55 protein-coding genes, 1 tRNA gene and 2 pseudogenes (1 of these 58 running past the window's edge) are annotated in these 57671 nt (G+C 51.0%); 17 read left to right on the top strand and 41 right to left on the bottom strand.

Annotation, left to right across the window (positions count from 1 at the left end; genetic code table 11):
• From AC4QZR_RS16715 to prmC, 4 genes are all read right to left on the bottom strand, one after another.
• On the bottom strand, positions 1–366 hold a 366-nt coding region (locus AC4QZR_RS16715; protein ID WP_494481955.1), incomplete at its 3' end, for a GDP-mannose 4,6-dehydratase.
• 3 nt (positions 367–369) lie between these two features.
• Positions 370–1401, bottom strand: a complete 1032-nt coding sequence (galE, locus tag AC4QZR_RS16720; protein WP_494481956.1) for a UDP-glucose 4-epimerase GalE — start codon at positions 1399–1401, stop codon at positions 370–372.
• 58 nt (positions 1402–1459) lie between these two features.
• Positions 1460–1897, bottom strand: a complete 438-nt coding sequence (locus tag AC4QZR_RS16725) for a PH domain-containing protein (RefSeq protein ID WP_494481957.1) — start codon at positions 1895–1897, stop codon at positions 1460–1462.
• Between the two features lie 162 nt (positions 1898–2059).
• A complete protein-coding gene (gene prmC, locus AC4QZR_RS16730; RefSeq protein WP_494481958.1) occupies positions 2060–2914 on the bottom strand; it encodes a peptide chain release factor N(5)-glutamine methyltransferase in 855 nt (284 codons plus the stop codon).
• A 206-nt stretch (positions 2915–3120) separates the two neighbouring features.
• On the opposite strand from prmC, the gene ribD reads away from it, so the two are divergent.
• Both ribD and AC4QZR_RS16740 read left to right on the top strand, forming a co-directional pair.
• A complete protein-coding gene (gene ribD / locus AC4QZR_RS16735; protein ID WP_494481959.1) occupies positions 3121–4173 on the top strand; it encodes a bifunctional diaminohydroxyphosphoribosylaminopyrimidine deaminase/5-amino-6-(5-phosphoribosylamino)uracil reductase RibD in 1053 nt (350 codons plus the stop codon).
• Between the two features lie 78 nt (positions 4174–4251).
• Positions 4252–4734 carry a GAF domain-containing protein gene (locus AC4QZR_RS16740; RefSeq protein ID WP_494481960.1) on the top strand — a complete coding sequence of 161 codons (483 nt, stop codon included), beginning with the start codon at positions 4252–4254 and terminating at the stop codon, positions 4732–4734.
• 88 nt (positions 4735–4822) lie between these two features.
• Here AC4QZR_RS16740 and AC4QZR_RS16745 read toward each other — a convergent pair whose 3' ends face one another.
• From AC4QZR_RS16745 to AC4QZR_RS16770, 6 genes are all read right to left on the bottom strand, one after another.
• Entirely contained in the window at positions 4823–5407 is a 585-nt protein-coding gene (locus AC4QZR_RS16745; protein ID WP_494481961.1) for a hypothetical protein, read from the bottom strand.
• Position 5408: 1 nt separating this feature from the next.
• The gene (locus AC4QZR_RS16750) at positions 5409–6221 is read right to left on the bottom strand and encodes a metallophosphoesterase family protein (RefSeq protein WP_494481962.1); all 813 of its coding nucleotides are present in this window, start codon (positions 6219–6221) and stop codon (positions 5409–5411) included.
• A gap of 246 nt (positions 6222–6467) precedes the next feature.
• Positions 6468–7151 (bottom strand): phosphatidylserine decarboxylase family protein, encoded by a 684-nt coding sequence (locus AC4QZR_RS16755; RefSeq protein WP_188500665.1) that lies wholly within the window; start codon positions 7149–7151, stop codon positions 6468–6470.
• A 121-nt stretch (positions 7152–7272) separates the two neighbouring features.
• A complete protein-coding gene (locus tag AC4QZR_RS16760; RefSeq protein WP_494481963.1) occupies positions 7273–8547 on the bottom strand; it encodes a Glu/Leu/Phe/Val family dehydrogenase in 1275 nt (424 codons plus the stop codon).
• A gap of 94 nt (positions 8548–8641) precedes the next feature.
• The gene (locus AC4QZR_RS16765) at positions 8642–9469 is read right to left on the bottom strand and encodes a phosphatidate cytidylyltransferase (RefSeq protein ID WP_494481964.1); all 828 of its coding nucleotides are present in this window, start codon (positions 9467–9469) and stop codon (positions 8642–8644) included.
• 45 nt (positions 9470–9514) lie between these two features.
• Positions 9515–10480 carry a CPBP family intramembrane glutamic endopeptidase gene (locus tag AC4QZR_RS16770; protein ID WP_494481965.1) on the bottom strand — a complete coding sequence of 322 codons (966 nt, stop codon included), beginning with the start codon at positions 10478–10480 and terminating at the stop codon, positions 9515–9517.
• Positions 10481–10533: 53 nt separating this feature from the next.
• On the opposite strand from AC4QZR_RS16770, the gene dusB reads away from it, so the two are divergent.
• From dusB to AC4QZR_RS16790, 4 genes are all read left to right on the top strand, one after another.
• Positions 10534–11523, top strand: coding sequence for a tRNA dihydrouridine synthase DusB (gene dusB / locus AC4QZR_RS16775; RefSeq protein WP_494481966.1), 990 nt, complete (start codon positions 10534–10536; stop codon positions 11521–11523).
• A gap of 249 nt (positions 11524–11772) precedes the next feature.
• A complete protein-coding gene (locus AC4QZR_RS16780; RefSeq protein ID WP_494482161.1) occupies positions 11773–12618 on the top strand; it encodes a DMT family transporter in 846 nt (281 codons plus the stop codon).
• Positions 12619–12779: 161 nt separating this feature from the next.
• Positions 12780–14768, top strand: coding sequence for a Na+/H+ antiporter NhaC family protein (locus AC4QZR_RS16785; protein WP_494481967.1), 1989 nt, complete (start codon positions 12780–12782; stop codon positions 14766–14768).
• Between the two features lie 10 nt (positions 14769–14778).
• A complete protein-coding gene (locus AC4QZR_RS16790) occupies positions 14779–15231 on the top strand; it encodes a hypothetical protein (protein ID WP_494481968.1) in 453 nt (150 codons plus the stop codon).
• A 29-nt stretch (positions 15232–15260) separates the two neighbouring features.
• Here AC4QZR_RS16790 and AC4QZR_RS16795 read toward each other — a convergent pair whose 3' ends face one another.
• The 3 genes from AC4QZR_RS16795 to AC4QZR_RS16805 are packed head-to-tail and all read right to left on the bottom strand — an operon-like array spanning position 15261 to position 17564.
• On the bottom strand, positions 15261–16196 hold the full coding sequence (locus AC4QZR_RS16795) for a GNAT family N-acetyltransferase (RefSeq protein ID WP_494481969.1): 936 nt from the start codon (positions 16194–16196) through the stop codon (positions 15261–15263).
• Positions 16197–16238: 42 nt separating this feature from the next.
• Entirely contained in the window at positions 16239–16373 is a 135-nt protein-coding gene (locus AC4QZR_RS16800) for a hypothetical protein (RefSeq protein WP_494481970.1), read from the bottom strand.
• A gap of 15 nt (positions 16374–16388) precedes the next feature.
• Positions 16389–17564, bottom strand: coding sequence for an ATP-binding protein (locus tag AC4QZR_RS16805; protein ID WP_494481971.1), 1176 nt, complete (start codon positions 17562–17564; stop codon positions 16389–16391).
• Positions 17565–17676: 112 nt separating this feature from the next.
• On the opposite strand from AC4QZR_RS16805, the gene hemA reads away from it, so the two are divergent.
• Positions 17677–18951: a glutamyl-tRNA reductase gene (gene hemA, locus AC4QZR_RS16810; RefSeq protein ID WP_494481972.1), complete on the top strand. Its 1275-nt coding sequence runs from the start codon at positions 17677–17679 to the stop codon at positions 18949–18951.
• Between the two features lie 71 nt (positions 18952–19022).
• Here hemA and AC4QZR_RS16815 read toward each other — a convergent pair whose 3' ends face one another.
• Together AC4QZR_RS16815 and AC4QZR_RS16820 are read right to left on the bottom strand one after the other, a co-directional pair.
• Entirely contained in the window at positions 19023–19208 is a 186-nt protein-coding gene (locus AC4QZR_RS16815) for a hypothetical protein (RefSeq protein ID WP_494481973.1), read from the bottom strand.
• A gap of 40 nt (positions 19209–19248) precedes the next feature.
• A pseudogene (locus AC4QZR_RS16820) lies at positions 19249–19542 on the bottom strand (Bor family protein).
• 291 nt (positions 19543–19833) lie between these two features.
• Between AC4QZR_RS16820 and AC4QZR_RS16825 the strand changes: the two are divergent.
• Positions 19834–20241 (top strand): hypothetical protein, encoded by a 408-nt coding sequence (locus tag AC4QZR_RS16825; protein WP_494481974.1) that lies wholly within the window; start codon positions 19834–19836, stop codon positions 20239–20241.
• 165 nt (positions 20242–20406) lie between these two features.
• On the opposite strand, the gene AC4QZR_RS16830 is transcribed toward AC4QZR_RS16825, so the two are convergent.
• Positions 20407–20715, bottom strand: coding sequence for an ArsR/SmtB family transcription factor (locus tag AC4QZR_RS16830; RefSeq protein ID WP_076421268.1), 309 nt, complete (start codon positions 20713–20715; stop codon positions 20407–20409).
• Positions 20716–21153: 438 nt separating this feature from the next.
• Here AC4QZR_RS16830 and AC4QZR_RS16835 point away from each other — a divergent pair, with 438 nt between their 5' ends.
• On the top strand, positions 21154–21453 hold the full coding sequence (locus AC4QZR_RS16835; protein WP_494481975.1) for a Glu/Leu/Phe/Val dehydrogenase dimerization domain-containing protein: 300 nt from the start codon (positions 21154–21156) through the stop codon (positions 21451–21453).
• Positions 21449–22606, top strand: a pseudogene (locus AC4QZR_RS16840) (Glu/Leu/Phe/Val dehydrogenase dimerization domain-containing protein); the annotation flags it as partial. The gene AC4QZR_RS16835 and the pseudogene AC4QZR_RS16840, both read left to right, overlap by 5 nt.
• Positions 22607–22997: 391 nt before the next feature.
• Here AC4QZR_RS16840 and AC4QZR_RS16845 read toward each other — a convergent pair.
• Positions 22998–25496, bottom strand: a complete 2499-nt coding sequence (locus AC4QZR_RS16845; RefSeq protein ID WP_494481976.1) for an AsmA family protein — start codon at positions 25494–25496, stop codon at positions 22998–23000.
• 203 nt (positions 25497–25699) lie between these two features.
• On the opposite strand from AC4QZR_RS16845, the gene AC4QZR_RS16850 reads away from it, so the two are divergent.
• Positions 25700–25774: transfer RNA gene (locus AC4QZR_RS16850), tRNA-Val, on the top strand.
• 724 nt (positions 25775–26498) lie between these two features.
• On the opposite strand, the gene coaE is transcribed toward AC4QZR_RS16850, so the two are convergent.
• The 8 genes from coaE to AC4QZR_RS16890 all read right to left on the bottom strand — a co-directional run bounded on the left by coaE (position 26499) and on the right by AC4QZR_RS16890 (position 32862).
• A complete protein-coding gene (gene coaE / locus AC4QZR_RS16855) occupies positions 26499–27104 on the bottom strand; it encodes a dephospho-CoA kinase (protein WP_494481977.1) in 606 nt (201 codons plus the stop codon).
• Positions 27105–27109: 5 nt separating this feature from the next.
• Positions 27110–28087, bottom strand: coding sequence for a YbbR-like domain-containing protein (locus tag AC4QZR_RS16860; RefSeq protein ID WP_253401282.1), 978 nt, complete (start codon positions 28085–28087; stop codon positions 27110–27112).
• A 12-nt stretch (positions 28088–28099) separates the two neighbouring features.
• Positions 28100–28402 carry a preprotein translocase subunit YajC gene (gene yajC, locus AC4QZR_RS16865; protein ID WP_007655023.1) on the bottom strand — a complete coding sequence of 101 codons (303 nt, stop codon included), beginning with the start codon at positions 28400–28402 and terminating at the stop codon, positions 28100–28102.
• 32 nt (positions 28403–28434) lie between these two features.
• Positions 28435–28974, bottom strand: a complete 540-nt coding sequence (locus AC4QZR_RS16870) for a DUF1573 domain-containing protein (RefSeq protein ID WP_253401286.1) — start codon at positions 28972–28974, stop codon at positions 28435–28437.
• Between the two features lie 25 nt (positions 28975–28999).
• The gene (locus tag AC4QZR_RS16875) at positions 29000–29998 is read right to left on the bottom strand and encodes an isocitrate/isopropylmalate dehydrogenase family protein (protein ID WP_253401288.1); all 999 of its coding nucleotides are present in this window, start codon (positions 29996–29998) and stop codon (positions 29000–29002) included.
• Positions 29999–30000: 2 nt separating this feature from the next.
• Positions 30001–30303, bottom strand: a complete 303-nt coding sequence (locus AC4QZR_RS16880; RefSeq protein ID WP_188500682.1) for a YtxH domain-containing protein — start codon at positions 30301–30303, stop codon at positions 30001–30003.
• A 79-nt stretch (positions 30304–30382) separates the two neighbouring features.
• Positions 30383–31522, bottom strand: a complete 1140-nt coding sequence (nusB, locus tag AC4QZR_RS16885) for a transcription antitermination factor NusB (protein ID WP_494481978.1) — start codon at positions 31520–31522, stop codon at positions 30383–30385.
• 239 nt (positions 31523–31761) lie between these two features.
• Positions 31762–32862, bottom strand: coding sequence for a Glu/Leu/Phe/Val family dehydrogenase (locus tag AC4QZR_RS16890; protein ID WP_253401292.1), 1101 nt, complete (start codon positions 32860–32862; stop codon positions 31762–31764).
• Positions 32863–33014: 152 nt separating this feature from the next.
• Between AC4QZR_RS16890 and AC4QZR_RS16895 the strand changes: the two genes are divergently transcribed.
• Together AC4QZR_RS16895 and AC4QZR_RS16900 are read left to right on the top strand one after the other, a co-directional pair.
• On the top strand, positions 33015–34799 hold the full coding sequence (locus AC4QZR_RS16895; protein ID WP_494481979.1) for an ABC transporter ATP-binding protein: 1785 nt from the start codon (positions 33015–33017) through the stop codon (positions 34797–34799).
• Between the two features lie 137 nt (positions 34800–34936).
• Positions 34937–35365, top strand: a complete 429-nt coding sequence (locus AC4QZR_RS16900; protein WP_494481980.1) for a hypothetical protein — start codon at positions 34937–34939, stop codon at positions 35363–35365.
• Between the two features lie 125 nt (positions 35366–35490).
• On the opposite strand, the gene AC4QZR_RS16905 is transcribed toward AC4QZR_RS16900, so the two are convergent.
• From AC4QZR_RS16905 to AC4QZR_RS16940, 8 genes are all read right to left on the bottom strand, one after another.
• Positions 35491–36117 (bottom strand): hypothetical protein, encoded by a 627-nt coding sequence (locus tag AC4QZR_RS16905; RefSeq protein ID WP_494481981.1) that lies wholly within the window; start codon positions 36115–36117, stop codon positions 35491–35493.
• A 90-nt stretch (positions 36118–36207) separates the two neighbouring features.
• The gene (locus AC4QZR_RS16910) at positions 36208–36819 is read right to left on the bottom strand and encodes a TetR/AcrR family transcriptional regulator (protein ID WP_494481982.1); all 612 of its coding nucleotides are present in this window, start codon (positions 36817–36819) and stop codon (positions 36208–36210) included.
• Between the two features lie 84 nt (positions 36820–36903).
• Positions 36904–37425: a GyrI-like domain-containing protein gene (locus AC4QZR_RS16915; RefSeq protein ID WP_494481983.1), complete on the bottom strand. Its 522-nt coding sequence runs from the start codon at positions 37423–37425 to the stop codon at positions 36904–36906.
• A complete protein-coding gene (locus tag AC4QZR_RS16920; RefSeq protein ID WP_494481984.1) occupies positions 37422–39191 on the bottom strand; it encodes an ABC transporter ATP-binding protein in 1770 nt (589 codons plus the stop codon). Before AC4QZR_RS16920 ends, AC4QZR_RS16915 begins: the two co-directional genes overlap by 4 nt.
• A 724-nt stretch (positions 39192–39915) precedes the next feature.
• Positions 39916–41223, bottom strand: a complete 1308-nt coding sequence (locus tag AC4QZR_RS16925; protein ID WP_494481985.1) for a cystathionine gamma-synthase family protein — start codon at positions 41221–41223, stop codon at positions 39916–39918.
• Between the two features lies 1 nt (position 41224).
• A complete protein-coding gene (gene truA / locus AC4QZR_RS16930; RefSeq protein WP_494481986.1) occupies positions 41225–41992 on the bottom strand; it encodes a tRNA pseudouridine(38-40) synthase TruA in 768 nt (255 codons plus the stop codon).
• A 170-nt stretch (positions 41993–42162) separates the two neighbouring features.
• Positions 42163–42624, bottom strand: a complete 462-nt coding sequence (locus tag AC4QZR_RS16935; RefSeq protein ID WP_494481987.1) for a hypothetical protein — start codon at positions 42622–42624, stop codon at positions 42163–42165.
• A 138-nt stretch (positions 42625–42762) separates the two neighbouring features.
• Positions 42763–43962 carry an acetyl-CoA C-acyltransferase gene (locus AC4QZR_RS16940; RefSeq protein ID WP_494481988.1) on the bottom strand — a complete coding sequence of 400 codons (1200 nt, stop codon included), beginning with the start codon at positions 43960–43962 and terminating at the stop codon, positions 42763–42765.
• 64 nt (positions 43963–44026) lie between these two features.
• Here AC4QZR_RS16940 and AC4QZR_RS16945 point away from each other — a divergent pair, with 64 nt between their 5' ends.
• Entirely contained in the window at positions 44027–44524 is a 498-nt protein-coding gene (locus AC4QZR_RS16945; protein ID WP_494481989.1) for a DUF4293 domain-containing protein, read from the top strand.
• Between the two features lie 202 nt (positions 44525–44726).
• Here AC4QZR_RS16945 and AC4QZR_RS16950 read toward each other — a convergent pair whose 3' ends face one another.
• The 3 genes from AC4QZR_RS16950 to AC4QZR_RS16960 all read right to left on the bottom strand — a co-directional run bounded on the left by AC4QZR_RS16950 (position 44727) and on the right by AC4QZR_RS16960 (position 50718).
• Positions 44727–46061 (bottom strand): PepSY-associated TM helix domain-containing protein, encoded by a 1335-nt coding sequence (locus AC4QZR_RS16950; RefSeq protein ID WP_494481990.1) that lies wholly within the window; start codon positions 46059–46061, stop codon positions 44727–44729.
• Between the two features lie 76 nt (positions 46062–46137).
• A complete protein-coding gene (locus AC4QZR_RS16955) occupies positions 46138–47655 on the bottom strand; it encodes a SusD/RagB family nutrient-binding outer membrane lipoprotein (protein ID WP_494481991.1) in 1518 nt (505 codons plus the stop codon).
• A gap of 27 nt (positions 47656–47682) precedes the next feature.
• The gene (locus tag AC4QZR_RS16960) at positions 47683–50718 is read right to left on the bottom strand and encodes a SusC/RagA family TonB-linked outer membrane protein (RefSeq protein WP_494481992.1); all 3036 of its coding nucleotides are present in this window, start codon (positions 50716–50718) and stop codon (positions 47683–47685) included.
• A gap of 174 nt (positions 50719–50892) precedes the next feature.
• Between AC4QZR_RS16960 and AC4QZR_RS16965 the strand changes: the two genes are divergently transcribed.
• Complete coding sequence (locus AC4QZR_RS16965; protein ID WP_494481993.1) at positions 50893–51873, top strand: helix-turn-helix transcriptional regulator; 981 nt, start codon at positions 50893–50895, stop codon at positions 51871–51873.
• Between the two features lie 344 nt (positions 51874–52217).
• On the opposite strand, the gene AC4QZR_RS16970 is transcribed toward AC4QZR_RS16965, so the two are convergent.
• From AC4QZR_RS16970 to AC4QZR_RS16985, 4 genes are all read right to left on the bottom strand, one after another.
• Complete coding sequence (locus AC4QZR_RS16970; protein WP_494481994.1) at positions 52218–52949, bottom strand: proline and serine-rich protein 1 family protein; 732 nt, start codon at positions 52947–52949, stop codon at positions 52218–52220.
• Positions 52950–53116: 167 nt separating this feature from the next.
• A complete protein-coding gene (locus tag AC4QZR_RS16975; protein WP_494481995.1) occupies positions 53117–53815 on the bottom strand; it encodes an outer membrane beta-barrel protein in 699 nt (232 codons plus the stop codon).
• Between the two features lie 12 nt (positions 53816–53827).
• Positions 53828–54529: a putative outer membrane beta-barrel protein gene (locus AC4QZR_RS16980; protein WP_494481996.1), complete on the bottom strand. Its 702-nt coding sequence runs from the start codon at positions 54527–54529 to the stop codon at positions 53828–53830.
• 174 nt (positions 54530–54703) lie between these two features.
• On the bottom strand, positions 54704–55873 hold the full coding sequence (locus tag AC4QZR_RS16985; protein WP_116545036.1) for an AIR synthase related protein: 1170 nt from the start codon (positions 55871–55873) through the stop codon (positions 54704–54706).
• A gap of 297 nt (positions 55874–56170) precedes the next feature.
• On the opposite strand from AC4QZR_RS16985, the gene AC4QZR_RS16990 reads away from it, so the two are divergent.
• Positions 56171–56644 (top strand): hypothetical protein, encoded by a 474-nt coding sequence (locus AC4QZR_RS16990; RefSeq protein ID WP_494481997.1) that lies wholly within the window; start codon positions 56171–56173, stop codon positions 56642–56644.
• A 65-nt stretch (positions 56645–56709) separates the two neighbouring features.
• Entirely contained in the window at positions 56710–57252 is a 543-nt protein-coding gene (locus AC4QZR_RS16995; protein WP_494481998.1) for a hypothetical protein, read from the top strand.
• A 98-nt stretch (positions 57253–57350) separates the two neighbouring features.
• On the opposite strand, the gene AC4QZR_RS17000 is transcribed toward AC4QZR_RS16995, so the two are convergent.
• A protein-coding gene (locus tag AC4QZR_RS17000) for a CHU_0125 family OmpA-like outer membrane integrity protein (RefSeq protein WP_494481999.1) crosses the window boundary here: on the bottom strand, positions 57351–57671 show its 3' portion. 1617 nt of this gene lie beyond the right edge of the window; the window shows 321 of its 1938 coding nt (coding positions 1618–1938); its start codon lies beyond the right edge, outside the window; its stop codon occupies positions 57351–57353.

Here is a 57671-nt window from a genome sequence, read left to right on the forward strand (position 1 = left end):
GCCTTCGTAGTCTCCGGCCCAGGTGTGGCGGCAGGCTTCCAGCAGGTTGACTGTGCCCATCACGTTAGTCTGCACGAAGGCCATCGGCCCGGCAATCGAGCGGTCGACGTGCGACTCGGCCGCCAGGTGGATGACCGCCTCAAATCTGTACTCAGAAAATATCTCCTCCAGGAAGGCGGCGTCGGTGATGTCGCCCCTGAGGAAGGTGTAGTTCTCCCTACTCTCCACGTCCACCAGGTTCTGCAGGTTGCCCGCGTAGGTGAGCGCGTCGAGGTTGAAGACGTTGTAGCCGGGGTAAGCTTCCACAAATAGCCGCACCACGTGCGAGCCGATGAAGCCCGCTCCACCCGTGATCAGTAGATTCATATTTTAAGCTTGTACTGCTGTTTTCTTTAAATGCATTTGCCAGTCCCAGGCGCTCTTCATGGCTTCTTCCAGAGTACTGGTTGTCTTGAAGCCTAACTCTTCTGTCGCTTTGGTTACGTCGGCGTATATTTTGGGCACATCTCCCAGGCGACGAGGACCTATCTTATAGTTGAGTTTCTCGCCGGTGGCACGCTCAAAAGCCTGCACTGCTTCCAGCACCGTGTTGCCCGTGCCTGTACCCACGTTGAAAAACTCGATGTTTTCAGCCTTGCCGGACAAGAGCCTCTCAATTGCCACCACGTGTGCTTTGGCCAGATCCACCACATGCACGTAGTCGCGGATGCAGGTGCCGTCCGGGGTGTCGTAATCGTTGCCGAAGATGGTTAGCTGCTCCCGTATACCTGCGGCTGTTTGGGTGATAAAGGGCACCAGGTTGTTCGGAACTCCTAACGGAAGCTCGCCTATTTTGGCGGAATGGTGCGCTCCGATCGGGTTGAAGTAGCGCAGCGCAGTCGTGTACATATCGCTGCCACTGGTTGCCAGATCTGTCAGGATTTCTTCGCAGATCTTTTTGGTGTTGCCATAAGGTGAGTTGGCTTTCTGTACCGGGGTCTGCTCTGTTACGGGCAGCTTGTCAGGTATACCGTATACCGTGCAGGATGAGGAGAACACCAACTTATTCACGTTAAACTCTTGCATTACCTGCAGCAAAGCCACCAGCGAGCCCACGTTGTTGTGGTAGTACTTGAGCGGCTCTTCCACCGACTCACCCACGGCCTTGTAGGCAGCAAAATGGATAACGCCCGCTATACCTGTTTCCTCTTCAAAGACCTGGCGCAGTGCGGCCGTATCCGTACAGTCGATGCGGTGGCAGGTAACTTCCCGACCCAATATGTCGGCTATACCTTGCAGGGAGCGCTCTTCGGTGTTGGAGAAATTGTCGATGATGATGGGTTCGTAGCCTGCCTGTACCAACTCTACCACGGTATGGGAGCCAATATAGCCCGCCCCTCCTGTCACTAAAATCTTCTTCATATGATTTGTTTTCAAGCTGTTTTAAAGCCTTCTCGTTTTGTAGCTGCCTGGTGGCAAACTACTGTTTTACAACTTGTATGTTCTGGTTGATCGACAACAGGTCAGCAATCACTTCCTGATTATGCTCCGGTGCAATGTATATTTCATCAAAGCGGTTGTACCTAATCACCAGTCCATTACGGGCTAGCGCTGGCTTCATCCCCACCCAACTTGTTTTCCCTTCCTCTATCCGGGTGATGCTCCCTACTTCTACTGCCCCTCTCCAGGGTCCGGACTTATACCTAAGCTTGCCGTCCAGGAGCCAATAAACAGTGCCAAAGTAAATCCAGGCGATAAGGGTTACCGGTGCAAGCAGCGGAAGCAGCATATAGGGCTTCTCTGCAAAAGCCTCCCTGTCGAGCAAGAAGACAGCGACTGGCAGCAAGAGCATCCCGATCAATATAAATTTGATCAGGCCTCTCTGGTTGGCTGCGTATACCTTGGGTTGGCTCATCATACTAAGTTTACAATACACTTAAGCTATACCTGGCTCCGCATACTTATTCTGCTCTATAACGGGCCTTCACAAAAATATAATATTAAAATGTATTTATTGTTACGAGTGACCCGGCCTCAGTGGTATGGCCAGAGAAGCCACTGCTCAATCAAAAGAGGGGTTTTACAGCTCCCCTTTCACGATTCTGTCTTTGCCGAAAAGGTCCTGTACTACCTGCGCCTGCGTGAAACCTGCCTCCAACAACAATTGCCGCACTTCGTGGCCATACTGTTCATTTATTTCGAAGTATAACCGTCCGCCCTTCTTAAGCAAATCTGCCCCCACCTCCGCGATGCGTCTGTAATATTTCAGTGGATCTTCGTCGGGCACAAACAGGGCCAGATGGGGCTCAAACGCCAGCACATTGGCGCGCATCAGGGCTTTCTCCTGCTCCTTCACATAGGGCGGGTTGCTGGTAATAATATCCAGAGAGTGAGCCGCTATACCTTGTATTGGCTCGAAAACATCCTGCTCCAGCCAGGCCACCGGCAACTTTAGCTGACGGGCATTGGTGCGGGCTACTTTCAACGCCCCTTCCGACACTTCCAATCCGTATACCCGGTCGTTCTGCAGATGAGCGGCCAGCGCCAAAGGTATACAGCCGCTGCCTGTGCAGATATCGAGCACCTGCAAACCACTTCGTCCCTGGTGTTCGCGCACGACCAGATCCACCAACTCTTCTGTTTCGGGGCGAGGAATCAGCACACGTTCGTCCACCTGCAAGTCGAGGCCGTAGAAGTGGGCGGTGCCGAGCACGTACTGCACAGGTTCCTGTTTTTTTAATCGCTCCACCGCCTGTTGCACCTGCGCCTCCTGCTCCGGATTTAATTCTTCCTGCTGGGCCAGACTCAGCTGCATCCGGCTTTTCTGTAGCACATGCTCCAGCACGAGCTGTGCAATGGCGCCGGCCTCCGGTTCAGGGTAAGCCCCCTGTATGTTTTCGCGGATGTGTTGAGATGTTTGCTGTATGGTGGCCACAGGTATAGGTTTTGTGTGATTTTAGGTACCTTTGCAAAAGTAAAATTTTATTGCATATAAGCACCCGGGCAAAAGAACTTTAGACAAAGGATAAAAGCCTTTTTAGTATAAAGCGGCCTACATCCAGATCTGGTGAACACTTAGTAAAGAGATGGTGCTCCGAACAATGGGCACCTATTTTATTCAGTAACTTTTAACTTTCTAACTTGACTGACGAACTGTACATGCGGCGTGCACTGGAACTGGCCAGACTGGGCAGTGGCTATACCTATCCCAATCCAATGGTGGGCTGTGTGATCGTGTTTGAGGGCCGCATCATCGGGGAAGGCTGGCACCGCGTGTTTGGTGGGCCGCATGCCGAAGTCAATGCCATTGCCAGCGTGCAGGACAAAAGCCTGCTGCCCAAAAGCCGCATATACGTCACGCTTGAGCCTTGTTCGCACTTTGGCAAAACGCCGCCTTGTGTTGATCTGCTGATCAGCAGCGGCGTGCGCGATGTGGTGATCTGCAACACCGACCCAAACCCGAAAGTAGCCGGACGCGGTATCAGGAAGCTGTTCGAAGCGGGCGCTCAGGTAAAAGTGGGTGTACTGGAAAACGAAGGGCTGGAGCTGAATAAACGATTCTTTACATTTCATACCCAAAAGCGGCCTTACATTCTGCTCAAATGGGCGGAGTCGGCAGACGGATTTATCAGCGGCCCCAACAACCAGCAGGTGCAGATCAGCGGGCCGCTCTCGCGCAGGCTAGTGCACAAGTGGCGCTCCGAGGAGCAGGCCATCATGGTGGGCAGCCACACGGCGGCCTGCGACAATCCTCGCCTCGATACCCGCTTCTGGCCCGGGCACAGTCCGCTGCGTGTGGTTATAGACCGCAAGCTGCAACTGCCCGACCATCTGCATTTGTTCGACAAAAGCCTGCCGACGGTGGTATATACCTACCAGCACCGGGAGCAGCAGCATGAACACCTGGCTTATGTGCAGCTGCGGGAGGAGGAGTCGCTGCTGGCGAGAATCATGCAGGACCTGCACCAGCGCCAGGTCTTGTCGCTGCTCGTAGAAGGTGGCACTTACCTGATCAAAAGCCTGTTGAAGGAAAACCTGTGGGACGAAGCGATTTGTTTCAAAAGCGAGGGCTTGGTGTTGCGCGACGGAACGCCGGCTCCGGGTATGGCGCACAGTCACTTGATCGAAGTACAGACTGCTGGTACAGACAGGCTTTTGCATTACCGGAACAGTATTTCAGAATTTAACTTTTAAACCCTGCGCGGGAGTGCTATGCTGCTTTTCAGGTATAGATTTCCTCCACAGCGCACTTATACCTATATCTTACCCATTATGGCTGAATCACTTATAGTAGACCAGAACCTTAGCAAAGAAGAAAAATATAAAGCGCTCGTTCCTCAGATCGAGGCACTGGTAACCGGCGAAACCGACCTGATCGCTAACCTTTCCAACATGATGGCCGCCCTGCGCCAGGGCATGGGCTTCTTCTGGGTGGGTGTATACTTCAACAAGGAAGGCCAACTCGTGCTGGGACCATTCCAAGGGCCGGTGGCCTGTACGCGTATACCTTACCACAAGGGCGTATGCGGTGCCTGCTATACCCGCCGCGAAACTATACTAGTGCCGGATGTGGAGGCCTTTCCGGGTCACATCGCCTGCAGCAGCGACTCTAAATCTGAGATCGTGATACCGGTGATAAAAAACGGTGAAGTGAAACTCGTACTGGATGTAGACAGCGACAAGCTCAACGATTTTGATGAAGTAGACCAGAAGTACCTCGAGCAGTTGATGAAGCTGGTGGAAAGCTGGTATTAGTCTTCCCTCCTCTTAAAAGAAACGGCCGTACCTCGGAGCGGAGGTACGGCCGTTTCTTTTAAGCTGATTTGTTAAATAAATTTTCCGGTTATAATCTCACCCGCACGCCCAGCGCCAGGTTAAAGATCTTGCCCGGACTCAGGTAGCGGGGATTCTGGATGTACGAGATCAGGTACTCTGCGCTGGTATTCAATTCGTAATATAGCCCAAACCGCTGCAGTTTCTCCACACGGGCAAAGTCCAATTGGCCACCCAGGTGCAGGTATAGGTGCAGTGCCGTCGGAAATCCGTAATAGCCTTTCTCGTATTTATCACGCGGTTCCACAATAAAGTACTCCTCCCCAAAGGTATAGCCCAGTTGCAACCCGGTGCGCAGCGGCTGCCAGTCCAGCGACCTGACAGGTATAGACTTGAAAGGTATAGCGGTGGCTTTAAGAGCTGCCGTCCAGATATGGTCCCCGCCAATGCTTTCCGGGACATAACCTATGAACAAGTCTGCTTCCAGCTCTTCGTGAAAGAAGCTCCGCCCCACCCCAACCGATGCAAAGCCTATGCTACCTGCATACTGCGCTTTGGCATGGTAGGGCGAAAACGACATCTCCTGGCTGTGTACCACCTGAGGGCTAAGCAGAATCAGCAGGCTAATGAGCGCTATGACAAAGATCCGCTCCATGTTAGTAGGCAATCCGCTTATAATCGTAGCCCCCTTCCCATACCCTCAGGTAGGTGAATTCGCGCTGCTTCACGGTGGAGGTAGCCAGGTATAGCAGGGTAGAATCGTAACGAAAGTCGGCTCTGAAACTATGAATATGTCCATGTAAACTCAGCTGCACCCGTTCGCTGTCTTTTAATGTGTTGTGGAAAGATCTTTCTAGGGCTGTATCAAAATCATTGTCATACGGCGGTATGTGCGACACCGCAATTGCCTGCTCCCAATTGTCGCCGTCCTGATGCATTAGTTGGCTGCTCAACCAGTCAATATCGGGCACTTTGCCGTTGTAGTTGTACTCCAGGCTGTTGGTGTCGATGAATACGAAGCGGGTATGGCCGTAGTCGAAGGTGTAGTTAAAGTCGCCGTACATTTGCTGGTATACCCTGCGCCCGTTGGCCAGCAGGTCGTGGTTGCCGACAACGGTCAGGTAAGGCCACTTCAGCCCTTTCATGATGTCGTGCACCCAACGGAATTCCTGCGACATGCCGAAATCAGAAATATCGCCCTGGTGAATGACGAAATCGATGTAGGGAAATGTGTTGGCTTTTTCGACGAAAGCGCTGGCGGCATCATAGAAACGCTGCGTGTCGCCCATTACGAGCAGGTGCAGCGTGTCGCCGGGCTGCTGGGTCTGCAGTCGCGCCAGGTTGCATGCGGTAAGGTCTCGCTCGTCTTCGTTAAGTATAATCTGATTCGGGTGGTACTCAAACAACTCTTCGCAGGCCGGAAGTAGGGCCAGGCTCAGCAAAAGGAACAGGAGGTAAAAATATTTCATAGGTGCTAGTGGCGCCGTGATCATGCTTTTGTCCTAACGTTCTTCAATGAAGAATGTTAGTTGACTGCTCACACACGTCATTATACATTACAAATTTAATGTTTAAACGTCGAATTTACTTCCGAGCGGCTGCTTATATTTACGAGCGGTCTGGCTCAGGTATAGCCTATCAGCAAAAAGGCCCCGCCGGAGATCGTCTCTGGCAGGGCCTTTTTATTTCTTTGCTTGTAAAGCTAATTGCTGATTTTATCCGAAGAACGTTGGGGTTTCGGTCTTGAGTTGGGCGATGACGGTCTGGCCACCTTTTGTTTTCTGCCCGAGCTCCACTTTCACTTCCGTGTCGAGTGGCAGAAAGATGTCCACACGTGAGCCGAATTTGATGAAACCGAACTCCTCGCCCTGGCTTACCTCATCGCCCTCGTTCACATACCACACAATGCGGCGTGCCATTGCACCGGCAATCTGGCGGAAGAGCACCTCAGGTCCGGCTGTTGACTCTACCACCACCGTCGTGCGCTCGTTTTGCGTGCTCGACTTCGGGTGCCAGGCTACAAAATAGTTACCCGGGTGGTATTTAAAGTAACTTACGATGCCTGAAACCGGGTTACGCGTGATGTGCACGTTGATCGGCGACATGAAAATAGAGATCTGCTTGCGCTTGTCTTTGAAGTATTCGGTCTCCTCTACTTCCTCAATCACCACCACTTTGCCGTCGGCAGGCGCCACGATCAGGTCTTCGTGCAACAGCAGGTTGCGGTAGGGGCTTCGGAAAAATTGCAGAATGAGCAGGAAGAGCACTACCGAAACACCGGAGAAAATCTTGTTGAAGGTATTGTTGTCAGCGTTGAAGTGGTAGAGCAACAGGTTGAGTACCACCAAAATCAACAGTGTAAAAAATAGAATCCTTCTTCCTTCTTTATGAATTTTCATCCGTGAAAACTAAATGCTACAGGTCCTTTATAAGTTATAATAGCCCATCCAGTTCAGTAGATGGGCTATTATCTGTTCCAAAATTATATAATCTTTCGATTATTTTACTAAAAATCTTCGCTTAGAAGCCTCCGCGGAACTTATACGTCATGGCCACTTTATCGATGGCCACAATATAAGCAGCTATACGCATCGGTACGTTGTACTTTTGCGAAGCGGCGTACACACGCTCGAACGACTCGTTCATGATGCGCTCAGCACGTTCGTTCACACGATCCAGCGTCCACTTAAAGCCCATGCGGTTCTGCACCCACTCAAAGTAAGACACGGTCACACCACCGGAGTTCGCCAGGATGTCAGGCACCACCATGATGCCTTTCTCGTTGATGATATTGTCGGCTTTGTAAGACGTAGGGCCGTTTGCACCTTCCACGATCAGGCGGGCCTGAATCTGGTCCACGTTCTTGATCGTGATCACGTCCTCCACAGCGGCTGGCACCAGCACGTCCACTTTGGAAACCAGCAGCTCATCGTTACTGATTTTCTCGGCGTTCTTGTAGCCCTCCAGGCGGCCTTTGTTGTTGTTTTTGTACTCAATCGCCTCTTCGATGTCGATGCCGTTGTCGTTCCAGTAAGCGCCGCTCACGTCGCTCACACCAAGTATCTTCACGCCGCGCTCTGACATCAGTTTGGCTGCCCAGGCACCCACGTTTCCGAAGCCTTGTATCACGGCCGTTGATTTGGCTGGGTCCATGCCCAGTTTATCCATGGCGGCCATCGCCGATACCATTACACCACGGCCGGTTGCCTCCACACGGCCAAGCGAACCACCCAGAACAAGCGGCTTGCCTGTTACCACAGCGTGTATGGTAGAGCCTTTCATGCGGGAGTATTCGTCCATCAGCCAGGCCATTTCGCGTGGGCCAGTACCCATGTCAGGGGCAGGTATGTCCTGGTCAGGTCCGAAGGTATCCACCAGCGCCTGGGTATAGGCTCTGGTCAGACGCTCCATTTCACCGGCTGACATCGAGAAAGGATCGCAGATGACACCACCTTTGGCACCACCGTAAGGAATATCCACCACGGCACACTTCCAGGTCATCCAGGCAGCCAGGGCTTTCACCTCGTCCAGGAACACGTCTGGCGCAAAGCGCACACCACCTTTGGACGGGCCCAGGATAGTGGAGTGAATAACACGGTAACCTTCAAATACGCGTACTTTTCCATCGTCCATCGTAACAGGTACGTTCACGATTACCTGACGCGTTGGCGTCTTGAGTACGTTGTAAACTTCCTCATCCAACCCAAGGATCTCTGCCGCGATGTTGAAACGCGACATCATCGATTCAAATGGGTTCTCCCTGTCCTTTATCGGTGCTGGCTCTTTGTATAACATTATTTTAAGCTTGAATTAATCGGTGAGTAACAATTATGGCGGTAAAGTTATGTAATTATTATATACACACACCTACACCCTAATCAACAATAACTTAGAATATTTTAAGGAATGCAACAATAAACGGAACGGCCAGCACCAGGCTGTCGAAGCGGTCCAGGATGCCGCCGTGGCCAGGCAGCAGCGTGCCCGAATCCTTTACGCCCAGGCTGCGCTTGAGCAGGGATTCAACTAAATCACCCAGCACGCCGAAAACCGCTACGATGATCGCTATGCCAATCCACTGATAGAGTTCCAGGTCGAGGAAGAACATGGACAGTACCCAGCCAACAATGATCGTCAGGATCGTGCCACCAATCCAGCCTTCCCAGGTTTTGCCGGGGGAAATGCGCTCGAAGAGTTTGTTCCTGCCAAAGTTTTTGCCCGCGATGTAAGCGCCCGTGTCCGATGACCAGATCAACAAAAGCAGCCCCAGGATAGGCTGCCAGCGGTACTCACCCTGCAGGTAGCCCAGTAGCTGAAGCAGCGAGAAAGGCACGGCGATGTAGACCACGCCCAGTAAGGTAAAAGCGATGTTAGTGAAAGGCTGCGGCTGTTTGCGGTATAGCTCCAGTACAAAAACCAGGAACAGGGCAGGCAGGAAAAGGTATAGCAGTTCGGTCGGGGCGTCTGCTTGCTCAAACATGAAAACGAAGATGAAGATACCAGCTGCCAATAGGGTGCCGTATACCTTGTTGGCCTTTATACCTGCTGCCCCGGCCAGTCTGTAAAACTCCAGCGTGCCCAGCACGGTGAGCCCCAGAAACAGGATGAAGAAGGTCCACTCACTAAAGATGATGCCGCCGATAAAGAGGGCCGCCCCTAATACTCCGACAATCAGGCGTTGCTGTAAATTACTAAGGGCAGATAGCTTGGTGCTCATGCGATAAGGGTTGCCGGCAGCATCAGCCGGGTGATTTGTCTGGATTTAACTGTTCTCCCGCTCTCCTGCGGCTTCGGCTATGCTTTCGGGGCGTGTGGGCGTTTGCATAAACTGCTTGTAAATGTAGTAGATTACGGCCGCACTCAACACCGCCGATATCAGAATGGTCATGACCGGCATCGGCTCCGTCGACTCGATATTGAAGTCAATGGCGCCCGTTTGCTGCAGGTATAGCAGGAACACGGTGAAGCCGTTGTTGAAGAAGTGCGCGATGATCGGCACCCAGATATTGCCCGACCACAGGTATAGGTAACCGAACAAAGCGCCCAGCAGCACGCGTGGTATAAAACCGAAGAACTGCACGTGTATGGCCGAGAAAATAATAGCTGCCACCCACACGGCCACATGCGCATTGCCCGACCAGCGGTGCACCTGGCGCTGCAGCACGCCCCGGAACACCAGTTCCTCGCCAATGGCAGGTATAACGGCAATCACTAACAGGCCCATCAGCAGGCGCGGAAACGTTCCGAAGTTGGCAATCAGTTTGGTCAGTTCGGCCAGTTCGTCCTCTTTGGCGCGCGCCCACTCCTCAAACCCTCGCATAAAGTCCGGCAAACCAAGCTCAGCGTTCCAGTTGATGATGAGTGAGTTGGCCGGCATGATAAAGATGATAACCAAGCCCGATAACAGCAGTAGAGCCGCCGTGGGCAGGTGTTTCCAGTTAAGATAGTGGCTGATGTTCACACCCGCCAGGCGTAGCATCAACAGCGGCCCCAGCACAAAGGAGCAGAACTGCACCAGGCCCTGAAAGAGCAAAAGCGCATCAGCAGCTTCCGGATGTTCCGTCGGGTTAGCCAGCAAATTGGTCAGGTCGATCACCTCGATTCCGAGCACCGTCGTTACCAGCGCCAGGTATATGAAACTGGCCACAAAATAGCCGCCCAGCATAAATGCCAGCAACAACAGCAGCACTAAAAATGGGTGTCGATCTTCGGAGATGAAACCTTTCATAGAGAAGATTAGGTTTAATTGACGTAAATTTACGTGAAATTTTAACTTTTGCTTTGGTAAAGATAGCGAACATAGAACTAGGCGAATTTCCGCTGCTGCTGGCTCCTATGGAAGACGTGAGCGATCCGCCTTTCCGAAAAGTGTGCAAGGCCAACGGGGCAGACCTGATGTATACCGAGTTCATCTCTTCTGAGGGTCTGATACGTGATGCCGCCAAAAGTGTGCAAAAACTCGACATTTTTGACTACGAACGCCCGATCGGTATTCAGATCTTCGGCTCCGACATCGACTCGATGCGCGAGGCCGCCATCGTGTCGTCGCAGGCCGGCCCCGACCTGATCGACATTAACTACGGTTGCCCTGTGAAGAACGTGGCCTGCAAGGGTGCCGGCGCCGCGCTGCTACGCGATGTGCCCAAGATGGTGAAGATGACCGAGGAGATTGTGAAAGCCACCCACCTACCCGTGACCGTGAAGACGCGCCTGGGCTGGGACGAGGAAACAAAATACATTGTAGAGACTGCCGAAAGACTGCAGGATATCGGTATAAAAGCCCTGAGCATCCACGGCCGCACCCGCGTGCAGATGTATAAAGGCGAAGCCGACTGGAGCCTGATTGCCGAGGTGAAGAACAACCCGCGCATGCACATCCCGATTTTTGGCAACGGCGACATCGATTCGCCGCAGAAAGCGCTCGAGTACCGCAACAGGTATGGCGTAGATGGTATTATGATTGGCCGCGCCTCTATTGGGCATCCCTGGATTTTCAATGAGATCAAGCACTACATGGCCACCGGCGAAGTGCTGCCAGCTCCAACTTTGGAGGAACGAGTAGAGGTATGCCGCCAGCATTTCACGCACTCGCTGGAATGGAAGGGCGACAAGCTGGGTATTTTCGAGATGCGACGCCACTATACCAATTATTTCCGCGGCCTGCCGCACTTCAAGCCGCTGCGCATGAAGCTGGTGCAGTCCGAAGACATCCAGGAAATTTACGACACGCTGGACGAGATCGCCCATACCATGGCGTATGAGGAAGCCTAACCAGTCGAGGAGTCAGAGAGTTTAGGAATTTAGGAGTGACGAGTTAAAGTATTAGAACTCCTGCCAAAATTAATTAAGGAGTTGGAGCATCAGCATACGTGTTGAGACTTCAACTCCTTTTATATTTGCTGACGAGTTTAGAAGTCCAACATCCAACTCTTAAACTCTCTAACTCCTAAACATATTCTTATCAAAACTATACCTTCTCCCCCACAAGAGCAAACAAGCACACCAGCTATTGCCTGGATACTGGTCGTAATACTCGCCCTGATCTGGGGCACCTCTTTTATACTCATCAAGAAAGGCCTGGTCGTTTACTCTTCCGGTGAGCTGGGGGCTTTGCGCATGGTCATTGCCTGTGCCGCGTTACTGCCCTTTGCTATTAAGAATGTGCGCAAGGTGGAACCGGGACGCTGGAAGTTTCTGCTGGGCAGCGGTCTTCTTGGCAACTTCCTCCCGGCTTTTCTGTTTGCCATCGCTGAGACACGCCTGGCCAGTGGGCTGGCTGGCGTACTCAACTCGCTCACGGCACTATTCACGTTGCTGGTAGGTGCCGCCTTGTTTGGCCAGTCTATCACCTGGATGCGCATGCTCGGCATCGTGGTAGGTATAGCGGGTACGGCTGTGCTCATCTTCTCAGGCAATGGCAACGCCGAACTCGACAACATGTACTATGGACTGTACATCGTGCTGGCCACCATTTTCTACGGTATCAGCGCCAACCTTATCAAGTTCCGACTGCACGGCATCAAGGCGATTGCTGTTTCCAGTCTGGCTTTGCTCACAGTGGGTCCTGTTGCACTCGTATACCTGTTCACCACCGATTTCTGGTACAAACTTCACCATGTGCCGGGCGCCTGGGAAGCGCTCATGTACATTGCCATACTGGCCGTGTTCAGTACCGCCATCGCCTTGGTGCTCTTCAATAAACTGATCCACATCTCCACCACCCTGTTTGCCAGCTCCACCACCTACCTTATACCTGTAGTGGCGCTTATGTGGGGAGTTTTGGATGGCGAGGAAATTCATCTTTGGCACTATGTGGGCATGGTTATCATTCTGGCAGGGGTGTTTATTGTGAACCGGGCAAAGTAATTTCCGAGAATCAATAAGGCTATACCTTCATCAGCGGCCTCTGTCCTACCCGGGCAGAGGCTGATTTATTTCATCCCAGCAAGATATGCCAGTATCAGAATTTTCTAATCTCTCGATAATTTACTTATTTAAGGGTTTAGAAGAACCGACCCAACCACCCTATGAGGTTATTACAAACCCTTTTGAGTCTTGCGCTGCTGCTGTTTCTCTCCTTTCAAGCAACGGCACAGGAAGACAATTCAGAACTCGCCATACAGGAGCTCAAGCTGCAGGCTGTGAACGATACGGCCTTTATGCTGCACGTCACCAACGAGTCGGGCAACCTGGTCAGGTATAGCGGCCCCCTGTCGGTACGCATCAACGGCGACTTGCAGGAAATCAGCTTTACGGAAGGCGAAGCCCGCTTCTCTATACCTCAAAAAGCCAATCTGGTACAGGTGAGCGCCAATATCGGCACCCATACCATAGCCCGCCTATACCGCCTCGATGCCGAATCCGAGCACGGCATGCGCCACTTCCCGATGTGGCTCTCCATACTGCCGCCACTTATTGCTATCATCCTGGCCCTTATTTTCAGGGAGGTGCTGCTGTCACTTTTTGCCGGCATTTGGGTAGGTGGCTTTGTGATCTACGGCCTTTCCCTGAAGGCATTTTTCACCAGCCTGTTAGCCGTGGCAGACACTTATCTTGTTGGTGCCCTCACCGATCGGGATCATATTTCCGTCGTTATTTTCTCGATGCTGATAGGCGGCATGGTGGCCATTATCTCCAAGAACGGGGGCATGGCAGGCGTCGTGAACAAGCTTTCGCGCTACGCACACTCCGCCCGGAGCTCGCAGCTGGTAACATGGGTTTTGGGCGTCGCCATCTTTTTTGACGATTACGCCAACTCCCTGATCGTGGGCAACACCATGCGCCCCGTTACAGACAAGCACCGCGTTTCGCGCGAAAAACTGGCCTACATCGTAGACAGCACTGCTGCTCCTGTGGCCGCCATCGCGTTTGTAACCACCTGGATCGGCGCTGAGCTGGGCTATATCAAGGATGCCACTGTCACGCTAGGTATAGAGGAGGGGGCTTATTCGATGTTTTTAAACTCCCTGCAGTATGCCTACTACCCGGTGCTCACGCTGGTGTTTATGCTGATGCTGATCTGGATGAACCGCGATTATGGCCTGATGTACAAAGCCGAGCGCCGCGCCCGCACGACAGGCGCCGTGAGCAACCACCGCCCCGACAGCCGCAGCGACGCCCGCCAACACCTGGAAATGGCCGAGTTCGAAGCCATTGACCCTGACCGAAGCCGCGCCTTTAATGCGTTGATACCTGTTCTGGTGGTTATTTTCGGAACCGTCATCGGCCTGCTCTACACGGGTTATAATCCCGAAACCTGGGCTGACCCAAGTATAGGCTTCTTCCGAAAACTCTCCATCACCATCGGCGATTCCAACTCCTATACCGCACTGATCTGGGCATCACTTTCAGGGGTGGTTGTGGCGATAGCCCTTACAGTGAGCCAGCGCATCATGAGCATCTACGAAACGATGGAATCGCTGCTGACGGGCTTTAAAACGATGCTGCCGGCCATGCTCATCCTGATCCTGGCCTGGTCGCTGGCGCAGGTAACCAAAGAGCTTTACACGGCCGAGTACCTCACCTCGCTTTTCTCTGGCAATGTTTCGCCGCGCTGGCTCCCTGAGATCACCTTTTTCCTGGCTGGCATCATAGCCTTTTCAACCGGCTCGAGCTGGGGCACCATGGCCATTCTTTATCCGCTGATGCTGCCTGCCACCTGGTATGTAAGCCAGCAGCACGGCATGAGCGTGGAGGAGACCATGCCGATCATGTACAATGTGATTTCGGTAGTGCTGGCCGGTGCCGTATTTGGCGACCACTGCTCCCCTATTTCCGATACCACCATTCTCAGTTCCCTAGCCTCGGGCTGCAACCACATCGACCATGTGAAGACGCAGCTGCCTTATGCCATTACGGTAGCGCTGGTTGCCAACCTGGTCTGCACCTCACTTTCAAGCTGGGGCGTGAATTGGTTTTTGGTATACCTCATAGGAATTGCCGCACTATGGGGCATCATCAGGCTGTTTGGCAAAAAAGCAGAACACACGCCCGCGCTGGCTGAAGTAGCAAACTAGAAAAGAGACGATGATTCCAAAGCTGCAACAACGAGAGAATCTGACACAGAATGAGAAACTAGCGGAAGAGTTTGGTCGCATGCAACAGTTGATTGATGCGCTGAACAGCAAAGCCATTCCGGAAGGTATAGCCGCTACTATCGCGCAGCAAATTGAGGCACTCAACAGCCCGGACATTCCAGCACCGCTATACGCTGCCCGGCTGAAGAAAACCCGAAGCTTCATTCTCAAGCTGGTGGAAAAGCAGTTAAAACTGGTGCCTCAAAAGCACTATCAGAAACTATGGCTGGCACTTGGCATATCAGCATTAGGGATTCCTTTCGGTGTTGTATTCTCCGTAGCGCTAAAGAACTTCGCTTTTCTTGGATTAGGTATGCCGATTGGAATAGGGATGGGTATAGCCGTTGGCACAAAGCTCGATGAAAAGGCCAAAGCCGAAGGCAGGCAGCTCGATTTGGAGTAGATTTACGAACTCACCTTTCTTACCGGAAGTTAAAAGTCTAGCCGGTAAAAATCGTGCACGACGGTGCGGGCGCCATAGCTCTCTTTGTAGCTGACCAGGCCCTCGTTCAGGTATAGTCCTTGCTGTTCCGTAGAAACGCCGAAGCTGAAGTACTTTTTGTGTGGGTATACCTTTTGGATCAGGTGATCAACAAGCACGTAAGCTGCCCCTTCTTCCTGCGCCCTATTGTTTGCCCCAATATACTGACAATGGGCAACAGTGGCTGTTTCGTATACCAAGGCGCCTGTCAGTAGCTCGCCCTCGTGTACAATGGTGTAAAGGCTGATGTTTTCGGGGAATAATTGCGCCAGCCTCCCAACTTCCTCTGCTGTATGCACCGGTTGTAGCCTATGCCTGCTTTCAAGCTTTGCACCTACAAGCTGCATGAAACCGGCATAATCTTCTAACTGCTGCACCTGCCACTCCTGCTGCCTGCCCTGCGACAAACGCCAACGGCGGTCTCTGCTATACCTGACAGGCTGCCCCTGGTCTATGACGGAATTCACATCCCGGCGGTATAACGTGGCCTCATACCTGAATAAGGCATAGAGGTCTTCTTCGGCTGGTAGTTGGTGGTAGATGTGCGGGATGGCTTTGTAATAAAGTGTCTTGAAATGCTGCTCCCGGCTATACCTGACCAGGGCCTCAAACACCTGCAGCATCAGTGGGGCTTTCATTTTCCTGCTGCTCACCATTCCCCCATAGCTCAGCCCTGCATGAGAGTGCAATGCATCGTTTGCCACATTGGCCGGGAGTACTGCTACCAGTTTGCCTTTGTGGTAGAACAGCAGCGAGTGGTCCTCGAAGCGGTCGGCATGATACTCCATGTAGTCGCGAAGAAACAGGAACGTTCCGTTTTTGGAGGCTTTCACAAAAGCATCCCACTCCGGTTTATACCTGGCGCTATACCTGACTACTGTTACCATTGCTTCCTGAAAAGGCTTGTCTCTGATGGATACTCTGTTTAATTAAAAAACTATACCTGTGATGTGGGCTATACCTGCAAAAAAGCGGACAGGTCGCGACTTGTCTCTGCTGCTATACCTGTCGATGAGGTTATGGTCTAACGGCGCTACATGGCTGTTTTTCAACCTACTCCTCAACGCTCAAACTTAAAATCACCTGTTCAGCACGATCCGGAAGGTGGTGCCTTTGCCGATCTCGGAGGACTTGACGTAGAGCCTACCTTCGTGGTAGTTGTCGATGATGCGCTTGGCCAGTGCCAAACCCAGCCCCCATCCCCTCTTTTTGGTGGTGAAGCCCGGCAAAAATACCGAATCCATTTTGCTCTTTGGTATACCTTTGCCAGTATCGCTGATGTCGAGTGCAATCTGACTTTTGCCTAGCAGCGAGAGCTGTAGCCGGATGCTGCCGCGGCCTTCCATCGCATCCACTGCATTTTTGCAGATGTTCTCAATCACCCAGTCGAAGAGCGGCACATTTACCTTGGCCGTGATCTCGGGGGCGAAGTTTGACGCTACCGTAAAGTCTACCTTGCTCGAAATGCGGTTTTGCAGGTAGCCAATCGCATTTTCGGTTACCTGCAGAATATTTTCGTCGCGTAGCAGCGGCACGGAGCCTATGTTGGAGAAGCGCTCCGTGATAATTTCCAGTCGGCGGATGTCTTTCCAAAGCTCCGCCGTGATGGGCTCGTTCTCGAACTTCGGGCTGGACTTCATGTACTCATACCAGGCCATGAGCGAGGAAAGCGGTGTACCCAGCTGGTGGGCCGTTTCCTTTGCCAGTCCCACCCATACCCTGTTTTGCTCGGCCTTGCGGGAGTAACTGAAAGCGAAGTAAGCCATTAAGGCAAAGCAGGCAATCACCATCAGCTGCACATAGGGATAGTAACGAAGCTGCGAAAGCAGGTCCGAGTCTTTGTAGAACACGTAGTTTTCAGAACCCTCCGCCCAGGGCACGATAATCGGAGCGTGCTGCGCCTTCATGCGGGCAATCTCACGCTGCAACAGCTCATTTTTGCGTTCCTCCGAAATTTTGTCAGGCAGGTTGATATTCTTGAAATCGAGAATGTTTTCGTTCTCGTCTGTCAGGATAACAGGTATGGTGTGGTTAGATGAGAGTATTTCCTCTTCAATGAAAACGATGTTGTCATCACTGGGAGCATTGATCATGTAGCGCAGCCCCTTGGCATAAAGCTGTACCAATTCCTGCTCTCTTTCAGACAATTTGCTCACTAATACGTTAGTGTACGTAATGGTAACCGCCCCGATAAAGAGCGCGACAATAACGACGAGAAACTTTATTCTGTTTTTCTGGGCGTAAATGGGAATCATGCGGTGCGCGAAAATTATCTGAAATTAGTATAAATTAATTAATAAGGTCAAGTAAGTTTCTTTTTAATAAGCAAAGCAGTAATTTTGCACTTTAGTATTCCGAACGAAAGTTATGCTTCAGAACTTTAAAGCAATCAGCCTGTCCTACAAGAAAGCACCGCTGGATATCAGGGAGCTGATTGCCTTAGATGAGAACTCATGCAGGCAATTTATTCAGACGCTGAAGAGCTTTATTCAGGCCTCTGACATACTGGTGCTCTCTACCTGCAACCGCACCGAAGTGTACTATAACTCCGATGTGGACTATAGCACCGAAATTGTGAAGCTGCTTGGCATCACCAAAGGCATCGACAACATTACCCAATACCTCGACTACTTTACGATCCTCAACGAGCACAACGGTGCCGTTCAGCATTTATTTGAGGTAAGCATGGGGCTTGAGTCGCAGGTGGTGGGCGATATGCAGATCACCAACCAGGTGAAGCAGTCGTACCAGTGGGCAGCCGACAACGAGACCGCCGGTCCGTTCCTGCACCGCCTGATGCACACTATCTTCTTTACTAACAAGCGCGTTGTGCAGGAGACTGCCTTCCGCGATGGTGCCGCCTCTACGTCTTATGCCGCCATTGAGTTGATCGAGGAACTGACTGCCGATGTTGTGGCTGAGCCCAAGATCCTGGTGGTGGGAGTAGGCGAGATTGGTGCAGATGTGTGCCGTCATCTCAAAGACAAAGGCTACCAACACGTCACTATTACCAACCGCACCATGGCCAAGGCGCAGGTCCTGGTGGACGAGTGCGGTATGACTGTGCTTCCGTTTGAAGATATCGTGCAGGGTTTGAAAGAGGCAGACGTGATTATCTCATCGGTGGCTCGCGAAACCCCTTTCTTTACCAAAGAAATGATCCAGCGCCTGAACGTGCTCACGTTTAAGTTTTTTATAGACCTGTCTGTGCCGCGCAGCGTGGAGTCCGAGGCAGAAGCCGTGCCTGGCGTACTGGTTTACAACATCGATACGATACAAAATAAAGCATCGGCCGCACTACAGCAGCGCATTAACTCTGTGCCGCAGGTACGCGCTATCATCGAAGAGTCGATCGAACAGTTTAACGACTGGTCGAAGGAGATGATGGTATCACCTACTATCAACAAGCTGAAAAACGCGCTGGAGTCGATCCGTCAGGAAGAGATGGCTCGCTATATGAAAAAGCTCGGCCCGAAAGAGGCTAAGTTGGTTGATAACATCACCAAATCGATGATGCAGAAAGTGATTAAGCTGCCAGTGCTGCAACTGAAAGCGGCCTGCAAGCGCGGTGAAGCCGAAACACTGATCGATCTGCTGAACGACCTGTTTGATCTGGAGAAGCAGGAGGTTGACGTAAACTAACCATTGATATTTCAAGAGATAAAAAAAGCTGGCTCGTATGGGCCAGCTTTTTTTATCTCTTGAAATATTGTTTACTCCTGTAGCACAATCTTTTTACCAACTATAAAGGCACTAGCCAGCACCAATACAAATAGTATACAATTACCTACCAGGTAACCCATTCCGTAGTCAGAGAGCTTATCAAACTCTAAAGAAAAAATCGCATAGCCGAAATAGATCGCCAATACAGTCAGAACCAGGAATACAAATACCTTCATAAGATTAGATTGCGTTACAGGAAAATAGCTTCAGGAATTATTACTTAGTAACAATAGTAGTTGTTGGCGTGTAGATTCCCCACGTCAGTGCGTTCAGCAAACCATCAACGAAAGTATGGGTAATTGTAACAGTTTAGTCCTCAGCTCCTCCAGCCAGTTCTTTAGGGTTAGATGTGCTTATTGGTGCCAGACCATAAATCAAGTAATGATTCATTTTCTTTACCTGAACATTAGACTGTGCACCGTTACCCACTGTAAAAGTGTAGGTATAGCATGAGGTCATTGACAGAGTCATAGCATCTCCAACAATAAGCGAAAGTAAATTTCTTTTCATTTTGTAATAAAATATAAAATGTGTATAAATGTTTGAACACTCAGATATACAAAATCCTATATATAGGACATTATTATACGAATTAAATTAACATTACCAGTTAAAGTGAAAGCTGACCTTAAAAAGACCCGCTTTTTTCATGTCTAATCTTGCAACATATAAATATTTATACATATCTTTGCACATATAAATATTCAAATAAGATATTTGCTTTAACCAGAAGAAATTTCGATCCAAGCTACGAGAACAGCAGCAAACAAAGTCCATCTTATCACCCTTAGTGCAGTAAAAATGAAAAACATCTCCGCCCTCCTATCCTTTATCACTGTTGTTCTGTTATTCAGCTCCTGCACCAGCCACTCATTTATGCTGACAGAGCGCGACATTGCCAATGATGGCATTGCCCCAATCCGGAAGTCAGACTTTAGGATGGTGGCCGATAAACCGGCGGATGCTCATGCAGATGCAGACGCCAAGTGGGTAGCTACTTCAAAGCCGCATGTTGCCTCCACTTCGGCCCGTGTCGTGCGCCGCACCGATGCCGTGGCACTTTCTGCCGCCACTACCCACGAAGGCCACGAGATACTAAAGCGTGAAGTTGAAAAGGCCATGAAGAAGGAAAAGTCTGCCGCTGCTCCCAGTAAGAGGGAAGTGAAAGCAAAAAAGCAGAAAGAGACAGGCGATAAAATTTTACTCTAAGCCTCAGCCACAAAAAACCATTTTGCACGGTTCTTCGTGAACCGCCTATTTTATTTAGTATAAAAAAAGCCAAAGGTCCCCGTCTGCTTCATTTTACGAAGGGAACGGAGACCTTTGGCTTTTCTATGAATGTAATACTCAGTGCCTCAGCACCTGGGCGGATCACTAAATATCAATGCAGCATTCTTCCAGGCAATCGATCACGTCGATCAGCTTTGGAATGGCAAGGGAATAGTAAATTTTGGTGCCAACCTTAAAGGAAGACAGGACCCCTTTGTCCTTCAGTGTAATCAAATGCTGGGAAGCAATAGCCTGTGGCAGGTCTAGATACTTATAAATTTCCGTAACAGTCATTTTATCCTCCTTGCCGAGCAAGTCCACTATCGCCAGTCTCTTCGGGTGTGCCAACACTTTCAGCATGGCTGCCGCCTTATCTATTTTCTTAGATTCAATTCTAGATAACAAACTTTTCATAATTAATAATTATACCTAACAGTTTCTACATACATTTAAACAATACAATTCATATTAAGATATATACGGCAACCGCGACATTTGGCTGATGTAGCTCCAAAGGAATTTTAAAATTTTCTTCTGAAGCCCTCATAACACAACACACTCCTTGTCAGATACATCCTGAATGATGAATTGAGTACATGTACGTATAAAAATTAAAATTGGATATATGAAATACTTAATGTTGATAGATTACTATATAGCCTTTTCCTAATTGCCTTCCTCCGTGAAACGTCCAATACGTAAAGCAGTTCACCGAAAATTCAGTGTCACAACGTGTATTCCCAGCACAGTACAATATAAACGCCTGGATAGGTATAAGATTTCATAGCCCTGTACGCTCCGGGGTAATTTTGTACCTTTGCGGTCTGTAAACCCTTAACTACAAACAAACCCATGAAAGAGCTTCTCGAAAAATTTGAGAATAAACGTCCTGAGATAGTATTTGAGTGGAAAGATGCTGAGACTGAGGCAGAAGGTTGGGTGGTGATCAACTCGCTGCGCGGTGGTGCAGCCGGTGGTGGCACCCGCATGCGCAAAGGCCTGGACAAGCGCGAGGTAGAATCGTTGGCCAAAACCATGGAAGTGAAGTTCACCGTATCAGGTCCTGCCATCGGCGGGGCTAAGTCAGGTATAAACTTCGACCCGGCCGACCCACGGAAGCGCGGCGTGCTGGAGCGCTGGTACAANGACTGAGGCAGAAGGTTGGGTGGTGATCAACTCGCTGCGCGGTGGTGCAGCCGGTGGTGGCACCCGCATGCGCAAAGGCCTGGACAAGCGCGAGGTAGAATCGTTGGCCAAAACCATGGAAGTGAAGTTCACCGTATCAGGTCCTGCCATCGGCGGGGCTAAGTCAGGTATAAACTTCGACCCGGCCGACCCACGGAAGCGCGGCGTGCTGGAGCGCTGGTACAAGGCAGTTATTCCACTGCTCAAAAGCTACTACGGCACAGGCGGCGACCTCAACGTGGACGAGATACACGAAGTGATACCTATTACGGAAGATTATGGCCTGTGGCACCCGCAGGAAGGTGTTGTGAACGGGCATTTCAACGCCACTGAGCCGCAGAAGATCAACAAAGTAGGCCAACTGCGCCAGGGCGTGATCAAAGTAATTGAAGATCCGGCTTATACCCCGGCGGCAACCCGCAAGTATACAATAGCCGATATGATTACAGGTTATGGTGTGGCCGAAGCTGTATGTCATTACTATACAATTTGGGGTGGCTCGTATGAAGGCAAGCGCGCCATCATTCAGGGTTGGGGAAATGTAGGCGCTGCTGCTGCCTTCTACCTGGCTGGCAAGGGCGTTAAGATTGTCGGTATCATCGACCGGACGGGTGGCTTGATCAGGGAAGAAGGCTTCTCCTTTGATGAGGTCCGTGAGCTATACCTGGGCCGACAGGGCAACACCCTGTATGCAGAGAACCTCATCCCATTCGAAGAGATGAACAACCGCATCTGGTCACTCCCTGCCGAAATCTTTATACCTGCCGCTGCGTCGCGCCTGGTGACGCGCGGACAACTCGAGCAAATGATCGCCAGCGGACTGGAGGTAATCTCCTGCGGAGCCAATGTGCCATTCCAAGATCCGCAGATATTCTTCGGCCCTACCGGGGAGTTTGCCGATCAAAACATATCGGTTATACCTGACTTTATCGCTAACTGCGGCATGGCCCGGGTATTTGCCTACCTGATGGAGAACGAGGTGGAAATCACGGATGATGCCATCTTCCATGACATTTCCCGTGTCATCCGGGAGGCGCTGGAAAAAACGCACACGAAGAACCAGGCAAAAACAGAGATCGCAAAGGCCTCTTTTGAAATAGCACTCAGCCAACTGCTGTAACCTTATATAAGTCCTTGGCGGACTAGGTATCAATAAAAAAGCCGGAGAAACTCCGGCTTTTTTTTCACCCTTATATTTTCAAACTGCAACGCCTTTCTTAACAAGATAGGACCTTACCAAGTAATCCTGCAGTATATATCAAATCTATTCTCAAAAACACATACAAACCATTATTGTAATTTTGTTTTATCTAACGACCGAACGCTATGCGGGTTATACAATAAACAGCATTTTTTTAACAAACACTTTCTTTTGTACTGTAGACGTTAGTTAACAAAGGATGTAAGTAAAATATAATTTTTACAATACACCAGCTATTATCCTCATAGCCTCTGCTCTATGCTGTAGATTTGCTAAGGGACTTATCAGGTAAAGCTGCTTTACTTCTGACCTAATCAAAGTCAAAATATTCACCTTCCTGCAGCTCCACTTTCTTTTCCTGTTTCACTGGCTTTTTGCCGCGCAGCAGATCCTTCAACTCCTGTCCTTCCTGTTTCAGATCGGTTTTGATCTTCTCGCGCACACGCTCGTTGTCGTACGCCAGCTTAAAGTCGCTCTCCTTGCCGCGCAGGGTCAGGAAAAGCGAGCTGTTCCCTGCATCTGTATCCTCAGCCACCACACCGTAAACGCTGTCACGGTCAGGCCGGCGATCTTTCGTAAGAGGCAGCTTGATACGATAGTCCATGTCCTGGTCGAAGGTATGGGTACCGGAGATAGACACCGAAGGTATAGCCGAGAGGTTGGAACGAATGTCCATCTCTGGAATGAAGATGGTGCGCTGCTGTATCCAGAAGTTATTGCTGAGCTCTGCAAACTTCATATTCGCCAGTTCTGACCGCTTCACGAAGGCCGACATTTTCTGCATCGGGGCAAAGTTGATCAGTTGCCCGTCGCGCACCGTGGCGGCAATCTCAGCCTGCATAAGGTCCGTTTTGGTATTGAGTTGACTATCAAAGTATACGTCCGATACAATATTGGCTGTAAGCCTACCCCGCAGCTGCTTATCCGAAATAAAGCTCTGTCCGAAATTCTCAAAAACATAGAACAGACTGTCGACGCTCATGTTGCTCAGCTTGGTAGCTGTGCTCACCTTGATGTGGTCGCGGTTGCGGGCATCGAGATTTCCGCGCACGGCGAAGTTCCCTCCAATGGCATTGAATGAGATGTTGGGTGAAGACACGATCTGGTTACGCAGTTTCACCTCTCCTTTTATGTGCTCCGCTCTGAAGCGCCTGAACTTTGCCTGCCGGATAGTGGCACCCAGGTCGAAGGCAATATCGGGGGAGATGTTGAACTTATAAGCAGCACTGCCAGTCTGCCTGGCATCGGCTGGGGTATTCAGCTCTTCGCTCAGCAACTGGTCAAAGTTGAGGTATTGGCTGCTGAAGTCGGCTTCAACAAGCAGGCGTTGCTTATCGAGCAGCAACCAGGCCATCACGTTGCGAAACATCCCGTTTAGCACGAAGTCCGAGTCGCCCAACTGTCCTTTGAAATCCGACACCGCTACATCATTCTTTTTGAAAATGAAGTTTCCGTTTAAGCCACTCAATGGCATCGGCATTTCCTTGAGGTTCAGCATCACGTTATGCAGCGTGATATCGCCGCTTGTGTTGAGCGTGCTGTTGCCCGGCCTGGCCTCGAACTCTTTTAGGTTACCTGCGAAGGCGATGTGCACATCCGCCAGGCCACTTCCGCTTTTCACCTCTTCAAGCTGCAGCAGGCTCACCACATAGCCCACATCCAGCATGCCTTTGGCACTGAAAGCCAGGTAGGGGTTCTCAAAATTGCGGTAAGTCACACTCCCCTCAAAAGGACGCTTGTTCAGGATGCCTTTCAGGTTCTTCAGCTCCAGCAACGACGTTGCAGCGCTCTTACTGGCGCCATTCGTAAAGTATCCATCCAGGTGCAGGCCTTCAATTTTCTGCTTGGTGTCAGGGTGAAAGAAGGAAGCGTTTCGGGCACCGAACTCAAAGGCCACCTCCGGGTTTTGCTTGCCGGATGCCCTGCCTCTTACAGTGCCTTTAAAGAAGACGTCTCCCTCGCTGCGGTACTGGCTGTACTCACGCGTAATATGTTGGGGCAGCAACGAGAGCAGCGACTGTATGTTGGTGTCTTTACCCTGCATTTGCAGGTCGAGTTCCGTAGTGCCTCCGTAGGCAATTTGCCCGCCTACTTCATAGGCAGCACCCTCTACCTGCACAACAGAGGGTTGCAAGGCAATGGTACGCGCGGTGCGGTCTATTGTCAGGGCGGTATGCAGCGCTACAGACTTCCCCTTGAAGAATTCACTCTCAACTATCCGGATGGTGCTGATCGTCGCGTTTCCTTTTGTTTCGAGGGTTATCTTATCGTTGGTGATCGCCATAGCCGCATCTAATTGCTGCGCGTCGGCTTCTATGTAGTGGTTCAGTTGCAGGTCGGTGTAGCGCAGCGCGACCTGGCTCAGGTTGATCTTTTCCAGATGGAAGGCGAAATCACCGGACGAATTGCTGGAGTCGGTTGCCAGGATATGGTAGTTGACCTGCCCGTTTTTGAGCACGCGCACATGGATGGAGCCGTTCTCCAGGTATAGCTGCTTCACGTCATACCTTCCCCGGATGATGTCGAACACGCTGAACGTAAAATACAACTTCTCGGCACGTGCTAACGACGAGTCACTGTCTGCTATACCTTCGTGCACGTTTACCTGCTCGAGGGCCACAGCCACCTGCGGAAACTTATCGAAAAGGGAAAGCGAAATTTTGCCGACGTCTACCTTTGTCGTGATATGCTTATTGGCTTCGGCCACAAAGAGTCCGATTATTTTATCTTGGTACGCATACACCAGCCCTGCCGAAATGCCTGTGATCGCCACTGCTGCCAGGGCGACATAAAATAGCACTTTTTTCACAACACGTTTTCGTCCCAAGAGAAAGTTCAGATTTTAAGCATCTTACAAAAGCTAAAGGTACTGCAGTATTCACACGTGCACAATAGGCGATGCGGCTCGAAAAAAAATTTTAAGATTTTTTTATCAGATGTTTTGCAGTTCCAAAAAAACACCCCATATTTGCATCATCAAACGGGGACAAAAGGTCAACGAAACGACAAAACGGGGTGTTAGCTCAGCTGGTTCAGAGCACCTGCCTTACAAGCAGGGGGTCACTGGTTCGAATCCAGTACGCCCCACAAAAGGACAACTTAAAAGTTGTCCTTTTTTTATGTTTATACTTTTCTGAAGCGCTATGCTTCAACAGGCAAACCTCCGCCCAGCCTACTGTATAACGACCTGATTTCGAATATAATCTACAGAAGATAGTAAGGTTTCAAACCTCGCTTTCAAGAAGGTATAATATGCCTGCAAATTTCATAGCTCCTAAGCATGTTAAGACTGTTAGGTCCTAAACTTTACCACCAATTGTTGGCAGCAAAACTCTGTAGGGCTATACCCATATTCACTCCTTGAAGACATGTGAGAAATCAAGTTTGAAATTTGCAGGAGTAGCTCAGTGAAGGGTGTTGGCATTTGGTGTAAGACTCTATTAAAGGCTTACGTTCCTATTGGCCCTCTGCCGCAAGTTTTGGATCCCCGTTCTTTCTTGTCCTCAAAGGGATGGTCTTTTCTAGTACTAAACTGCCTAACTCTATGCATTCAGAACTCCTCCCTGTAGGCCGTACCGGTGTGCATTTTCCAAACAGGATTCACACAGGCTCATTACTCTCCTGAATGGATTTCCTTATAAGGGATTGCCTCTGAAATCGTAATCTCAATTTGTTTTATATGCCTGCACAGGGCAGTAAGGACAGAAAGCTGCTCAAGAAGACTTTACCTGTTTGTTAATTTGGGGAAGGCCTAGCTGAAGGTATAGGTATAGACTATACTATGTCGCGGGATGAGAGTGTACTTAAGATTCTACTTAGCTATACCTGACCTGGAAAGAAATTGCTCGTGCAGGACAAGCACCTGAGTTATGATAAGCTGTTGGTCGTCGTTGTAGACAATGTGTTGTGCCCGGGATATTTTCTCCTCTTCGCTTAGCTGCTTGCTGATGATCGCTTTTATATCTGCTTCTGTGCGGTGCGGGTCGCGTTTGAGCAGGCGCTTGAGGCGCACATCCAGCGGGGCAGTCACGACAATGATCTCGTTCATCTGCCGCCACGATTCTGATTCAAACATCAGAGCAGCCTCCTTGATTAGGTAAGGAGCGTTTGCATTGGCCTCAGCCCAACGCTCAAAGTCAAGGCCTACATGCGGATGCACCAAGGCATTAAGCTTGTCCAGCCGTTCCTGATTATTGAACACCATCGATGCCAGATAAGCGCGGTCCAAATGCCCTTCTGAGGTATAGGTTTCCTCCCCGAAGGCTGCCTGCAGTTCCTGCTTCAACGCAAGGTCGTATTGCATCACCCACTTGGCGCGGGTGTCGGCGTCATATATAGGTATACCCAGTACTTGAAACACGCGGCATACAATGGTTTTGCCTACGCCTATTCCGCCGGTTATACCTATCCTGAGCATCCTCTTTATTTTTTTAAGACGGCTTTGATGCGTTCAGGCCAGAGTGTAATGCTGCGGGCCCCGGCAGGCTTCTGCACAAGTTCGGGTGCCACTGTGGAGTCGAGGCGGCTATACCTAGAGAAATCTACAATGGCCTTGAATGCTTCGGAGTTAATGACGGCCGCTGAATCTTCGAGTGCGAGGTAGCGAATCAGCACCACCTGCGGACGCAAGGTTACCTCGGTATTCAAGGGCACATTCACCATTTCCGGCACAACCTGGTGTTCGCGCTGTTGTAGTGGCTTTATCCTTGCCGAAACAGTGGCCTCTGTTATGTCCGCCTTCACCAGCGACTTGTTATCATACTCGATGGGCACCACGATCTTAGCTGACTCGGTCAGGTTGGTGATCGGCAAACGCAAAATAAAAGGGCTTGGTAAACTATCGACCATGGAGGATGGTCCACGGAAAGTAATGGTGTCGGGATCAATGCGGACAGGGCGTAGCATGGCGTGGCGTTCGCCTGTCACTTTCTGAGCAGGATCGAGCTGCAGCGCGATGCGGCGCGTCACATTCTCATTGAAGTTAAAGAAAAGGGTATCGGTTACAACAAAGTTAAGCTGCAGACCGTCCATGGCATTCACCAGAGCAGGTCTTAAGGCGGAGCCAAGCAGATAATTGTTGCGGGGAAGGCTACGGATGTAGACCTCTGCGGGCTGTACTTCTACCCTAAGTGCTTTGCGAAGGAGTTTCCACCCACGGCCGGTAACGTTTACCGCTACCTCTTCAGGCAGTGGACTGATTGGAACCAGGCGTTGTTCGTTGTACACAAAGCGCACCGGGTAGGAGGTCTGGGTAGAGTAGCTTTTGTTGAGGGCATTGAGCAGCCAGAAAGTAGAAGCCGCCACAAAACAGAGCACTACAATTCTCCAGTAGTGCTCTGTTTGGGGCTTAAATGGCCTTACAAACCATAAAATGATATTTCGGGCTTTCTCAAACGACAAGGTGTCTTATCCTTATTTCACTTTAGCAGTAGCTTCCAGCGAGATAGCAGATTTCTCAAACACAAGACGCACGCCTTTGTCTACTTCTATCTCTACGGTGTCATCGTTAACAGCTGTTAAACGACCATGCAGTCCGCCTATTGTCACGACCTGCATGCCTTTGGTCAGCTCTTCACGAAATTTTTTCTGGTCCTTCGCTTTTTTCTGCTGCGGGCGGATCATGAAAAAATAGAAAACAAGGATAATAGCGCCGAACATCAGGAGCTGTGGCAGCATGCCACCGTCTGGTGCGGCTTGTAGGAATATCGTTTGCATAAAAAGGGTTGTGCTCTTTAGAGCGTGATTTTTTAGTTGAGTTTCACTGGGCCGTCAGCGCCTGCAGTTGGGATGCTAGATGAAGTTACGTTGCCCTTCATGAACACACGCACAATGTTAGGCTCTGTATTGGCACGAACCGTCACAGTCGGAGACTGCTGGCCAGGCTTGTTACGGCTATCGAAACGCACCTTCACTTCGCCTTCTTCACCTGGAGCAACAGGAGTCTTCGTCCAGTCAGGAGCGGTGCAACCACAAGAGGCAGAAGCACTCTCGATTACCAATGGCGACTTGCCTGTGTTCGTAAATTTGAAGGTATGCTCTACTATATCACCTTCTTTAATGGTGCCGAAATCATACTCGGTTGTCGCGAAGCTCATTACCGCCATGTTCTCGGTACTGGCCGTTTGGCTGGTTGGCACTACGTTCGGGTTGTCCACTACCTGCGGCTGATCTGCAGGTGCAGTTGCTTCGGCAGTAGTTGCCTCTGATGCCGTCGTGTTGTTCTGGTCGCAACTGGTCACTGTCATGGCAGTGCCAAGCGCTAGGGCTAATAAGAAGTTCTTTTTCATATCAGTTAAACAGCTTTTTGCTTGATTATAGTTTCGCAATAATGTGTTGTGCAAATTCCATGGTGCCGGCTTTGCCACCCAGGTCGCCTGTGCACTCTTCTCTGTTTGCAAGCGTCGCGTCCAAAGCGGTCTCAATGCGGTACGCCTCATCTTTCAAATCGATGTGGTGCAGCATCATGATAGCGGAGCGGAGTAGCGCAGTTGGGTTCGCTTTGCCTTGGCCTGCAATATCAGGAGCAGAACCGTGTACGGCTTCGAAAATGGCCATGTCGCTGCCGATGTTAGCACCGGACACGACACCCAGACCGCCTACCAGACCCGCACACAGGTCAGAAAGGATATCACCGAACAGGTTGGTGGTTACGATCACGTCGAACTGTTCTGGCTTGATCACCAGCTGCATGCACATATTGTCGATGATCTTGTCGTCGTACTGGATGTGCGGATATTCCTTGGATATCTCGCTGGCTTCGCTCAGGAACAGGGCACCGGCGCTTTTCAGGATGTTGGCTTTGTGAACAGCCGTTACCTTCTTGCAGTTGTGCTTGTTAGCGTACTCAAACGCAGCGCGGATGATCTTGCGGCAGCCTACGCGTGTGAGGCGGGCTACTGAGTCAGAGATCTGCAGGCGCTCATCGAACATCTCCAGGCCAGAGTACAGGCCTTCAGTGTTCTCGCGGAACAGCACCAGGTTTACGTTATCGAAACGGGTATTTACACCAGGAGTAGTTTTGGCAGGGCGTACATTGGAGTACAAATCGAACATCTGCCGCAGTTGCACATTGATGCTCTTAAAGCCTTTGCCAACCGGCGTAGTGATAGGGCCTTTCAGGGCCACTTTGTTCTTCTTAAGTGAGGCAATCAGCGTAGAAGGAATCAGCTCACCCATCGAGTCGAAGGTGGTCTGTCCTGCATTTTCCTCTTCCCAGGTTACGGGCACGTTAGCGGCACTGAAAACGGCTTTAACAGCTTCTGTAATCTCTGGTCCAATCCCGTCGCCGGGAATCAGTGTAATCTCTCTCATGTCTATATTTCTTTCCTGCTGTTAATCTCGTTGATAAGTGAATCCACATCGCCCAGCAGCTTCTCGGCTTTGTCTTTTGCGTCCTGTATCACACGTTGTCCTTCAGATTTTGCGCTTGAAGTCACGCGGTTGCGGTCTTCAACCAGTTCTTCCAGCAAGTCTGAAAGGGTATCGCGGTATTTCTCAAGGCGGTAGCTCAGCCAGCTGCGTGTCTCTCTACCTTTCTCTGGTGCAAACAGGATACCTGCTGCAGCTCCTACAGCGGCTCCAGAAACGAAAAACAGGATATTGCTCGTTTTACTCATAGGATTATCTCTATACTTATATATTAGGTATGTCGTTACCCCTATTACGATATAATGGGGCGTAAAGACGGACAATACCTTATTTGTTGTCGATCAAACCACGGCCTGACTTGCGGATCTCTCCTTTTGTAGTCAGCTCCTGAGCCATCTTGTCCAGTACACCGTTCACAAACTGCTTGCTCTTCGGCGTGCTGTACAGCTTTGAGATCTCTATATATTCGTTGATGGTCACCTTAACGGGTATGCTTCGGAAGATGTGCATTTCGCAAAGCGCCAACTTCAGGATGATCTTGTCAAGCAGGGCCACACGCTCCACATCCCAGTTCTTCACGCTTGCGGCAATCATGGCCTCGTACTTTTCATCATCCTGCAGGGTTTGGTGGTAGAGTTCCTCAAAGAAGGCTTTATCGTCTTCCCAGTTAGCCGAAAGATCCAATAATACGGGCTCTTCTTCGGTCTCTTCGCCAAACATCTTGACAGTCTTGTTGACCAGGCTTTTCACGATGGATTTGTTCTCCACCCAGTTCAAATCCTGCTCTTCAAACAAAGATTGTAAGTTTTTTTCTTTAAAAATAATGTTTTTGAAAATATGTTTCACCACTTCCAGGTCCTCCTCGAGCGTGGGCTCGGGCAGTGCCAGGTAGTTCAGAAACACTTCATCCTGCTTCAGGACGTTCTTATAAACGAGGCGAATCTCGCTGATGTCGGAGCCCCAGCTGATATTGCGACGAATGATGTGTTGCTGGTATGACTTGTTGGTGAGGATGCGTTGCGCCACCCGGTTGTTCAGAAAGCGCTTTACATCAGGGCCAGTGGCGGCCGTAAAACGTTTCTCCTTCTTCTCCTCCTCATCTTTCACCAGCTCGTTGATCAGCTCCAGAATCTGCAGGGTGCCCAGGTAGTGGTCGTAAATGCGCTCCACCGCACTCATCATCTGGCTGCTATACTGCTTGTAGTCTTTTTTGGTGAGGTTCTTATAAGTTACAACAGCTCTGTTTACCGCATCAATTATCTCTTTGTCGGTCTCCTCTGTTTCAAACTGGCCCGTTTCGTGCCACTCCTTAAAGAGCAGCTGGGCAATTTGTTTGCGGCCTTCAAGCAGCTTGCGGTCCTGCACTTCCATGGAGTTCAGGTCTGGGGCAAAGTCTTCTGCTATCTGGTCAAGTGCCAGCTGGTAATCCGAACCTTCGGCCTGTTTGTAGGCATAAATGGCTTGCATAGCCTTGATTCGAAGTGTTCTGCGGTTGAGCATAATGGTATTTTAAAGAACGTGTTGGTTGATATGTGTTTTACTATAGTCGGTGCCGTGGCTCCAAAAGCAGCAGACAGGTATAGCTGCCGCTGGTAAAGGTATACGCAAAGGCGAACCTGTGCGCCAATAAATATGGTATGTAGTAAAACAAAAGTGCTACAGGTTAATGCAGCACTTTTGTTTTGAATAAGATCAAAAGGAAAGGCCTAGAAAGTGGACTTTACTTTACCAATGGCGTTGATACGCTGCTCTGCCATCTTGGTAGCGGCCAGCTGCGTGTGGATGCCCTCCTTCTCAGCCTTTTCAAAAATATCCAGGGTATAGCCGTAGATACGCTCTGTCTGAGCATAAGCGCTTTCGCGGTTGTAGCCAACCAGTTCAGAGTACACGTTGATCAGACCACCCGCATTGATCAGGAAGTCCGGCGCGTATGCGATGCCTTTTTCGATCAGCGCAGGGCCATGAATGGACTCATCGCGCAGCTGGTTGTTGGCGCTGCCCGCAATCACCTGGCACTTCAGGCGGTTCAGAGTGTCGTCGTTAATGGTACCTCCCAGCGCACATGGCGAGTAGATGTCCACGTCCAGGTCATAGATCTCGTCCATGCCCACCACCTTTGCGTTGTACTTGGCAGATATCTCGCGCAGACGGTCTTCGTAGATGTCGGTGATGAAGATCTGGGCGTTTTCTTTCGCCAGCAGCTCTACCAGGTAGCCACCTACGTGACCAACACCTTGCACAGAGATCTTCTTGCCTGACAGTGAGTCAGAGCCATACACCTTCTTGGCAGCGGCTTTCATACCCATGTAGGTACCGTAAGCCGTTACCGGAGACGGGTCTCCGCCACCACCCATCGCTTCTGGAAGACCAGCTACGTGATCTGTTTCCATCTTGATGTACTCCATATCTTTGGTAGTGGTTCCTACGTCTTCGGCCGTGATGTAAGCACCGTTCAGGTTCTTCACAAAGCGACCGTAACGGCGCATCAGGGCCTCTGACTTATCTTTTTTAGCATCGCCGATGATTACAGCTTTACCGCCACCCAGGTTCAGCCCGGAGATGGCAGCCTTATAGGTCATACCTCTCGAAAGACGCAACACATCATTCAGCGCTTCAGCATCAGAAGCATAAGACCACATACGTGTGCCACCCAGCGCCGGGCCGAGTACCGTATTGTGGATACCAATGATAGCTTTCAGGCCAGTCTCGTGGTCGTGGCAGAAAACTACTTTCTCATGGTTATACTCTGATATCTGACCGAAGATAGAATCGTCTTTCTTCAGTTCAACTTCTTTTAGTTCGACCATTTATGAATTTAAATTAAGGGTTGTCCTATCTTTGTAAGTAGACGGGGAGGAAGTGCCTCCCGTTTCATGCTGCAAAATTAATTCTTTTTTTGATTAATTCAATTTGAACCTGATAACTCTACGTAAAAGCCTCTGAGCTTCATAAACTTGCTGTGAAATCACTCCGCTACCTCAATAAATATTTACTCAAGTATAAATACCGTCTTCTCTGGGGCCTGGTATTCATCATCATATCCAACTTTTTCCAGATTCTGCCTGCCCAGGTGGTGCGTCATGCCTTCAATTTGATCAAGGAGGGCATTAACCTCCACAATCTCTTCGAGGGGATGGCACAGCAGGAAACGGTGTACGACACCTTCGCCAGCAGCATTCTGGTGTATGGGGTTATTATTCTGGTGATGGCGCTTCTGCGGGGACTTTTCCTGTTTTTTGTGCGGCAGACCATCATTGTGATGAGCCGCCTGATCGAAAACGACCTCAAAAACGAGATTTACGAGCACTACCAGAGCCTGCCGCTCAGCTTTTACCGCAAAAACAACACCGGCGACCTGATGTCGCGTATTTCCGAAGACGTGAGCCGCGTGCGCATGTATCTGGGGCCAGCCATTATGTACGGCCTCAACCTGGTCATTTTGTTTCTGATGGTGATTCCGTATATGCTGTCGGTGAACGTAAAGCTCACGCTCTATACCCTGATCCCGCTGCCAATTCTGGCCATCAGCATCTACTACGTCAACAACATCATCGAGCGTAAATCCGACGAGATACAGCGCAGCTTGTCAGGTATAACGACCTTTGTGCAGGAGGCTTTTTCAGGTATAAGGGTGCTCAAATCCTTTGTCCGCGAAGACGATTCTCACAACAACTTCACCAAAGCCAGCAACAACTACAAGGACAAGTCGCTGGAGCTCAACTTCGTCAACTCGCTCTTCTTCCCGCTCGTGCTGTTCCTGGTAGGCCTGAGCACCATCATCACGGTATACATCGGCGGGCAGGAAGTGATGAACGGCAGTATTACCACTGGTAACATTGCCGAGTTCATTATCTACGTGAACATGCTCACCTGGCCCGTTACTTCGCTGGGCTGGACAGCCAGTCTGGTGCAGCGCGCCGCCGCCTCGCAGGCCCGTATCAACGAGTTCCTGAATACCAAAAACGACATTGTCTCGCGTGCAAACATCAGCAAGCCGATTGAGGGGGACATCGTGTTCGAAAATGTGGATTTCGTATACCCTGACACAGGTATACACGCCCTGAAAAACATCTCGTTCCGCATCAACCACGGCGAAACGCTGGCGGTAATCGGCAACACAGGCTCGGGCAAAAGCACGATTGCTACGCTCCTGCCTCGTATGTACGACGTCACCAATGGACGCATTCTCATCGATGGTGTGGATGTGCGCGATTACAATCTAGAGAGCCTCCGCAGCCAGATCGGGTATGTGCCGCAGGATGTGTTCCTCTTCTCCGACTCCATCCGCAACAACATTGGCTTTGGTTTGCCAAGCATCACAGAAGAGCAGATGGTGCAGTCCGCCAAAGACGCCGACGTGTACGAAAACATTATGCGCTTCCCTGAGCAATTCGACACCAAGTTGGGTGAGCGGGGCATTACGCTTTCCGGCGGACAGAAGCAGCGTGTCTCCATTGCCAGAGCGCTGGTGCGCGAGCCAAGCATCCTCATTCTCGATGACTCACTCTCGGCGGTGGACACGAAAACGGAAAACGCCATCCTGAATAGCCTACGCCGCATCATGGTGAACCGCACTTCAATCATCATTTCACACCGGGTATCGTCGGTAAAACTGGCCGATAAGATTCTGGTGCTTGATGACGGGGAGATTGTGCAGCATGGCACGCATGAAGAGCTGATACAGCAGCAAGGGCTCTACAAGGTGCTTTATGAGAGGCAGCTGCAGGCTGAGGACTCGCAGTAGCTCCCTTTATAACTTCCTGATTATGAACCCGAAAAGAGCCAACTCAACTGGGCATAGTATTATCTGAGGGAATTTTTTGATACAGAAACTGTTATAGGTACGTATAGCAAGTTTAATCAACTCCTAAATCTCTATCTATGGCTATTGACATACAGCAAATCGGCAAAAGGTTCCGTTTTTATACTAGCATCAAAGAGTTGGAAATGCCACAGCTCCTCGAGATGACGGGCAGCGATGAAGCAGTTCTTGCTAACATTCTGTCAGGGAAAAACTACCTACTCGATGAGTTAGTGGCTATCGTAAAGAATTTTCAGGACCTGAACACGAAGTGGCTCATCTATGGCGAGGGCGGCATGTTCAAGCCCATGGACGAGGACGGCACCTGCAAAGACAACCATAAAGACTGCCTTAAAAAGGACAAAACCGCCTACCTGAAGCAAATGCAAAACATGCTCATAGAGCTTGATGCTGCCGAAGTAGCCAAAGGCCACCACGCCGATGTGGACGCACTGAAGGCGAAGCTGGAAGAATACAAAGCCAGTCAGGACAACAGCATGGCTGAGTAGTTAACGGCCCAAACCCACACCCCATTTTGATGCGTTTTTAGCCTGAGCAGGCTTAGATATTCAAAATGCCCCCATGCAGGCGGTTTGCCTGCATGGGGGCATTTTGAATTTAATGGCGCTATACCTTACCGGGCAACTTTACAATTATCCAGTAGCTCCGTAACTCCTTTTCTCAGTGCCTTTTCGGTGGCGAGCGATTCCGTGGAAAGATTAGCCGTGCTACTGCTCCTATACCCATCTTCGTACTTGTCGCCAGGCAAGGTTAGCGGGCTCAGTTTGGTGGTTGTAGCCAAGGTATAGATTTGCTTTTTCTGGTCTGTCGAATGGAGTTTGAAGTGCACGGTGGCTTTCGAGTCATCTACCCCGACTGTGCCGTGGCCTTGCTGTATCTCCTTCTGCTCCTGCGCGCTTGTGCGTGCATAGCCCATTCCTGAAGCGACATCTCCTACGGCCAACTCCAGATAATAGGTATAGCCCGCCTTTCGCATTTGAATCAAAGTAGCTGAATCTGGCGCTGGGTTCGGTTGTATACCTTGCCTGGCCAGGTCATACTCTTGTTCTACCACATAAGCTGTTGCTATACCTTCTTTGCCAAACGCCTGCTCCAGTTGCTGATAAAGCTGATGCGAGCGATGCGCTGAAAGTCCTGGGATGGATCCAACCAGTATGCGGTCACCCGCCTGAAATGCTTTGGGGCAACCGCCAGGTATAGCCGCGTGCCGTGTGGAGCTAATGCAGCCGCTTAGTAACATGACACAACACAGTAGCGCAAATTTTATTTTATTTAGAAACATAAGAAAGTATTGAGAACAGAATAGCTTATAGGCTCGGTGCTTAGCTGCCTATACCTTTACCCGTATACCTTCCAGAATCAGGTTGACGGTATAGAGTACCTCGCGCTCTATTTTCTCAAAATCGATGGAGGGCAGGTTGTGGAACTGGGCGCGCTGGAACTCTTCGAACTGGATCAGGTCTTTGACGACCATTATAGAATAGCCCACCCGCTCGGCTTCACAGTCAAGGAAAGTACCGTTGGCTATACCTTCTTTAATAACGGAGGCGTAGAAATTCGTCTCCTTGGCGCGCGACTCCTTAAAAAGCTCCTGAAACATGATGCGCGTTTCGATGAGCACTTTGATGGAGATGGTGTGCTGCGTTACGATTTCCTGATAGTAGCGTAGCGATGAGCGGATGTAAAGCAGCAGACGTTCCCGGGGGTCCTTTTCCTGTTCGGCTATTTTCTTGATCCGGTACAGGCTGCCTTTCCACTCCTGCGAGAAAGCCTCAATAAAGAGTACCTCCTTGCTCTTGTAGTAATAGTAGAGCGTAGGTTTCTTGAGTCCGATGGCATGGGCAATATCATCCAGCGTGGCTTTGCTGTAGCCCAGTTTGCCGAACACCGACTTGGCTGCGTCCAGTATCAGCTCTTTTTTTGCCTCTGCCTTTTTGCCCAATTTGCTCTGTTGCTATCGTTCCACAGGGAAAGGCGTAACCATTCTCCTTTCATCAAATATAGAGAGATAATCTATACTTGCAAGCTAGTCCTGAATCGGAACCTCCACTATACCCTGGTGGTCATCGGGGAACCACTCCACGTAGAAAGTCTCCAGCTCTAAGTCCTTCTCTTTGGCGTAGTCAAAAATGGCTTCGTAGAGTCTGTTTGGGGCCAGCATGTAATGGGCGTTCACTTCGCCTCGCAGCGCACGTCGGCCAGCCGGTACTACCCGCAGTTCGTAATCGGCAGGCAACTGCACCGTGCTGTCAGGTACAACCACCCCTATAAAAGCATTCACACTATCGGCCCGCCCCTCGGGATTGTTGTAGTAGATATTGCCCGGCATACCTTCCAGTTCTTTCTTGTCGAGCACTTCGGCCGCTCTCCGGAAAGCATCATTGATCCCACTGTCGTTTACAGAACCATGGAAGGCGCGGCCTGCCACATAAAGTTGCGTTGAACTTGCTTCTGACACACTGGCTGAGCTGAAACCTCCCAGATAGGCATAAAAAGCCGCTACGATGAAGGAGAGTACCAACATCACTAACAAGAATTTCTTGTTCATAGGTCGATCATGTTTTTGTACTGCATGTGGTAGAGTTGGGCATAGTAACCGTCGTGGCGCAGTAATTCCTCGTGGTTACCCATTTCTTTTATCTCGCCCCGATCCATCACAATAATCTTGTCAGCCTTCTGGATGGTAGACAACCGGTGGGCGATGACGATGGACGTACGACCGTGCATCAGCTGGTCGATGGCGTACTGTATCAGTTCTTCGGTCTCAGAATCGACGCTGGAAGTGGCCTCGTCCAGGATAATGATTTCCGGATTGTAGACCATCGCCCGCACAAACGAAATCAGCTGGCGCTGCCCTACCGAAAGCGTGGCTCCGCGCTCCATTACCTGATAATGCAGCCCGCCCGGCAGTCGCTCGATGAACTTGCGGGCACCCACCAGGTCGGCGGCGTGCCACATCTGCTCCTCTGTGATGGCTTTGTTACCCAGGCTGATGTTGTCGGCGATGGTGCCCGAGAAGAGGAAGACATCCTGCAGCACCACGCCGATGTGGTGGCGCAGCACGTCCAAGTCGTACTCTTTGATGTCGTGCCCGTCGATCAGGATCTGGCCGCTGTTGATTTCGTAGAAGCGGTTGAGCAGGTTGATCATCGAGGTCTTACCTGCACCCGTGGCTCCTACGAAGGCCACGGACTCGCCCGCTTTCACATCAAGCGAAATGTTGCGCAGCACCCAGTCCTCGTCTTTGTAGGCAAACCACACATCCTTGAAGTTCACGTTGCCCTTTATTTTCTCCGGCGCATACGTGCCGTTGTCGGGTACCATTTCCTTGCTGTCGAGCAGGCGCATGAGGCGCTCAGTACTCACCACACCCAACTGCAGCGTGTTGAAGCGGTCGGCGATCATGCGGATAGGGCGGAAGAACATCTGGATGTAAAGGATAAAGGCCATCAGCGTACCCAGCGACACGTCGTTGTCAATCACACCGTGGGCGCCGTACCAAACGAGCAGGCCCAGACCGGCCGCACCGATGATCTCGGCCACCGGGAAGTAAACCGAGTAGTAGAGCACCGAGCGCACGTTGGCGCGGGTATGCTCCTTGTTGATCTCCTTGAACTTCTCCATCTCGCGCTTCTCGTTGTTGAAGATCTGCACGATGCTCATACCTGTGATATGCTCCTGCACAAACGAATTGAGCCGCGCCACCGCCGTCCGCACATCCTGGAAGGTGTCTTTAATCTTCTCCTTGAAGATGTAGGTACTAATGAGCATGATCGGGAAAGTAGACAGACTCACTAGTGCCAGTTCCCAGTCGATGTAGAACATGAAGCCAAGGATGAAGACCAGTTGCAGGATATCGCCAATCATCGCCGCCAGGCCTTCGCTGAATACATCCGAAAGCGTCTCCACGTCGGACACGTTGCGGGTCACGAGCGTGCCGATAGGTGTGCGGTCGAAAAACTTGAGGCGCAGGTTAAGGATGTGGCGATAGAGCACAACCCGGATGTCGCGCACGACGTGCTGCCCCAGCCAGCCCGCGAAATAGGTATGGAGGTACTGCACAATGGCGTGCCCGATTAAGAGCACCGCGAGTATCACGAACATCTTGTTCAGGCCTTCCCAGTCGTTCTGCAGAATCTCGTTATCGACGGTATACTGAATCAGGAAAGGACGCACGGCAGCTAAAATAGCTGAGGCAAACGTCAGGAACACGATGAAGTAGAAAATCCGGATGTAGGGCTTCACGAACGTGAAGAGCCGCCGGATGACGTCTGCATCGAATACCTTGCCTGTATTTTGTGGTTTATCTTCCAAGTTTTGTTCTATCAGGTTTTGTTTGTTTTCGGGGACGTTTCAGGTATAATCTGCCTGAAACGCCTCCTTGTGAGTCACCCCACCCCGACCCTCCCCTAAAAACAGGTGAGGGAGCTTAGGCTGCTGCACATCCGCAGGTATAGGCGCTTTAGCTACCGGTTACCTGTTGAATGCTGTCATCCCCCTACCCCCTTCGAAGGGGGACTTTCTGCTGTAGCCAGTCTACAGGTATAAGTCATGTCGTGAGTGTCACAGACCACTGGCAGGTATAGCAAGACTAACTTGCCCCGGAAGCGATGAAACAAACAGCATCAGCCCGGTGCACTTTACGGCGCTCCACTGTTCGAGCGGTCAGCGAGTTTGGAGCGTCTTGACCTTTTTGCTTACTGGGGGTAGGGGCCCTCGATTTTTGTGTCAAGACAAAAAGTGAGTGCCCGCCGCACAGGCGAAGCTATGAAACAATACAGTTTGCTATACCTGCAGCAGCAGTAGCTACAAAGCAACCTATACCTATATACCTATACCTGGGCCAGAGGCGAGAACGTTCGCGCCATAGACTAGCCGTAGCTATACCCTTACGGATACTACATACTAACTGCTTGCAAAGTTAATGGTTTTTGCATCAGGATTTTCGGGATTTATCAGGTATAGCAACTGCTCCACAAGGTATAAAAAAGCCCTTCTCCGATTGACAGAGAAGGGCTTCCAAAATGCAGGTCTATACCTATACCTCGGCTTCGGCAGGTATAGCAACCTTCTCAAGCGCCTGTGCGATGTCAGAGATGATATCCTCCGGATGCTCCACGCCTACCGAAATACGCACCATGCCTTCGCCAATACCCATTACGGCACGGTCGGCCAGACAAATATCAGAGTGCGTCATAGAAGCCGGGTGCTCAGCCAGCGACTCAGTGCCGCCCAGACTCACGGCTAGTTTGATCAGCTTCAGGTTGTTGAGGAACGTGAAGGCTTCTTTCTCGCCGCCCTTGATGTCGAACGAAATCATAGAGCCTGCTGCCTTGCACTGCTTGTCGTAAATAGCCTGCTGCTGCGGATTGTCCTGCAGGTAGCCAAGGAAGTAAATCTTGTCTACTTTCGGGTGTTCTTTCAGATAAGCAGCTACTACTTCAGCGCCACGTGCCTGACATTCCATCCGGATTTTCAATGTTTCGAGGCTTCGCATCAGCATCCAGCCCGTCCACGGGCTCGCCATAGAGCCCATGAAGGTACGCATGCCTTTCACTTGCTTCATCAGGTCTGCCGGACCGGCGCAGGCACCTGCAATCAGGTCGGAGTGGCCGCCGATATATTTGGTGGCAGAGTATAAAACAAGGTCAGCACCGTGCTTGAGCGGATGCGAGAACACCGGGCCCAGGAACGTATTGTCCACGGCTACGACTACTTTTTTGTCGGCAGTCGAATGCTTTTTGGCCATGGCGGCGCATGCTTCGATGTCTACCAGGTGGTTGGTCGGGTTGGCTGGGGTTTCCAGGTATACCATCGCCAGTTTGTCGGCCATACCTGACTCCTCCAACATCTGCTCTACTTCCTCAATCGGGGTGTTGGCACGGAAGCCCATGCTTTTCACGCCAAATTTCGGCAGGATATTTTTAATGTAGTAGTCAGAACCGCCATAAATAGGCTCGCTGTGCAGGATCAGGTCGCCCGGCTTGAGCAAAGCCAGGAGCGTGGTGCTGATGGCGGCCATGCCGCTGGCGAACACAGCTGCTTCGTCGGCTCCGTCCCAGAAGCGGAGGCGGTTCTCCAGGATTTCGAGATCGGGATTGTTCAGGCGGCTGTAGATGAGGCCGAGCTGTTCTTCGGCGTGCTTCTCACGCAGGCCATACGCTAGTTCAAAAAAGGCCTTCCCTTCTTCCGCGTTCTTGAAAACGAAGGTAGAGGTTTGGTAAATCGGCGCCTTCACAGCCATTTCTGACCACTCCGGGTTGTACCCATAGCTCATCATCAAGCTTTCAGGGCGAAGGTGTTTGCCGTTAAGATGTGGACCGTTCTGGTCTTCTGGTAATTGCATGCTATAAAGGGTTTGTTTTGGGTGATGTCTTGAAAATATGCTCCGGATACGACACTTTGGCCAGGTATAGCCCCTCGGAAGGAGCCGCCCCACTAGCCTTGCTTCGGTCCTGACTGGCAATAATCCGCTCAAAATCGGCTACTGTGATCTTGCCACGGCCCACATCCAGCAAAGTGCCTACCACCAATCGTACCATACCTCTCAGGAAACGGTTGGCCCGGATGGTAAACACCAACTCGTCGCCTTGCTGTCGCCACACGGCTTCGTACATGTTACAGCGGTAGTGTTTGGTGTCGCCTTTGGCTTTGCTAAAGGTCGTGAAATCCTCGTAACGAAGCAAAACAGCAGCCGCCTCGTTCATTTTCTCCACATCCACGGGACGCGGCAGGTAAGTGGCGTAGTATCTTTTGAAAGGATCTTTTGCTAAGGTAATATGATAATGATAGGTACGCTCAAAAGCGTCGAAACGGGCGTGGGCCTCGTCGGTGACAAGGTATAGGTTCTTCGCCACAATATCCGCTGGCAAGAGGCGGTTGAAGCGGTAGACCGTATGCGCGGAATCCAGCTCCTGCTCCACATCGAAGTGCACGAACTGCTGACTCGCGTGTACGCCTGTATCGGTGCGGCCGCTCCCGGTGGAGCTGATGGGCTGTCGCAGCACTTTGCTCAGGCAATCGTCGAGCACCTCCTGTACGGAGAGGGCGTTGGGCTGTACCTGCCAACCATGGTAACGAGTGCCGTCATAGGCTATTTCCAGAAAGTAGCGCATGGGCAAAGGTAAGATTTCCTGACAATAGTGACAGAAAATTAGTGCACCCGGCTACTGCAGGCACTATCTCATAGTTCATAAAAACAGAAAGGGCACTCCTATCAGGAGTGCCCTCTGTAAAGGGTGAAACTGTGTGCTCTACACCAGTATCGTTATAGTAAAGGGGTAATTTAGTTTCTGCGGCCGGGCTCAGGAGAGCGATTGCCAATATCGCCGTTTCTCACACCTTCCTGCAGGATTTCGCCCAGGCTGCGATTGCGGCGCTGCTCGTCCCGCTTCTCCCAACGTTCCCGCTCCCGACGTTCTGCTTTTTTCTCGTCTTCTTTTTGTCGTTCCCAGCGATCATCATCTCTTCTCTCATTCTCTCTTCGTCGCTCCCAACGCTCGTCATCTCTTCTTCTATCTTCCCAACGATCATCGTCCTCATCACGATCTTTGTATTCCTTTTTGCGGGCCTTCTCATACTCCTTGTCCCGTTTCCACTCGGCATGTGCCCGGTGCTTCTCCTCTACAAAAGAGGGTTTGCCTTTCTTCTTGCCTTTATCTTTATCATCATTGTAGTCGGCGGCGGTGGCTACCTGAGCCCCAAATGCCATTAAACCTACCAGTACCAGTGTCATCAACTTTTTCATAAGCTTTTGTTTTAGGTTTGATGAAGTATAGGCAAAGGGGGTGCCAAATTAAGTTGCATTAGTCGCCGCGGTTACGGCACCAAACAAAAAAGGCCCTTCTGAAACTACAGAAGGGCCTTTTCTAATATAAAAAAATAACTATAGTTTCTCGTAAATGATGGCTGCTCCCTGCCCCACGCCCACGCACATGGTAGCCAAGCCGTAGCGCACATTGTCACGGCGCTTCATTTCGTGCAGCAAAGTGGCCGATATACGTGTTCCGCTGGCGCCGAGCGGGTGACCGATGGCAATAGAGCCACCATTGACGTTGACGATCTCCGGGTTAATGCCCAGTTCCTGCACACAAGGTATAGCCTGCGCTGCGAAGGCTTCATTTATCTCTGCCAGACTAATATCGTTGATGGTGAGGCCTGCTCTTTTCAGTGCTTTTAGGGTAGCTGGTACCGGACCCATGCCCATATAAGCAGGCTCAACACCAGCCACCGCCGCCGACACAATGCGGGCCATGGGCTTCAGGTTGAAGCGCTTCACGATTTCCTCACTCACCACCAGCGAGGCCGCAGCACCATCGTTTATACCGGAGGCATTGCCTGCCGTTACGGTACCGCCTTTTTTGAAGGCTGCGCCCAATGTGCCCAGTTTCTCAACTGAAGAGAGGCGCGGGTGTTCGTCGGTGTCGAAGATGATTGGGTCGCCTTTGCGCTGCGGAACAGGTATAGGTACGATCTCGTCTTTGAACTTCCCGGCTTCGGCAGCGGCCTTGTACTTGAGCTGCGAACTGTGGGCAAATTCGTCCTGCGCTTCACGTGAAACACCGTAGCGCTCAGCTACATTCTCGGCGGTCTCGCCCATGGTATGCGGGTAGTGCATCGACGAAAGCGTGTTGTTCACAAAGCGCCAGCCGATGGTCGTGTCATAGATTTCAGGGGTGCGGGCAAAAGCGGTTTCGGCTTTCGCCATCACGAAAGGCGCGCGTGTCATGCTCTCCACACCACCGGCCAGGTATACGGCACCGTCGCCGCAGGTAATGGCGCGGCCTGCATCAATGATGGACTGCAAACCCGAAGCGCAAAGGCGGTTTACGGTTACGCCGCCGATCTCGTGCGGAAGCCCGGCCAACAGGAGCGCCATGCGGGCCACATTGCGGTTGTCTTCGCCGGCCTGGTTGGCTGCGCCCAGCACCACATCCTCGATCAAGCTCGGGTCTATCTGCGGATTACGCGCCATTAACTCCTTCAGAATAAAGGCTGCCATGTCGTCGGGGCGCACGCTGCTGAGGGCTCCGGTAAACTTGCCAACGGGTGTTCTGACGATATCAATTATATAAGCTGTGCTCATCAATTTTTGTTTTACAGGTCTTTGTCTAATTTTGCATCTCTTTGCAAGTTAAATTAACCCCCTTATGATACAAAGAATTCAAACCGTATTTCTGGCGCTCATCGTGGTGGCCATGGTGTCCCTGTTGTTTTTGCCAATCTGGTCTAAAGTAGATGCCACTACTGGCGAAGAAGTCGTGCTGACCGCCTGGAACCTGTTTTTCCAGACCGTGAACGAACAGGGCGAGGCCGTGCAGACCGGCGCCCAGACAGGCAGAAGCACTATTGCCATCGGCATACTCGCTATTGTGGCCGCAGGTGTGGCTCTGTACGAGATATTCCAGTTCAAGAGCCGCCTCACTCAAATGAAGTTCGGCCTGATTAACTCGCTGGTACTGATTGCGCTGTTTGGCACCTCGTTTTACTATGCCAACTACGTAGGCAACGCGATGGCTGCCGGCAACGGAGGTGGCTATGAGGCCGGCTTTTACATGCCCGTGCTGGCGCTGTTCCTCAATGCCCTGGCTAACCGCTTCATCAAAAAAGACGAGGACCTGGTTCGCTCTGTCGACAGACTGCGCTAAGGTATAGCGCATTGCCAAATGCATAAAAAGGAAGGGCTTCTGTGATGAACAGAAGCCCTTCCTTTTTTAGTTGAGCACTGAGTGGAGAAAACCACCTTGTCATTTCGAGTGCATCGAGAAATCTGGGTTATTTCATAATTCCCTCACTATTTCAGATTTCTCGTTGCACTCGAAATGACAAAAAAAGCTTAAGCTACCACCTCTAAACCGCGGCCGATTTTCTGGCTACAGGTATAGCACCCTTCTTCGACTTCTTGCGCAGCTTGTTGATCCAGATCATCGTGCCTGTTATCGGCAGACTGGTTGCTACGAGACAGGCGATGAAGTAGAGTATCTTGGAGAAAGTACCATATACATTGCCCACATGCAGTGGCTTGATAGAAGACGTTATTTGCTCGTTGAACGGCTTGTCAGCAAAGATCTCTGCCTTCAGCACCTGGCCATTGTACTGGTCAAGCTGCAGTTTGTCTGAAGCTGCCGGCGCGAAAAAGCCTACTTTGTTTTTGTTGATGGAAACAGTAGCGGCTGAGTCGGCTGGCAACGAAATACGGTAATCTCCTTTGTAAGGCAGCGCGGCATCGGCTGACTTCACAAAATCCGCGATTGAAAGTGTAGCGGCCTGAGACTGGTCAGCTGGCACTTTTGACAAGAGAGGTTCTTCTTTGCGGTCTTTCTGCTGCTCTACGCCCAGTACTTTAAAGAAGCCCTCTTTATACCACTCAAATGACCAGGTGAGGCCTGTGAGCGACATTACCAGCAGCAGGAACGACGAGTAAAATCCCAGCGAGTTGTGTAGGTCGTGATTCACGCGTTTCCAGTTGCCGCTCCATTTTATTTTGAGGCCCTGTCGCCAGTTTTTCACTTTCTGCGGAATCCAGATCACCAGACCACTGATAACGATCAGGGTGAAGATGACAGTTGCCCAGCCCACAATCGGACGGCCGACTTCGGTGTCGAGCAGGAGCCAGCGGTGCAGACGGAACATGGTCATGAAAAACTCGGAGGTCGGGCTTTCGGTTGTGCCTATTACTTCTGCAGTATAAGGGTTCACTAGGTAGTTCGTGCCACGGTCGCGACCGCCGCCTTTGCCGCCAGGACCAGCACCCGGACCTGCTTTGGCTACGGCACCTTCCGGTCCTTTTTTGCCCTCGACGCCTTTCTCACGGCCACCTTTTTCGCCACCACGGGCTTCAACACCTTTTCCTTCATCACCTTTGTTCGCTTTTTTCACATTCACGGTGTAGGTACGGTTGGCATCAGCAGGTATAGTGATAGAACTTACTTTACCTCCTGTCTCGGCTGCTACTTTTGCAATGATTGCTTCAGCTGCCATGGGCTCAGCCCCCGCCTCTACCTGCACGGTAAACTTCTCCGGTTCCATAAACTCCTGCACCTCGGTATTGAAGGTATAGATGGTACCGCTCAGGCAGACCACAAACAGGATAAGGCCACTTGCTATACCCATCCACAGGTGGAGGTCATTGAACAGCTTGCGCACCTTTTGCCAGGTTGATTTTTGTTTTGGATTCTGTTTCATGATAGAGATATTTAGCTAAAAACCCCTCCTTGCTGTTGCCGGCAAAGAGGGGAGGTATTGTAGGGCTATTTTCAGTTTATTCGTTCCAGAACACCCGCGAGCGGAAAGGGTCAATAGCTCCCTGTTTCGCTACTTCGTCGCTGTTGGTGTATACCTCCGACTGGCGGTAAGTCAATCTTCGTGGCCTGAAATCCGGGTCGGCCGACGGGCTCTGCAGCGACTGTGGCAACCTGCTCAGATAGCCCAATCTCCTGAAGTCGTTCCAGACCTCGATGCTGCTGATGCTGTTAAGCGCCAGCCATTTCTGACCGATGATGCGCTCAATCTTGTTCGGAGCGAGCGCAAAGTTAACAGATGGCTGAAGATTGTACAGCGCAAATTCTCCTGCCGGCACGTTCATGTACTTGAAGGATTCTTTGATCGCCTCCTCGTACAGTTGCTCTGCTCCGCTCAGCCAGCCTCTTTCGGCCGCCTCGGCCTGCAAAAACAAGCTCTCGAAAGAAGACAGCAATATGGATGGTTGTTGCGCACTTTTCAACAGGCCTGCCGGTTGGTTGCCGTTCTCGTTTGGTCCCAGCAAAGCCGATGTTTTTGCCATGGTAAAGTCAGCACTCGTCGATCCGAGCGGCACGCCCACGTAGTCACCATTCACGCTGCGGTAGAGTTTCGGCAGGCGCGGGTCGTTGCGCTCTTTGTACTGCTGCACCAGGTATGCCGTAGGGCGCAGGGTGTTGTAGCCCGTGGTAAGCGCTCCGGCCTGGTTGCGGTAGTAGGTGTCCCAGAAAGGATTTTGCAGACCGGCCGTAATCTGGTAGCCCGGATTCACCAAGGCACTCTCACCGGCATCCAGAAAACCGCTTCCCTCCTGCTTGATCTTGGCCAGTTCATCGTTGATATAGCCTTCTCTTCCGGCTTCAGACTGGCGAAGCAAAGCTCTCAGCTTAATGGTATTGGCGAACCTAATCCAGAGTATCAGATTGCCTTTGAAAATCACATCGTCAGTCACCGGCTTTTTAGACAAGGCAGGAGCTGCTTTGATGTCCTCTATACCTGCTGTGATCAGATTGATAGCCCCGTCATACACCACCTGTCCGTCTTCGTACTTCGGCGTTACGTTTTTGCTGCCCTGCAGCGCATCCGAGAAAGGCACGTTGTTGTAAAGATCTACAAGCCGCATGAAGTGCCAGCCCTGCATGATCTTCGCTATACCTACATAGGCCAGGTCGCCGGTGGCAGCGGCACTATTCTCGATGTCTTTGTAGTTCACCAGCGTGGTGTAGCTGTCTTCCCAGATCGGGCGGCCATCGCGGTCAAAGGACATGGCCTCCACGCCGTAGGTTTCCTCCAATCTAAAAAGTGAGGTGTTCACCGGCCCGTCGGTGGCTTTGGCCCAATAGCCTACCCACACAGCACCCAGTTGGTTCAGGGTACCGGTTTCCAGGTTTACGGTCTTGACAAGGGCGGTCGGTAATTTTTGCTCCACCGGCACATCGGTCGGCGCATTGGGGTTCACGTTTGTATCCAGAAAGCTGTCGCAGGAGGTGAAAGCCGTGCCGGCCAGTGCTATCAGGATAAAGGATAATAACTTTTTCATATCACGAAGTATGCAGAATGATCTTATTTAGAATGCCACATTTACATTGAAACCAAACGAACGGGTCGGCGGCAGGTGTCTCCAGCTCATGTAACCCTCGCTGCTTCCGCCGGCGTACACAAATTCCGGGTCGTTGTAGATGTTGTCTTTTGCCCATATAGAGAACAGGTTGCGGCCCACGAAGCCGATAGTCGCTTCTTTCACCAGGTTCTGACCATCCAGCCAACCCATTGGCAAGGTATAGCTCAGGCTCAGCTCACGCATTTTAAAGAAGTCGGCGCTCACCGCGTAGTTCGACTGCACCGGAGCTACAAAATTTGCCCAGTAGTTGCGGTCGCCTTTGGTCTGTATCTCGGTGTTTGGCGTGAACACGCCCGGAGAAGTTTCAATCACAGAGTTAGGTATAACAAATGCCTCGCGGCCATACTGTGTGGTAAGCGGGCTCGTGCCGTCAGAAATCATACGGGCAGCTGCCTCGGTGTAGACCACAGCTCCCATTCTCCAGTCGAATTGCGCGCCTAACTGAAAGCCCTTGTACTGCACCGAAGTGTTGAGACCTAACTGGTACGGCGGTGTGCCCGTGCCGCCATAGTATAGCTCTGACGTGCTCGCCGGATTGCCGGTAGCCGGGTCCACTATCACTCTTCCCTGCGGATCGCGCTTGTAGTCGGTGAACAGGTAGCTGTTGTATGGCTTGCCCACAATCAGGTAGTTCTGGCGGAAGTGGAACAGCTGGTCGATGCCGCCGTAGATTTCCTCTACCTCGCTTCTGATGTGCGTGAGGTTGGCACCCACATTCCATACCAGGTGGCCACGCTGAATCACATCCCCGTTAATGTTCAACTCGATGATCTTGTTACTCGCCTTGAAGGCATTCACCCAGGCAGAAGTAAAGCCAGATCCGGCAGAAATGTCGGCCAGAATGGTACCGTCCGTTGTTTTGGCATCTACGTAGGCGGCCTCCAGGTTCAGGCGGTTCTGGAAGAAGCTCAGCTGCGTACCCATCTCCAGCGAGGTCACAAATTCAGGCTTCAGATTCGGGTTGGCATCGGAAGTACCCAGGCTAAAACCAGGCAGGTTTGCGTATGGGAAGCCATCGGTCTGGCTATACACGTTCTGCAACTGGTAAGGGTCCACTACTACGTTGCCGGTCTTGTTGTAAGAGGCGTATACCTTGCCGTAAGAGAGCATGCTGTTGTTTTGGAGCGCAGGTATAGCATCGCTGAACACAAAAGACGAACTCACGCCCGGGTAAAAGTAGCTGCGGTTTTCAGGGCTCAGCACCGACACCGATTCCTGGCGACCGGTAAAGGTCAGGAACAAGTAATTGTTGTAGCCGGCTGTAAACTCTCCAAAACCTGCCACTTGTCTTCTCTGGCTGATGCCGGACTTGCCACCCAACTGCCCCAAACGGTTGTCCTGGTTAAACAGGCCAGGCACAACCAGCGCCGAGGCGCTCAGGTTCGTTATTTTGCTGTCGTCGGTGCGCAGGTTGTTGCCCAACAGCAATCGGGTGCTGAACTTGCCGAAGTCCTTGTGCATGTCCAGGATGAAATCGCTGTTGATTCTTCGGAAGTTATTGGTAGCATCGTTTACGCTGCCCGGTATGTTGGTACGGCCCGGCGTGGTATAAGTAAACTTGCCTACTGTGGTGCGGGTGTCGGTGTTGCGGCTGTAAAGGCCAAGCCGGTAGATGGCGCTTATCCAGGGAGCAATCTCGTAATTGAGCTCTATGTTTCCGGTCAGGGTCTGCTGCTCGTTTACCGTGCGCTGGTTGTCGGCGTTGAAGTATGGGTTCGGCTGATTCGTGCTGAACCAGTAGTTCGGGTTGGCGTGCAGCGTATTTTCCCAGTCTTTCAGGTCGGCAAAAGGCAGACTGACCGGCAAACGGTATACCGTAGACCAGGGCTCGCTCTGCGTTACGTCGCTTTTGTTGAACACGTAGTTAACGTTGTAGCTCGTGCTAAGCTTGCCAAAGGAACGGGAGCCGTTAAAGCGGGCACCTGAGCGTCTGTTTTTGTCGCCTTCGATGATGCCTTTGGTGAGTACATCCTGCAGTGAGAAATAGTACGTTGACTTCTCATCACCCCCTGAAAAGTTCAGGTCGTTTTGAGTGGTGAAGCCCGTGTTGAAGAAAGCTTTTCTACCGTCCGGGTGGGCGCTGTATGGTAACTGCCATTGGCTACCGTCTGGCAGTACAGGCCCTACCGGTCGCAGCTCCCCGTCGAAACGCGAGCCCCAGGACTGGTACTGCAGCGGGTCGTATACGCCGTTCAGGCCCTGCCCGAATTCTGTCTGCTGTTCCGGCAGGCGCGAGATTTTATCAAAAGTAGTCGTGTTCGTGAAGTTGATTCGCTGTGCTCCTGCGCGTCCTTTTTTGGTCGTGATCATCAGCACCCCATTTACCCCGTCAGAGCCGTATACCGCTGCTGCGTTGGCGCCCTTCAGCACGTTGATGCTTTCAATATCGTTCGGGTTGAGGCGGTTGATGTCAGGTATAGGCACACCATCTACCACGTAAAGCGGGGCGTTGTTGCCGGTGTGGGAGCGGATGCCGCGCAGGTTTACCTGCACATCCGGGTCTACCTTGCTGTCGAACATGTTGATGCGCAGTCCCGAAACTTTGCTGGCCAGCCCAAGGATGGGGTTCACTACTTTGCCCTGGTTCAGTTCGGCGGTGTTGAGTTGAGCACTGGCCGTACCTAGTTCTCGTGCGGGACGCTTAATGCCGAGTGCGCCTGTTACGACTACTTCGGATAGCTGTGTGTTGCCAGGCTGAAGCTCTACCTGCAGCGAACTTGCATTTCTGTTTACCGGCACTTCCTGAGAAGCATAACCAATGTATGAGAAAACGAGCACCTCCCCTTCTTTGGCACGAATCTGAAAAGCTCCGTCCGGGTTTGTGGTGGTTCCGTTGTTTGACTCTTTCACTCTAACTGTAACGCCTGGCAGTGCTGTGCCGGTCGCCTGTTCTGTTACCTGTCCCGAAACGGCCAGGTCCTGTGCTGAAACTCCAAGCGCCATGAGTATGAGAAAAGCCGACGCCAGTAAATGTTTGAACATATCTTTATAAGGTATAGTATTTGGGTTCAAGGCAATTCTGATAGAGGCATTGCCTTTTTTTAGGCGACGCACTATTTAGATATAGTCTAAATAAACGTAACTTGCACAAAAGTATAGCTTACAAAGCTATTCTGGTAACGGGTAAGGGAATTCTTTTATCAAATGAGGGAAAACATGGAGCAAGACGTGAGCGAACCGAGAAACAGTGAGAAAGACTGTACCAGTCAGCAATTGGCTGAGCAAAACCGGCCCACCTACTGCACCTGCCAGAGCCCAAATGCGCGTGCAGCTTCCGAGGCCAGCACGCGTTTCCCATCCGGCGAAATTCACTTCAGCCACACAGCCTTTAGTTTATCCAGCAAAAAGGTAATAGGGTGCTTTAACAGTGAGGACTTTGCACAGCTATACTTTTCGATGCGGGGGAAGAGCTCTTTTAGGGTAGGAGATAATCCAAAGACCTTTGCCAGTTTTGACGCCCAACAGCACAACCTGCTTTTCTTCTCCGACGCACAGGCGCAACAAGAGATAAAGCCCGATCCGCAGGTGGAGATGATGACGGTATACATCCCCTCCGACTTTCTACTGCACTATCTGCCCGAGACAGGAAGCCCTTTTTCAGAGTTGCGGGAGCATATTTTGGCCGGTAAGCCCGCCCGGCTCAGAAAAGGAAATTTGCCCATTACTCCAAAGATTACGTCGGTGCTGCATGAGTTGCTTAACTGCATGTACACGGGCTACTGCAAGCGCATGTTTGTGCAGGCGAAGGTGATCGAGCTCCTGATGCTGCAGTTTGAGCAATGCGAACAGGACGAAGCACCAAGCACGAACGGGCTGAAGCAAACGGATATCGAAAAGATGCTCCACGCCCGCGACCTGATCCTCAAGAATATGGAGTGCCCCTGCTCCCTGATTGACCTGGCCCACATGGTCGGCACGAACGAGTATTATCTCAAAAAGCACTTTAAGCAGGTGTTCGGCACCACGGTGTTTGGCTACCTGAACACTTACCGCATGGAGCAGGCCCGGAAAATGCTGCTCGAAGGCGACCAGAAAGTAGGCGATATTGCCAGCGCCCTGGGCTTTAAGTATGCCGCCCACTTCACAGCTGCTTTCAAAAAGCACTTTGGCTACCTGCCCCAGAAGATCAAATCGTAGGCTTGCTCCGCGTCTCAGTTATAGGAGAGTCTGTCTCAGACAAAGGAAATCTTGACAGAGGACAAAAGACTTTTAGGTATAGGGCTCCTTTTCCTGCCGCTTAAGTTAGTCATGCCATCACTATCATGCTTTAAGTAACATAATGTCCATGATGCTTCAGCAGTAAACAGGCAATGCGAACTCAGGTCCTTTAAGACACTGAAAAGACGCAATTTAAGCTGAGTCTCTTTTGCCCCTTGTCAAAAACTCCTTCGTCAAAATTTTACCCTTCCTCTTAAATAAAAAAGAGCAACAGGATTTTATACCTGTTGCTCCCCGGGTGTTTCTATTGACCTTGCTATACCTTAGCGTCTGCGGCTGGTATACTGCTCCAGTTCCCGCACGTGGTGGTCTGACTGGAAGACGTCGTAGATGTAGTAGAAGCGCTCTTTGTCGCACACATTGTCGTAGGCAAATTTGGCAAACTCGAGTCGGGTGCTCTCAAACTCAAAGGCTAACAGCACGTTGCGCAGGTCCTCTGACAGGATGCTGCTGTTGCGCACCGCTTCGCGGGCAACAGTGAGGCGGGTGCTCTCGAAGTCGCGGCCTTTCATGGCGTCGATCAGGCGTTCCACATCGTAGCGCTCCAACAGGTTGCGGCAACCGTTGGCGGGTTCTTCGTAGCGGGGCGGCACTTGCTCGTAGCGTGGCGGAGCGGGCTCATATCGGTCGGGGTAGCGCGGCGGCACGACCACTACCGGCGGCGGACCCAGTGGTATCTCGCTGATCACGCGCAAACTTAACTTTCGGCCAGATACCCGCACGGCATAGTTTGTTTCGAAACCGGCGCGGGCCAGCACATTTATACCTGTCCTGTAAATACCATGACGGCCCCTGATCCGGAACTCGACATAGTGGTTGCCGGGCCGCAGATGCGTGATGCGCACAAAGTTGGAAGCCGAACGGTTGATCAGGCGTCCATCCAGCGCCATCTGGAACAGTTCGCCCCTGTGGGTGGTAAAGGTCACGACAGTAGGTTGTGCGAAAGCCGGCAGCGCCAGCAGCACAAACAGAAGCGGGAGTAGAAGCTTTTTCATGGCAGTATAGGTTTTAGCTTATACTTCAGCCAAGCCAATTATTGTGCCAGTTTGTGGAACTAAAGTGCAGTGGGGTTTGTCTGTGGGATTTTTCGATTTTGCAAGTATAGGTATAAGAAGAACCACAGGTATAGGAGCTGTGGTTTTAACAACAGCGCCCGTCTCGGCTATAGCTGATAATTCACTCCAAAAGAAAATGATTTGAAAAGGCGACGCCCCCAAGGAGAGTAAGCTTCCCAGTCATAATCAAAATTGTTATTGCCTGTTAGGTTCCTCTTGAGTAGGTATAGCTCCGCGTAGCCTCTAAACTGATTACTTATTTTAAAATTGGTTCCTAAGCCAGCCATCAGGAAAACATTCACTCCCCTATCCTTTGTGTAAATTGTGCCGGGCACACCATGCAATGTTTCCGTCAAGCTGCTTTTGGTGTTCCCGAAGGCTGTTATAGCTGACATCGTTCCATATAAAGGAACACGCCTGAAAGCTTTGAAAAGGTCTGCCTGAACCGTGACAGGTATAGACAACACCTTGGTGCGGGAAGCAGCTCTATACCTTACCGTATCTGTAGCCTGATAATTGGGCGACCACTCCGCTTTATCGCTGCTGCCTCCATAGCCTATTCCTGTTTGTACCCGAACCCTATCATTAGCTTTATACCCGACAAGCAAAGTAACGGGGGTAAAATAGCCCGACGTCAAGTGCTTCGCTGGTGAGGAATCTTTGTAATAGATGTGGTAGGTGATGGTGGTTAATCCTATACCTGCGTAAAATTTGCTTTCGCTCACTTTAGCTGTATCTCCTTCGCTGGCTATGACCGTAGAGGAAAGCGGCAGGTATAGTGCTAATAATGCTAAGCATGTTTTCATAATTGCAGCTGATTAATCTTCCAGACCAAGCTTATAATTCAGACCTATACCTACTGACTTATAGAAATGCAGAAGCCCAGTAAACCCCTGGTCCCAATCGTGAAAGAAGGAATTTCTGCCAGTCAGGTTGTGCTTCAAGGCGTAGTACTCTACCTGCCCGTAAAGGCGCGGGTTTATTTTATAATCAACCCCTATACCTGCCGTCACAAAGGTGTTGATTCCTTTGTCTGTCATATTGTTTACCTGAGCTGTGGCGCCGTTCTCTGACTGAGCATATTCGGTTTGTGATATACCGTAGGCAGGCATCAGCGTACCGGTAGCATACACCGGGAATCGCCTAAAAGCCTTTAACATAACATGTTGCAGCGTTACGGGCATGGCGATAACATGTGTGCGAGAAGAGGCGGTATGAAGTACCTTATTGTCAGGCGACCAGCTGAATTTCTCTGAACTTCCGCCATAAGCCAGGCCTGCCTGCACCCGCATGTTCCTACCGAAATTGTAACCCAAGTATAAAGAAAGCGGAGCAAAGTAGCCAGAACTGATAATATCCTGGGCTCTGGAGTCTTTGTAATAGATATGGTGCGATACCGTACTAAAGCTTATACCTGCATAGAGTTTGTCATACCTGACTTTAGCTGTATCACCTTCATTGGCGAAGGTAAGGAAGGGAGTTAGCAAGAAAATCCATAGGAGGGTAAGGTTTGTTTTCATATAGGTATAGCGCAAGGATTACAACCTTAATATATAACTATATTATGAACGAATTATAATGTATAGAAATTTTAATATAGTGCACTGAAGAATTTTTACCGCTTATACCCCTTAAAAAACAAAAAACCACAGGCGCTATACCTGTGGTTTTTCTTTATCTGTGCGTTTCGGCTCTTATCCTTCGTAGTAAAACTCTCCTTTATCGGTCTTGATCGTGAGTTCATTGCGTTCGCTGGCTTCCACGCGGCCAACGATTTGCGCATCCACATTGAAGGATTTCGAAATGTCGATCAGGCTTTGGGCGTGTTGCTCCGGCAGGTAAATTTCGAGGCGGTGGCCCATGTTGAAGACCTTGTACATTTCTTTCCAGTCGGTGTGGCTCTGCTCCTGAATGATGCGGAACAGCGGCGGTACCGGGAAGAGGTTGTCTTTGATGATGTGTACCTTGTCGGTGAAGTGCAGCACTTTGGTCTGGGCGCCGCCGCTGCAGTGCACCATGCCGTGTATGTGCGGACGGTGCTGGTTAAGAATTTCCTTCACAATCGGCGCATAGGTACGCGTCGGCGACAGCACCAGTTTGCCTACTTCTATACCTGTCTCAGGCTCCACGTCGGTCACGCGGTAGTTGCCCGAGTACACCAGGTCCTTTGGCAGTTCCGGATCGTAACTCTCCGGATAAGACGCCGACAGGTATGAGTGGAACACATCGTGGCGGGCGGAGGTGAGGCCGTTACTGCCCATGCCGCCATTGTATTCGTCTTCGTAGGTAGCCTGCCCGTAAGAGGCAAACCCAACGATCACATCGCCAGGCTGTATTTTGTCGTTCGATATCACTTCGTCGCGGCGCATGCGGGCCGTCACGGTGCTGTCCACGATAATGGTGCGCACCAGGTCGCCCACATCGGCTGTCTCGCCGCCTGTGCTGTAAATGCCGATGCCGTTGTCGCGGAGCATCTGCAGCACCTCCTCGGTACCGTTGATGATGGCGGCAATCACCTCGCCCGAAACCAGGTGCTTGTTGCGGCCGATGGTAGAAGAGAGCAGGATGTTATCCATAGCGCCCACGCACAGCAGGTCATCGGTATTCATCACCACGGCATCCTGCGCTATACCTTTCCACACGCTCAGGTCACCGGTTTCTTTCCAGTACATGTAGGCCAGCGCCGACTTGGTGCCCGCGCCGTCGGCGTGCATGAGGACGCAGTGCTCGGGGTCGCCGGTGAGTATATCCGGGATGATCTTGCAGAATGCTTTCGGGAAAAGTCCTTTGTCGATGTTCTTGATGGCGTTATGCACGTCTTCCTTTGAGGCGGACACGCCACGCCGGAGGTATCTATTTTCCATAGTGCTGGTCTTACTTGCTTTACAAATTTAAGAAAGGCCTTTGTATATACGGCAAAAAGAAACGCTTTTAAAAAGCCGTGGTGGCAATTATTGGTCGGGCCAGCATTTCATAAAGCCAAATCCAGCAGGTATAAAGCAGCGCGTTTCGAATAAGCAGCCCCTATACCTTGCAACCTTCCTGCAATATATTGACTCCTCTATATAAACAAACTTAAATAAAATATGATAAAGAAATTATTGATTTCATGCTTCAGCATGTGTTTTGTTGGTGCAGCACAGGCGCAAGATTCACTGCAAGTGCAACCTCAACAAGTGTCGGCGCCTTATAAATTGGCTGTCGGCCTACGCTACGCAACCGGACCGGCAGGCTTGATGCTTGGGGTAACGGCTAAGTACTTCATACGGGAACAGTCCGCCTTAGAAGCTTATTCGGACCTAAACCCTGACTCCCGCCAGTTTCTTTCTTCCCTCAGCTACATCTGGCAGCCAAAACTCGCTACATCAAACCGCCTCAGGCCATATGCAGGTATAGGCGTTGGCTTGCTCCGCACCAACAATCCGGCGCCTACATACTTCGATGGACCCGCATCCTATATTAATCCGGTTGTTGCTGCTTCTTTCGGCGCTGAATACTCTTTCAAGAAGCTTCCTCTGGCCCTTTCGCTCGATTACCGATCGACCTTCCTGCGCTATGGGCGCACCACACCAAACTATGTGAACCATTACAGGTCCAGCAATTTAGGTATAGGTTTGAAATACACCTTCCGCTAGGGACAAGTCTATACCTGCATCCTCATCTTTTACAATTAACAGCTCAGAAAACTAACCCTTTATTTATGATCAAGAAAACATTGCTTATCCTATTCGGTGCTTGTACCTTCCTGGCTGTGCATGCACAGAATTTGCCCGATACAAAGCCACAAGCTTCAGCACCTTACAGGGCGGCTGTCGGGCTCCGTTACACAGTAGGAGGCGCAGGCTACACAGATCTCGGTCTAACGGCCAAGTACTTTATCACGGACCAAACAGCCTTCGAGGTCTATACAAAGCTACCTTTCTACTCGCGTGACTACCTGGCTTCCCTGAGTTACATCTGGCAACCGAAACTGGCTTTCTCGGAACGCTTTCGGCCCTATGTAGGTGCAGGCGCGGGAATACTGCGCCATACCAATTCACCGCTTGAACATGAGGGCAAACCCCGTATAAGCCCAATTGCTTTCGGAATGGTAGGTATAGAATATCAATTCAAAAAGCTCCCAATGGCTCTCTCGCTGGATTATCGCACACCACTGCTCAGCAGTGGGACCTACGCCCCAAATCACAACCACATTAGTCGGGTAAGCAGCCTTAGTGTAGGCTTGAAATACACCTTCCGGTAGGTATAGCACAGGCACAGAAACAGCATCGGCGGTTACAGTACAAGACTGTAGCCGCCGATTTTTATTTGCTGCAGGTATAGCGCTATACCTTCTACCTGTTACTCCTGTATGCGCACGACCTTAAATTCGGTGCGGCGGTTGCGTTGGTGCTCGTCTTCGGTCTTGGCGTTGCGCACCACCGGGCGGCTCTCGCCATAACCTTTGGCCGTAATACGCGACTTATCAATCCCTTTGGAGATGATGTAGTTCACGGCAGACTGAGCACGACGCTGCGACAGGTCCTGGTTGTAAATATCTACACCACGGGAGTCGGTGTGCGAGCTCAGCTCGATGGAGATGCGCGGATTATCTACCAGTATCTGCACCAGCTTGTCGAGCTCTTCAGCGGCGTCCGGTCGGATGTCGGCTTTGTCGAAGTC

Source organism: Pontibacter sp. YIM B11418 (assembly GCF_059278805.1).

Bases quoted from the DNA above. Each gene is read 5' to 3' on its own strand.
- AC4QZR_RS16925 (WP_494481985.1), bottom strand. From the start codon at position 41,223: ATGCAATTACCAGAAGACCAGAACGGTCCACATCTTAACGGCAAACAC.
- AC4QZR_RS16970 (WP_494481994.1), bottom strand. From the start codon at position 52,949: ATGAAAAAGCTTCTACTCCCGCTTCTGTTTGTGCTGCTGGCGCTGCCG.
- AC4QZR_RS16940 (WP_494481988.1), bottom strand. From the start codon at position 43,962: ATGAGCACAGCTTATATAATTGATATCGTCAGAACACCCGTTGGCAAG.
- AC4QZR_RS16750 (WP_494481962.1), bottom strand. From the start codon at position 6,221: ATGAAATATTTTTACCTCCTGTTCCTTTTGCTGAGCCTGGCCCTACTT.
- AC4QZR_RS16725 (WP_494481957.1), bottom strand. From the start codon at position 1,897: ATGATGAGCCAACCCAAGGTATACGCAGCCAACCAGAGAGGCCTGATC.
- AC4QZR_RS16825 (WP_494481974.1), top strand. From the start codon at position 19,834: ATGAAAAACATCTCCGCCCTCCTATCCTTTATCACTGTTGTTCTGTTA.
- AC4QZR_RS16875 (WP_253401288.1), bottom strand. From the start codon at position 29,998: ATGAGAGAGATTACACTGATTCCCGGCGACGGGATTGGACCAGAGATT.
- AC4QZR_RS16900 (WP_494481980.1), top strand. From the start codon at position 34,937: ATGGCTATTGACATACAGCAAATCGGCAAAAGGTTCCGTTTTTATACT.
- AC4QZR_RS16915 (WP_494481983.1), bottom strand. From the start codon at position 37,425: ATGAACAAGAAATTCTTGTTAGTGATGTTGGTACTCTCCTTCATCGTA.
- AC4QZR_RS16760 (WP_494481963.1), bottom strand. From the start codon at position 8,547: ATGTTATACAAAGAGCCAGCACCGATAAAGGACAGGGAGAACCCATTT.
- AC4QZR_RS16815 (WP_494481973.1), bottom strand. From the start codon at position 19,208: ATGAAGGTATTTGTATTCCTGGTTCTGACTGTATTGGCGATCTATTTC.
- AC4QZR_RS16830 (WP_076421268.1), bottom strand. From the start codon at position 20,715: ATGAAAAGTTTGTTATCTAGAATTGAATCTAAGAAAATAGATAAGGCG.
- AC4QZR_RS16985 (WP_116545036.1), bottom strand. From the start codon at position 55,873: ATGGAAAATAGATACCTCCGGCGTGGCGTGTCCGCCTCAAAGGAAGAC.
- AC4QZR_RS16890 (WP_253401292.1), bottom strand. From the start codon at position 32,862: ATGGTCGAACTAAAAGAAGTTGAACTGAAGAAAGACGATTCTATCTTC.
- truA (WP_494481986.1), bottom strand. From the start codon at position 41,992: ATGCGCTACTTTCTGGAAATAGCCTATGACGGCACTCGTTACCATGGT.
- yajC (WP_007655023.1), bottom strand. From the start codon at position 28,402: ATGCAAACGATATTCCTACAAGCCGCACCAGACGGTGGCATGCTGCCA.
- AC4QZR_RS16950 (WP_494481990.1), bottom strand. From the start codon at position 46,061: ATGAAACAGAATCCAAAACAAAAATCAACCTGGCAAAAGGTGCGCAAG.
- AC4QZR_RS16995 (WP_494481998.1), top strand. From the start codon at position 56,710: ATGATCAAGAAAACATTGCTTATCCTATTCGGTGCTTGTACCTTCCTG.
- AC4QZR_RS16740 (WP_494481960.1), top strand. From the start codon at position 4,252: ATGGCTGAATCACTTATAGTAGACCAGAACCTTAGCAAAGAAGAAAAA.
- AC4QZR_RS16980 (WP_494481996.1), bottom strand. From the start codon at position 54,529: ATGAAAACAAACCTTACCCTCCTATGGATTTTCTTGCTAACTCCCTTC.
- AC4QZR_RS16765 (WP_494481964.1), bottom strand. From the start codon at position 9,469: ATGAGCACCAAGCTATCTGCCCTTAGTAATTTACAGCAACGCCTGATT.
- AC4QZR_RS16955 (WP_494481991.1), bottom strand. From the start codon at position 47,655: ATGAAAAAGTTATTATCCTTTATCCTGATAGCACTGGCCGGCACGGCT.
- nusB (WP_494481978.1), bottom strand. From the start codon at position 31,522: ATGCAAGCCATTTATGCCTACAAACAGGCCGAAGGTTCGGATTACCAG.
- hemA (WP_494481972.1), top strand. From the start codon at position 17,677: ATGCTTCAGAACTTTAAAGCAATCAGCCTGTCCTACAAGAAAGCACCG.
- galE (WP_494481956.1), bottom strand. From the start codon at position 1,401: ATGAAGAAGATTTTAGTGACAGGAGGGGCGGGCTATATTGGCTCCCAT.
- AC4QZR_RS16880 (WP_188500682.1), bottom strand. From the start codon at position 30,303: ATGAGTAAAACGAGCAATATCCTGTTTTTCGTTTCTGGAGCCGCTGTA.
- AC4QZR_RS16785 (WP_494481967.1), top strand. From the start codon at position 12,780: ATGAGGTTATTACAAACCCTTTTGAGTCTTGCGCTGCTGCTGTTTCTC.
- AC4QZR_RS16975 (WP_494481995.1), bottom strand. From the start codon at position 53,815: ATGAAAACATGCTTAGCATTATTAGCACTATACCTGCCGCTTTCCTCT.
- AC4QZR_RS16965 (WP_494481993.1), top strand. From the start codon at position 50,893: ATGGAGCAAGACGTGAGCGAACCGAGAAACAGTGAGAAAGACTGTACC.
- AC4QZR_RS16755 (WP_188500665.1), bottom strand. From the start codon at position 7,151: ATGAAAATTCATAAAGAAGGAAGAAGGATTCTATTTTTTACACTGTTG.
- AC4QZR_RS16745 (WP_494481961.1), bottom strand. From the start codon at position 5,407: ATGGAGCGGATCTTTGTCATAGCGCTCATTAGCCTGCTGATTCTGCTT.
- AC4QZR_RS16770 (WP_494481965.1), bottom strand. From the start codon at position 10,480: ATGAAAGGTTTCATCTCCGAAGATCGACACCCATTTTTAGTGCTGCTG.
- AC4QZR_RS16805 (WP_494481971.1), bottom strand. From the start codon at position 17,564: ATGATTCCCATTTACGCCCAGAAAAACAGAATAAAGTTTCTCGTCGTT.
- AC4QZR_RS16795 (WP_494481969.1), bottom strand. From the start codon at position 16,196: ATGGTAACAGTAGTCAGGTATAGCGCCAGGTATAAACCGGAGTGGGAT.
- AC4QZR_RS16790 (WP_494481968.1), top strand. From the start codon at position 14,779: ATGATTCCAAAGCTGCAACAACGAGAGAATCTGACACAGAATGAGAAA.
- AC4QZR_RS16870 (WP_253401286.1), bottom strand. From the start codon at position 28,974: ATGAAAAAGAACTTCTTATTAGCCCTAGCGCTTGGCACTGCCATGACA.
- AC4QZR_RS16905 (WP_494481981.1), bottom strand. From the start codon at position 36,117: ATGTTACTAAGCGGCTGCATTAGCTCCACACGGCACGCGGCTATACCT.
- AC4QZR_RS16960 (WP_494481992.1), bottom strand. From the start codon at position 50,718: ATGTTCAAACATTTACTGGCGTCGGCTTTTCTCATACTCATGGCGCTT.
- AC4QZR_RS16945 (WP_494481989.1), top strand. From the start codon at position 44,027: ATGATACAAAGAATTCAAACCGTATTTCTGGCGCTCATCGTGGTGGCC.
- coaE (WP_494481977.1), bottom strand. From the start codon at position 27,104: ATGCTCAGGATAGGTATAACCGGCGGAATAGGCGTAGGCAAAACCATT.
- AC4QZR_RS16935 (WP_494481987.1), bottom strand. From the start codon at position 42,624: ATGAAAAAGTTGATGACACTGGTACTGGTAGGTTTAATGGCATTTGGG.